General features: G+C 72.1%; 43 protein-coding genes and 1 pseudogene. 6 read left to right on the top strand and 38 right to left on the bottom strand.

The window, feature by feature from the left end; all coding sequences use genetic code 11:
* Positions 1 to 130 precede the first annotated feature (130 nt).
* The 5 genes and pseudogenes from ACL02T_RS33180 to ACL02T_RS33200 form a co-directional block, all read right to left on the bottom strand.
* Complete coding sequence (locus ACL02T_RS33180; protein WP_412834780.1) at positions 131 to 568, bottom strand: nuclear transport factor 2 family protein; 438 nt, start codon at positions 566 to 568, stop codon at positions 131 to 133.
* A 29-nt stretch (positions 569 to 597) separates the two neighbouring features.
* Positions 598 to 816 (bottom strand): hypothetical protein, encoded by a 219-nt coding sequence (locus ACL02T_RS33185; RefSeq protein WP_412834781.1) that lies wholly within the window; start codon positions 814 to 816, stop codon positions 598 to 600.
* Positions 817 to 972: 156 nt separating this feature from the next.
* Positions 973 to 1083, bottom strand: a pseudogene (locus ACL02T_RS33190) (EthD domain-containing protein); the annotation flags it as partial.
* Between the two features lie 18 nt (positions 1084 to 1101).
* Entirely contained in the window at positions 1102 to 1302 is a 201-nt protein-coding gene (locus tag ACL02T_RS33195) for a ferredoxin (RefSeq protein WP_412834782.1), read from the bottom strand.
* A gap of 25 nt (positions 1303 to 1327) precedes the next feature.
* Positions 1328 to 2530, bottom strand: coding sequence for a cytochrome P450 (locus ACL02T_RS33200; protein WP_412834783.1), 1203 nt, complete (start codon positions 2528 to 2530; stop codon positions 1328 to 1330).
* Between the two features lie 198 nt (positions 2531 to 2728).
* Between ACL02T_RS33200 and ACL02T_RS33205 the strand changes: the two genes are divergently transcribed.
* Both ACL02T_RS33205 and ACL02T_RS33210 read left to right on the top strand, forming a co-directional pair.
* Positions 2729 to 3832, top strand: coding sequence for an acyl-CoA dehydrogenase family protein (locus ACL02T_RS33205; RefSeq protein WP_412834784.1), 1104 nt, complete (start codon positions 2729 to 2731; stop codon positions 3830 to 3832).
* Positions 3829 to 4767, top strand: coding sequence for an acyl-CoA dehydrogenase family protein (locus ACL02T_RS33210; protein WP_412834785.1), 939 nt, complete (start codon positions 3829 to 3831; stop codon positions 4765 to 4767). Before ACL02T_RS33205 ends, ACL02T_RS33210 begins: the two co-directional genes overlap by 4 nt.
* A 41-nt stretch (positions 4768 to 4808) precedes the next feature.
* On the opposite strand, the gene ACL02T_RS33215 is transcribed toward ACL02T_RS33210, so the two are convergent.
* The 5 genes from ACL02T_RS33215 to ACL02T_RS33235 are packed head-to-tail and all read right to left on the bottom strand — an operon-like array spanning position 4809 to position 9022.
* Positions 4809 to 5171, bottom strand: a complete 363-nt coding sequence (locus ACL02T_RS33215) for a RidA family protein (protein ID WP_412834786.1) — start codon at positions 5169 to 5171, stop codon at positions 4809 to 4811.
* The gene (locus ACL02T_RS33220) at positions 5168 to 6283 is read right to left on the bottom strand and encodes an alpha-hydroxy acid oxidase (protein WP_412834787.1); all 1116 of its coding nucleotides are present in this window, start codon (positions 6281 to 6283) and stop codon (positions 5168 to 5170) included. The genes ACL02T_RS33215 and ACL02T_RS33220 overlap by 4 nt, the downstream gene beginning before the upstream one ends.
* 32 nt (positions 6284 to 6315) lie before the next feature.
* Positions 6316 to 7113 (bottom strand): ABC transporter ATP-binding protein, encoded by a 798-nt coding sequence (locus tag ACL02T_RS33225; RefSeq protein WP_412834788.1) that lies wholly within the window; start codon positions 7111 to 7113, stop codon positions 6316 to 6318.
* Complete coding sequence (locus ACL02T_RS33230) at positions 7113 to 8015, bottom strand: ABC transporter permease (protein WP_412834789.1); 903 nt, start codon at positions 8013 to 8015, stop codon at positions 7113 to 7115. The genes ACL02T_RS33225 and ACL02T_RS33230 overlap by 1 nt, the downstream gene beginning before the upstream one ends.
* Positions 8015 to 9022 (bottom strand): ABC transporter substrate-binding protein, encoded by a 1008-nt coding sequence (locus ACL02T_RS33235; protein ID WP_412834790.1) that lies wholly within the window; start codon positions 9020 to 9022, stop codon positions 8015 to 8017. Before ACL02T_RS33235 ends, ACL02T_RS33230 begins: the two co-directional genes overlap by 1 nt.
* A gap of 154 nt (positions 9023 to 9176) precedes the next feature.
* On the opposite strand from ACL02T_RS33235, the gene ACL02T_RS33240 reads away from it, so the two are divergent.
* Positions 9177 to 9827, top strand: a complete 651-nt coding sequence (locus ACL02T_RS33240; protein ID WP_412834791.1) for a TetR/AcrR family transcriptional regulator — start codon at positions 9177 to 9179, stop codon at positions 9825 to 9827.
* Here the strand turns inward: ACL02T_RS33240 and ACL02T_RS33245 are convergent.
* The 11 genes from ACL02T_RS33245 to ACL02T_RS33295 all read right to left on the bottom strand — a co-directional run bounded on the left by ACL02T_RS33245 (position 9781) and on the right by ACL02T_RS33295 (position 19489).
* Complete coding sequence (locus ACL02T_RS33245; protein ID WP_412834792.1) at positions 9781 to 10554, bottom strand: SDR family NAD(P)-dependent oxidoreductase; 774 nt, start codon at positions 10552 to 10554, stop codon at positions 9781 to 9783. The two genes, ACL02T_RS33240 and ACL02T_RS33245, sit on opposite strands and share 47 nt — an antisense overlap.
* Entirely contained in the window at positions 10551 to 11333 is a 783-nt protein-coding gene (locus ACL02T_RS33250; RefSeq protein ID WP_412834793.1) for an amidohydrolase family protein, read from the bottom strand. The genes ACL02T_RS33245 and ACL02T_RS33250 overlap by 4 nt, the downstream gene beginning before the upstream one ends.
* Entirely contained in the window at positions 11330 to 12079 is a 750-nt protein-coding gene (locus tag ACL02T_RS33255; RefSeq protein ID WP_412834794.1) for an SDR family NAD(P)-dependent oxidoreductase, read from the bottom strand. The genes ACL02T_RS33250 and ACL02T_RS33255 overlap by 4 nt, the downstream gene beginning before the upstream one ends.
* 9 nt (positions 12080 to 12088) lie before the next feature.
* Entirely contained in the window at positions 12089 to 13072 is a 984-nt protein-coding gene (locus tag ACL02T_RS33260; protein WP_412834795.1) for a PDR/VanB family oxidoreductase, read from the bottom strand.
* The gene (locus tag ACL02T_RS33265) at positions 13069 to 14601 is read right to left on the bottom strand and encodes a class I adenylate-forming enzyme family protein (RefSeq protein WP_412834796.1); all 1533 of its coding nucleotides are present in this window, start codon (positions 14599 to 14601) and stop codon (positions 13069 to 13071) included. Before ACL02T_RS33265 ends, ACL02T_RS33260 begins: the two co-directional genes overlap by 4 nt.
* 34 nt (positions 14602 to 14635) lie before the next feature.
* Positions 14636 to 15031 (bottom strand): Rieske (2Fe-2S) protein, encoded by a 396-nt coding sequence (locus ACL02T_RS33270; RefSeq protein WP_412834797.1) that lies wholly within the window; start codon positions 15029 to 15031, stop codon positions 14636 to 14638.
* Between the two features lie 4 nt (positions 15032 to 15035).
* Positions 15036 to 16181, bottom strand: a complete 1146-nt coding sequence (locus tag ACL02T_RS33275; RefSeq protein ID WP_412834798.1) for an amidohydrolase family protein — start codon at positions 16179 to 16181, stop codon at positions 15036 to 15038.
* An 18-nt stretch (positions 16182 to 16199) separates the two neighbouring features.
* Positions 16200 to 17357 (bottom strand): thiolase family protein, encoded by a 1158-nt coding sequence (locus ACL02T_RS33280; RefSeq protein ID WP_412834799.1) that lies wholly within the window; start codon positions 17355 to 17357, stop codon positions 16200 to 16202.
* A complete protein-coding gene (locus ACL02T_RS33285) occupies positions 17354 to 17737 on the bottom strand; it encodes a Zn-ribbon domain-containing OB-fold protein (RefSeq protein ID WP_412834800.1) in 384 nt (127 codons plus the stop codon). The genes ACL02T_RS33280 and ACL02T_RS33285 overlap by 4 nt, the downstream gene beginning before the upstream one ends.
* On the bottom strand, positions 17734 to 18600 hold the full coding sequence (locus tag ACL02T_RS33290) for a hypothetical protein (RefSeq protein WP_412834801.1): 867 nt from the start codon (positions 18598 to 18600) through the stop codon (positions 17734 to 17736). The genes ACL02T_RS33285 and ACL02T_RS33290 overlap by 4 nt, the downstream gene beginning before the upstream one ends.
* 115 nt (positions 18601 to 18715) lie before the next feature.
* The gene (locus ACL02T_RS33295) at positions 18716 to 19489 is read right to left on the bottom strand and encodes a FadR/GntR family transcriptional regulator (protein WP_412834802.1); all 774 of its coding nucleotides are present in this window, start codon (positions 19487 to 19489) and stop codon (positions 18716 to 18718) included.
* 115 nt (positions 19490 to 19604) lie between these two features.
* On the opposite strand from ACL02T_RS33295, the gene ACL02T_RS33300 reads away from it, so the two are divergent.
* Together ACL02T_RS33300 and ACL02T_RS33305 are read left to right on the top strand one after the other, a co-directional pair.
* Entirely contained in the window at positions 19605 to 20762 is a 1158-nt protein-coding gene (locus ACL02T_RS33300) for an acyl-CoA dehydrogenase family protein (protein ID WP_412834803.1), read from the top strand.
* Between the two features lie 9 nt (positions 20763 to 20771).
* Positions 20772 to 22406, top strand: coding sequence for an FAD-dependent oxidoreductase (locus ACL02T_RS33305; RefSeq protein WP_412834804.1), 1635 nt, complete (start codon positions 20772 to 20774; stop codon positions 22404 to 22406).
* A 66-nt stretch (positions 22407 to 22472) separates the two neighbouring features.
* On the opposite strand, the gene ACL02T_RS33310 is transcribed toward ACL02T_RS33305, so the two are convergent.
* From ACL02T_RS33310 to ACL02T_RS33370, 13 genes are all read right to left on the bottom strand, one after another.
* Positions 22473 to 23273 (bottom strand): crotonase/enoyl-CoA hydratase family protein, encoded by an 801-nt coding sequence (locus ACL02T_RS33310; protein WP_412834805.1) that lies wholly within the window; start codon positions 23271 to 23273, stop codon positions 22473 to 22475.
* Entirely contained in the window at positions 23270 to 24034 is a 765-nt protein-coding gene (locus tag ACL02T_RS33315) for an SDR family NAD(P)-dependent oxidoreductase (protein WP_412834806.1), read from the bottom strand. Before ACL02T_RS33315 ends, ACL02T_RS33310 begins: the two co-directional genes overlap by 4 nt.
* A gap of 66 nt (positions 24035 to 24100) precedes the next feature.
* Positions 24101 to 24844, bottom strand: a complete 744-nt coding sequence (locus tag ACL02T_RS33320; RefSeq protein WP_412834807.1) for a carboxymuconolactone decarboxylase family protein — start codon at positions 24842 to 24844, stop codon at positions 24101 to 24103.
* A complete protein-coding gene (locus tag ACL02T_RS33325; RefSeq protein ID WP_412834808.1) occupies positions 24841 to 26217 on the bottom strand; it encodes an MFS transporter in 1377 nt (458 codons plus the stop codon). Before ACL02T_RS33325 ends, ACL02T_RS33320 begins: the two co-directional genes overlap by 4 nt.
* Positions 26218 to 26295: 78 nt before the next feature.
* Positions 26296 to 27459, bottom strand: a complete 1164-nt coding sequence (locus ACL02T_RS33330) for a thiolase family protein (RefSeq protein WP_412834821.1) — start codon at positions 27457 to 27459, stop codon at positions 26296 to 26298.
* Positions 27341 to 28114, bottom strand: a complete 774-nt coding sequence (locus ACL02T_RS33335) for an SDR family NAD(P)-dependent oxidoreductase (protein WP_412834822.1) — start codon at positions 28112 to 28114, stop codon at positions 27341 to 27343. Before ACL02T_RS33335 ends, ACL02T_RS33330 begins: the two co-directional genes overlap by 119 nt.
* 115 nt (positions 28115 to 28229) lie before the next feature.
* On the bottom strand, positions 28230 to 28871 hold the full coding sequence (locus tag ACL02T_RS33340) for a TetR/AcrR family transcriptional regulator (RefSeq protein ID WP_412834809.1): 642 nt from the start codon (positions 28869 to 28871) through the stop codon (positions 28230 to 28232).
* Positions 28868 to 29755, bottom strand: coding sequence for a MaoC/PaaZ C-terminal domain-containing protein (locus ACL02T_RS33345; protein ID WP_412834810.1), 888 nt, complete (start codon positions 29753 to 29755; stop codon positions 28868 to 28870). The genes ACL02T_RS33340 and ACL02T_RS33345 overlap by 4 nt, the downstream gene beginning before the upstream one ends.
* On the bottom strand, positions 29752 to 30921 hold the full coding sequence (locus ACL02T_RS33350; protein ID WP_412834811.1) for a CaiB/BaiF CoA transferase family protein: 1170 nt from the start codon (positions 30919 to 30921) through the stop codon (positions 29752 to 29754). Before ACL02T_RS33350 ends, ACL02T_RS33345 begins: the two co-directional genes overlap by 4 nt.
* Positions 30903 to 32018, bottom strand: coding sequence for an Rv3169 family protein (locus tag ACL02T_RS33355; RefSeq protein ID WP_412834812.1), 1116 nt, complete (start codon positions 32016 to 32018; stop codon positions 30903 to 30905). The genes ACL02T_RS33350 and ACL02T_RS33355 overlap by 19 nt, the downstream gene beginning before the upstream one ends.
* Position 32019: 1 nt before the next feature.
* On the bottom strand, positions 32020 to 32463 hold the full coding sequence (locus tag ACL02T_RS33360) for a hypothetical protein (protein ID WP_412834813.1): 444 nt from the start codon (positions 32461 to 32463) through the stop codon (positions 32020 to 32022).
* On the bottom strand, positions 32460 to 33488 hold the full coding sequence (locus ACL02T_RS33365; protein WP_412834814.1) for a phosphotransferase family protein: 1029 nt from the start codon (positions 33486 to 33488) through the stop codon (positions 32460 to 32462). The genes ACL02T_RS33360 and ACL02T_RS33365 overlap by 4 nt, the downstream gene beginning before the upstream one ends.
* Positions 33489 to 33550: 62 nt before the next feature.
* Positions 33551 to 34078 carry a hypothetical protein gene (locus tag ACL02T_RS33370; protein WP_412834815.1) on the bottom strand — a complete coding sequence of 176 codons (528 nt, stop codon included), beginning with the start codon at positions 34076 to 34078 and terminating at the stop codon, positions 33551 to 33553.
* A gap of 219 nt (positions 34079 to 34297) precedes the next feature.
* On the opposite strand from ACL02T_RS33370, the gene ACL02T_RS33375 reads away from it, so the two are divergent.
* The gene (locus ACL02T_RS33375) at positions 34298 to 35116 is read left to right on the top strand and encodes an SDR family NAD(P)-dependent oxidoreductase (protein ID WP_412834816.1); all 819 of its coding nucleotides are present in this window, start codon (positions 34298 to 34300) and stop codon (positions 35114 to 35116) included.
* A gap of 274 nt (positions 35117 to 35390) precedes the next feature.
* On the opposite strand, the gene ACL02T_RS33380 is transcribed toward ACL02T_RS33375, so the two are convergent.
* The 4 genes from ACL02T_RS33380 to ACL02T_RS33395 all read right to left on the bottom strand — a co-directional run bounded on the left by ACL02T_RS33380 (position 35391) and on the right by ACL02T_RS33395 (position 40727).
* Complete coding sequence (locus ACL02T_RS33380; protein ID WP_412834817.1) at positions 35391 to 37742, bottom strand: xanthine dehydrogenase family protein molybdopterin-binding subunit; 2352 nt, start codon at positions 37740 to 37742, stop codon at positions 35391 to 35393.
* The gene (locus tag ACL02T_RS33385; RefSeq protein WP_412834818.1) at positions 37739 to 38227 is read right to left on the bottom strand and encodes a (2Fe-2S)-binding protein; all 489 of its coding nucleotides are present in this window, start codon (positions 38225 to 38227) and stop codon (positions 37739 to 37741) included. The genes ACL02T_RS33380 and ACL02T_RS33385 overlap by 4 nt, the downstream gene beginning before the upstream one ends.
* On the bottom strand, positions 38224 to 39114 hold the full coding sequence (locus ACL02T_RS33390; protein WP_412834819.1) for an FAD binding domain-containing protein: 891 nt from the start codon (positions 39112 to 39114) through the stop codon (positions 38224 to 38226). The genes ACL02T_RS33385 and ACL02T_RS33390 overlap by 4 nt, the downstream gene beginning before the upstream one ends.
* 830 nt (positions 39115 to 39944) lie before the next feature.
* Positions 39945 to 40727, bottom strand: coding sequence for an enoyl-CoA hydratase/isomerase family protein (locus ACL02T_RS33395; protein WP_412834820.1), 783 nt, complete (start codon positions 40725 to 40727; stop codon positions 39945 to 39947).
* Between the last annotated feature and the right edge of the window lie 183 nt (positions 40728 to 40910).

Below are 40910 nucleotides of genomic sequence, written 5' to 3' on the forward strand. Positions count from 1 at the left end.
CACCACCCGGTCCCTCCGGATCGGGGTCACGGTGGAGGTCATGCTCTCAGGTCTCCTCGCTCGAGAGGAATCGGACATGGAACGGGGCGGGTGGGCGCCAGACGCCCACCCGCCCCGGGTCGTTGACCGGTCAGGCCCCGGAGGGGGGCGTGACGGTCCAGCCGAGCCCCTTGACCAGGGCGACCGCATCGAAGTACTCGGTCGTGCTGATCAGGAGCCCGTCCCTGACAGTGAACAGAGCCACGTAGCTCGTGCTGTAGGGGTTCCCCGTCGGCAGGACGGTGGTCGAGCCGGAGTAGCGGGCCACGTACTCACCCTCACGCTCGAGCGCGACGATGTCGTGGTCCTTGTAGTTCAGTGGCGCCATCAGATTCGGTACGGCGCTGAACCACTCCGTGACGGCAGCCTTGCCCTCGACGACTGTCGGGATGCCCTCCGGCGCGAACGGGATGTGCATGACGACGTCGGGGTGCAGCGTCGCGACGATGCGGTCGACGTCCAGGGCAGACACGGCGTCGATGTACCGACGGACCAGGGCGGTACCCGTCTCCGTAGCGCTTGCGGTCATTCGATCTTCTCCTTGATGTTCGTGGCGCCTCAGACCTTCGGCCAGATGACCCGGTACTCCTCGGCGACATCGGCGGTGACGACCAACCGCGCCCGGGCCGCGGAGTCCCGAGCCCGCCGGAGGTCCTCGAGGGTCGGCCAGCTCAGCTCCCGGACCGCGTCGAAGAGCGGGTCCGGGCCCTCGGTCCCGTAGCTCTCCGGGACGCAGAAGGCGATCACGTGCCGTTCCGCGTGCAGGCTGCTGCCCACGGAGGCATGGTCGGCGGCGAGCAGCTCCTCCCGCCACGATTCACGGTCGATTCCCGCGGGCCGCCGCACGAGCTGGAGCAGCTTGACGCCGTTAGCCTCCGACCCCCGTGGCGGGCCCTCCTCGATCACCTCAGACCCGTGTGGACCGGGGAGGCGGTGACTCTGGACGTAACGGCGCAGGCTGCTGATCCGGCGGGCGAGATCAGCGTGGGTGGTACGCCAGTGCTGATGGAACGCCTCGTCGGAGAGGTCCGGCCTGCGTGGGATGAGCGTAGAGCTTGGCGGTCACGACTCCGCCATCGAGATGGCTCCCTCGGGGCAGGCGTGGGCTGCGAGCCGGGAATTCTCCTCGTGCTCGGCCGGCACGTCGATGGGCACGTCGCGCTCCAGGTTGTACCCCTCGTCGTCGGGTTCGAAGACGCCGGGCGCCAGCGAGTAGCAGCGACCGTGACCGGTGCAGAGCGCACCGTTGACAGTGACCTTCACGTTGTCCTCCTGGTCGGCTCCGGCCTCAGGCAGAAGTGGGCCAGACGAGGTGCAAATTCTTCATCGTCCGCAGCTGCGCGCTCTCGTAGCTGGGCTTGGTGCCCGGCTTGAGCTCGAAGTCCGGAATGCGGGCGAGGAACTCCTCGATGGTCACACGCAACTCCAAGCGGGCCAGGTGGGCGCCGAGGCAGCGGTGCACGCCCACGCCGAACGCGGCCTGCACGATGTCGGCGCGACGGATGTCGAACTCGGTCGGGTTCGCGCAGGCCTCCGGGTCCCGGGAGGCAGCGGCGTAGTTCAGGGCGATTCGGTCACCCGCCTTGAGCTGGACCCCGCCGATCTCGACGTCCTTGCGGACCGTACGCGCCGGCGCGACGACCGGCGGGTAGAGCCGCACCGTCTCCTCCACCGCGTTCGGGATCAGCTCGGGGTGGGCGATCAGGTCCTTCCGGATCTCCGGGTGCGTGGCGAAGTGGTAGACCGCGCCGGACATCGCGTGGGTCGTGGTCGCCAGACCGCCGAAGATGACGTCCAGCAGGATGTGGACCTTGTCCTCCCACGGGCAGGGCTGCCCGTCCCGGTCCACGCCGGCATTGATGACGTCGATGACGTCGCCCTTCGCGGGCTGCTCGGCGCGCGACTTCAGGTAGGTGTTCAGGTACTCGTAGACCCGCGCAAACGCCGGGATCCGGTCCTCGAGCGGGCCGAACGAGTAGGTGTCGATGTCCTGGAACAGCTGCGGCAGGTCCTCCACCGGCACCGGCACGATGGAGTTGAAGAGGATCAATCCGGGCAGCTGGGCGGCGAAGTCCGCGACGAACTCGCACTCCCCCTTCTCCGCGAACCCGTCGAGCAGTTGACGGGCGTACTTGCGCGCGAGGTCCTCGATGCCCTCCACGCTCTTCGGGGCGAAGAAGGGGTTGAGGACGCGACGCCAAGTGTCGTGGTAGGGCGGGTCGAGGTCCTCGGGAAGGATCGGGATCGACTCGTCCGGCGGGTTGAGCAGCCAACCGTCGGCGCTGGAGAACGTCCGCCAGTCCTGCCCGGCGCGCCGCACGTCGGCGTGCCGGTTGATCACGTGGTACCCCTTGCCGACCGTGCTGTGGGCCACGGGACAGCGGGCGACCAGGTCGTCGAGCACCTCCTCGAAGTTCTCGGCGAGGCTGACGTCCTCGATGTCGAAGTCGTTGTGCATGTCGCGTCGCGTGGTGTGCGCGGTCTCGGTCACCTCGTCGTGCCCTTCTACGTCTTCGGAGGCGTCCTCAGCAGGTTCGCCGGGGACGAACAACTGATAACGATGACCCTAGACTGGCTGGGCTGAAGCCCGCTGTCAAGTCGCCCGTCACCGCCGGTCCCCATTCGGGCCGCCCACCAACAATCCGGGTTACTGTATTCATAGATTCGACCCTGAGAAGAGGTGGTTGGCATGGTGGAGAACCCGTCCGAGCAGGCACTCCGCGAGGAGGTACGCGAGCTCTGTGCCGACTGGCGGACCGCCGGTCGCTACGTCCCGCGGGCCGACTCGTGGCTGCGCAGTCCCGATCTCGCGTTCAGCAAGGAGATGGCGGCGCGCGGCCTGATCGGGATGACGTGGCCGGCGCCCTACGGGCGCGGCCTCGGTAACGTGCACCGATTGGCCGTGACCGAGGAGCTGCTGCGCGCCGGGGCACCCGTGGCCCTGCACTGGATCGCGGACCGCCAGATCGGACCCGCGATCCTGCGGCACGGGAACGAGCAGTTGCAGGAGGAGATCCTGCCCGGGATCGCGGGGGCGGACGTCGTGTTCTGTCTCGGCCTCAGCGAGCCGGGGGCGGGGTCGGACCTCGCCTCGGTGCGGACTCGGGCGGTGCCCGACGGCGACGGTTTCCGGATCACCGGACGCAAGATCTGGACGAGCGGGGCGCACGAGGCCACGCACGCCTACGTGCTCGCCCGCACCACCCCGCGGGCCGAGGGTGTCCGTCCGCACGCCGGGCTGTCCGAGTTCGTGGTCGACATGAGCGCACCCGGAGTTGAGGTCTCCCCCATCGTCGACATGACCGGCGAGCACCACTTCAACGAGGTCGCGTTCGACGACGTCCCGGTCGCGGGGCACCGCCTCATCGGCACGCGGGACGACGGCTGGCGGCAGGTCACCGAGCAGCTCGCCTTCGAACGCGGTGGGCCGGAGCGGGTGCTCACCACCTATCCTCTGCTGGTCCAGGTCCTCGCCGAGGCCGAGGTCGCGGACCCGGCGGAGTTGGGCGGCTTCGTCGCCCGGCTGGCCGTCCTGCGGCGGCTGTGCCGTCACATCGCCGAGCTGCTGGACTCGGGCGGCGCGCCCGTCCAGGAGGCGGCCACGTGCAAGCTGCTCGGGAACGCCTTCGAGCGCGACGTCCTGGAGCTGGCCCGCCGGGTCACCCCGACGGGGCCGCCCGCGCTGCGAGCTGCACTCACCCAGTCCCTGTTGGCATCGCCCGGGTTCTCGCTGCGCGGCGGGGCGTCGGAGGTTCTGCTGTCGATGATCACGAAGGCCGAGGTGGCGGCATGAGCGAACTGCGCGAGCTGGTCCGCAACGTCGTCGGTGGCGGCGGAGAGATATGGAAGACCCTCACCGAGCTGGGCCTGACGACGATCGGGGTCGCCGAGTCCGCGGGCGGGTCCGGCGGGACCCTGCGCGAGCTCGCGGAGGTGGCCCAGGCCCTCGGTGAGCACGGTGCGGCCGTTCCCCTCGCCGAGCACGCCACCGCCTGTTGGGCGCTGGCGGGACACCACGAGCCGACGCTGGGCACGGTGCACACTGCGGGCACGGTGGTTCGCGGCGGGCGGGGTCCGCTCTCCGTGCCGTGGGCGTCGCGGGCCTCGCACCTGCTACTCCTGGCGCACGACGGGTCGGCGACGGTGGCCGCGCCGGTGGGTCGCATCGTCGCCCGGGGGACGGACGCGGCGGGGCAGCCGCTCGACGAGGTCGAGCCCGGGCCCGCGGACCCGCTGGCGGGCGTCGACGGGGGCGCGGTGCTCGCGCGGCTCGCCGCGGTGCGCTCCGCCACGCTCGTGGGGGCGCTGCGCGGCGCCTATCGGCTCACCCGCGAGCACGTGCGCACCCGCGAGCAGTTCGGTCGCCCGCTCGTCACGCTCCCCGCGGTCGCCACCGCGCTGGCCCGGCTGCGGGTCGAGCTGCTCCAGGCGGAGACCGCCCTCGGGACGGCGCTCGACGCGGCCGACACCCCCCGCGCGGCGGACGCGGCCGCGAACGCCCGGGTGGTCTGCGGGTCGGCGGCGACCGAGGGGGCCCGGATCGCCCACCAGCTGCACGGGGCGCTGGGCATCACCACCGAGTACCCGCTGCACCCGCTGACCCGGCTGCTCTGGGCGACCCGGGACGCCGACCTCCCCGAGCAGGAGTGGGCGCAGATGCTCGGCCGGCGCGTCCTCGCGGGTGGCGAGCAGGCCCTGTGGGACGAGCTGACGGCGACGACCCCGTGAGCGACGCCGGCGGCCGGGTTCGGTGTGCCCGCCGTAGGCGGTCATGCCGGGAGTGCCGCCACCGCCTGGATCTCGATCCGCGCGCCCGGTGCGGCCAGGGTGAGGCAGACCGTGGTGCGCGAGGGCGGGTCCGTGGGCCAGACCGCGGCGAACCCCGCGTCCCACACCGGCAGGTCGGCCGGGTCGGTGAGATAGGCCTCGACGCGCAGCACCCGCGCCGCCTCCGTGCCCGACTCGGCGAGCACGGACCGCAGGAGGTCCAGCACCTCGGCGACCTGCGCCTCCATCGGGCCGGGAGAGCCGGTCAGCACGGACGGCGCGACCAGCCCGGCGGTGTACACCAGCCCGCCGTGCGCCACGGCCCCGGAGATCGTGGGGGCCTGCCCCGGCTGTCGCCGGATCATTGCGCCCGCCGCTGGACGAGATCCGGTCCGAGATCGGCGACGCCGCCGACGCCGAGCAGGGTCAGCACGGTGAGCATCTCCGCCCGGAGCAGGTCGTGCATCCGCCGCACCGCCGCCTCCCCGCCCGCGGCCAGCGCCGTGGCGGCGAGCCTGCCGAGGACCACGACGTCCGCGCCGAGGGCGAGTGCGGTGACCACGTCGGCGCCCGTGCGCACCCCGCTGTCCAGCGCGACCTGGGCTCGGTCCCCCACCGCCGCCGCGACCTCGGGGAGCTGATCGAGCGCCGCGGGCGCGCCGTCGAGCTGCCTGCCCCCGTGGTTGGACACCAGCACCGCGGCCGCCCCCGCCTCGACGGCGGCCTCCGCGTCGGCGGCGGTCAGGATCCCCTTGGCCATCCACGGCAGCGGGCACCCGGCCATCCGCTCGGCGAGCTCCGCCCAGGTCCAGACGGCCTCGGTGCGGGTGAACAGCTGCCCGAACACCTCCTCCGGGCGGACGGCGCCGCCCACCGGGTAGTTCCCGGTGATCACCGTGATGTCCGGGTCGAAGCGGTTGCGCAGGTTGCGTTCCCGCCAGCCCGCCGTCGGGCAGTCGACGGTGACGCACACGGCGGAGTAGCCGGCCGCGGCGATCCGACGCAGCATCGCCGCGTAGGTCTGCGGGGTGCCCATCGGGTGCAGCTGCGCGATCCGGGCCGCGGCGGGCGCGGCCGCCGCGACCGCCTCGATCGGGTGAGTGCCCGCCTCGGGGACGATGCTGGCCGCGCCCGCCGCCGCGTTCGCCCGGGCGACGGCGCACTGCCCGTCGGGATGGAAGAGGCCGTCCGCGCCGAACGGCGAGGTGAGCACCGGGACACCGAGCGCCACGCCGAGGAAGCGGGTCGACAGGTCCGGCACCCCGTGCCCGCTCATCACCCGCGGCCGGTACTCCCACCGGCCGAACGCCTCCCGGTTGCGGCGCAGGGTCCGCTCCTCGCCCGACCCGCCGTCGAGGAAGTCGACGACGTCGGGCGGGAGCGCGGCGCGTGCCGCCTCGGCGATCTCGGACAGCGTCGCGAACTCGACGTCGCCGGTGTGGAAGCGGATCTCGGTCGTCTCGGTCTCTGCGGTCATCGGGTCCTCCCGGTCCACTCTCGACGGGGTGCTCACGCACGCTCCGCGAGCAGCAGCCGGTCGCTGACGGCGTCCTGGGACGCGGTGAGCATGTCGACGAGCCCGCCTACCGTCGTGTCGCGCTTCGTCGCCGCGTCGAGGTCGCCGATCACCCGGCCGCGGCTGAGCACGAGCAGCCGGTCGCCCAGGGACAGCGCGTGCTCCATGTTGTGGGTGATCATCAGCGTGGTCGCCCCCATCTCCTCGACGAGCTCGCGCGTCAGGTCCAGCACCCGTCCGGCGGTCCCGGGGTCGAGCGCGGCGAGGTGCTCGTCGAGCAGCAGCACCGAGGGACGGGACAGCCCGGCCATCACCATCGTCAGGCTCTGTCGCTGGCCCGCGGACAGCAGCCCGACACGGTCACCGAGCCGGTCCTCCAGGCCGAGGCCGAGCCGGGCGAGGTGTTCGCGCATCACGATGCGGCGCTTCGCCCCCACCGCGAACCGCAGGGTGCGCCTGCGACCGCGGGCCATCGCCAGGGCCAGGTTGTCCTCGATGCTCAGCTCGGGCGCCGAGCCGGCGCGCGGGTCGTCGAACACCCGGGCGACCCGTCCCGCCCGGCGGTGGTCGCCGTGGCGGGTGACGTCCTCGTCGTCGAGCCGGACCCGTCCCCGGGTCGGCCGCGCCGCGCCGCTGACGATCTGCACGAGGCTGCTCTTGCCCGCGCCGTTGCTGCCGATCACGGTCGTGAACTGACCCGCGGGCAGGGTCAGCGACAGCCCGTCCAGGGCCACGACCTCGTCGGTGCGGCCCGCGTTGTGCACGAGGGTGACGTCGTCGATCTCGAGCATCAGGACACCTCCGCCACGGGTCGCTCGCGTCGAGCGCGGGAGAGCCGCCGGACGCCGCCGCCGAGGTAGCGGTGCGCCGCCACGGCGATGATCAGGGTCAGGGCCGTGACGCCCTTGAGGTCCGCGGCGGGTAGCCCGATCCGCAGGGCGCCGGTCAGGACGAGCCGGTAGAGCAGGGTGCCCGCCAGGACGCAGCCGACGATCCGCAGCACGGCGGACCCGCTGGGGCGCAGGAGGAGCTCGCCGAGCAGGATCGCCCCGACGCCGCCGACGAACGTCCCGATGCCCATGTTCACGTCCGCGTAGCCCTGGGTCTGCACGACCAGCGCCGCCCCGAGCCCGGCCAGCCCGTTGGCCAGCACCAGCGCGAGCACCGTCATCGCCCGGTCGTCGACACCCTGGCTGCGGGCCATCCGCGCGTTGACCCCGCTCGCCCGCAGCGCGAGCCCGATCTCGGTACGCAGGAACAGCAGGTAGGTCAGCAGCACGGCGAGGACCACGCCGGCGAGGAGGACGACGGTCCGGATGTCGCCACCACCGTCGAAGACGGTCGAGGCCGCGAGCAACCCCACCGTCGGGGCGCCGAGCACGTGCAGGGTGACGCTGAACAGCCCGATGCTCATCACCAGGCCGGCCAGCAGCACCGGCACCCCGAGCGTGAGGTGCACCAGCGCGGTGGCCAGCCCCGCGAGCGCCCCGGCGGCCGCGCCCACGAGCAGGGCGAGGGCGGGGTCGACGCCCGCGAGCAGGGCCACCGCGGTCGCCGCGCCGCCGAGGGCGAAGCTGCCCTCCACGGTGAGGTCGAAGTCCGCCCGCAGCCGGAAGACGGTGTGGATGCCGAGGAACACGATCACCAGCGGCAGCCCGGTCACCAGGGTGTCGAGGACGAGTCTGCCGAGCATCACTGCACCGTCGCCGTGGCGAGGATGGACGGCGGGATGGTCACCCCGAGCGACTCCATGGTGGTGCGGTTGATGCCGAACTCGACGCCCGCGGGCCTGCCGAACGGGACCTGCGCGGCGGGCGTGCCCTTGAGCACCTGGGCGGCGGCGTCGGCGGCCAACGCGCCGACCGCCGGATAGTCCGGCCCGATCGTGGCCAGCACCCCGTCGACGGACGCGTCGCCCCCGGACACGTAGACCGGGACCCGCGCGCCGCCGAGCGCCGCCCCGACCGCGGGCAGCCCGGCGAAGACCGTCGCGTCGGGACCCACGAGCACCGCGTCCGCCCGGCCCACCAGCCCGCGGGCCGCCGTCGCGACGTCGGCCGACCCGGAGATCGTCGACTCGACCAGCTCGAGGTTCGGGTGCGCGGCGACCGCCTTCTTGAGCGCCTCCGTCCAGACGACCATGTTCTGGTTGGCGGGGTCGTACACGGTGCCGAGCCGCGTCGGGGTGGGCTGCACGGTCATGATCTGGTCGAGCAGCAGCGCCGGGTCGACGTAGTCGACGCTCCCGGTGACGTTCCGCCCGGGAGCCTCCAGGCTGGCCGCCAGGCCCGCCCCCACCGGGTCGCCCATCGCGATGGCGATCACCGGCCGGTCCGTCACCTGCTTGGCCAGCGCGATCACCGCCGGGGTGCCGATCACGGCGAACGCGTCGTCGTCCGTGCCGGCGAGATCGCGGGCCGAGCTCGCGATGAGGCTCTGGTCGCCCTGGGCGTTCACCACGTCGACCGTGACCTTCTTGGGCGCCAGCTGCGCGCTCAGCCGGTCCTCGAACGCCTTGACCGTCTGGTCGAGCAACGTCGCGGGCGCGATCTGCAGCAGCCCGACGTGGTAGGTGTCGCGATCCGCGAGCGGGGTGGTGGTGCCGGGCGCCGAGGAGCAGCCGGCGACGAGCGCGCCGAGCAGGACGACGGCCACGGCGGCGAGCGGCGCACGGCGGCCATGCAGGCGGGGCGGATACACGAACGACCTCCCGAAGAGTGGAGTCGAGAAGATATTCTCGACTTGACCCACTCAGGGTCGGATCCCGGGAACGCCCGGTCAACGCCCGAGTCGGGAAGTTCTTCCCGCTTTAACATGAGAAGAAGTTCTCGAAATGTGGCACGATGAGTCGACCATGACGACGCAGGCCGGTGGGCAGACCAGTGGGCAGGCGCGACTGCGCCGCGACACTGCGCGGACGCGCGACCGGCTGGTCGCCGCGGCGGGCGTTCTCCTGGCCGAGCGTGGTCCCACCTTCAGCCTGCCCGAGCTCGCCCGCGCCGCCGGCGTCGCGACGGCGACCGCGTACCGGCACTTCGCCGACGTCCACGAGGCATTCGGGGAGTTCTACCTGCGGCTCGCCGAGGAACTGGCGAGCGAGCTCGCCGCGGTCCCGCCCGAGGTCCGCGGCCTGGACCGCTTCGAGCGGATGGGCTCCCGCTGGGTCGCCCTCGCCGCCGGCTGGGGTCGGGCCGCCACCCAGATGCGCAGCCCCGCGGGGTTCCTGGAGCGGGTCCGCGCCCAGGACCCGGTGACGTCGGCCCTGCACGCGGTGCTCGCCCCGGTGGTGCGCGAGCTGGTCGGGGACGGCGTGTGCCCGGAGCAGGACGTCGACTACGCGGTGCTCGTCTGGGTCACCTTGTTCGACGAGCGGGTGGTCGTGGACCTGCTCGCCCTCGGCTGGTCACCCGGCGAGGTCGCGGCCCACCTGGAGCGGTCGGTGCTCGGCGCGCTGGGCGCTACCAGAGCTCCCGCATCGCGCCCCACGGGCCGCCCTGCGCGCTGATCCCGCCGTCCACCGTCAGCACCTGGCCCGAGATCATCCCGCCCGCGGGCGACACCAGGAACCCGACGACGCCGGCGATGTCCTCCGGAGTGCAGAGCCGACCGGTGGGCGTGTGGTCGACCAGCATTCGCCGGACGTCCTCCTGCCCGCCCAGGTAGGTCTCCAGCGAGTCCGTGAGGACCGGGCCCGGGACCACGGTGTTCGCCGTGACGCCCCGCGGTCCCAGCTCGACGGCCCAGGACCGGGTGAGCGCCTCCAGCGCGGCTTTCGCCCCGCCGAGGAGCCCGTGCCCGGACTGCGCGAACCGGGCGTCGAGCCCGCCGATCGTGAGCAGCCTGCCGCCGTCGCCCATCGAGGGCGCGAGCCGGTGGACGAGCTCGACCAGGCTGTCGATCACGGTCGCGAAGGTCATCCGGCTGTGCCGACCGGTGACGTCGACGAGCGGCTTGAACGCCGTCGACGCGGCGTTGGCCACCAGGGTGTCGACCCGGCCGAACCGCTCCAGGGTGGCGTCCGCCAGCACGGCGACCCGCTCCGGGTCGCCCAGGTCCGCCGTGACGACGAGGGTCTCGGCGCCCTGCTTCTCGAGCAGTGCAGCGACCTCCTTCGCCGCAGCACGATCGCGCCTGCCGTGCACGACGACGTCGTGCTCCGTGGCGAGGCGTTCCGCGACGGCGCGGCCGATGCCGCGGGCGCTCCCGGTGACCAGGGCGACCCGGCGGGTCACGACAGGTCCAGCAGCCGGGCGAGGTTGCCGCCCAGCACGAGGTCGGTGTCCGAGTCCGACAACCCCAGGCCCCGGATGACTTCGATCTCGGCGCCCGGGTCGGCCATCGGCCAGTCCGAGGCGAACACCACCCGCTCCGGCCCGTGCTTCTCGATCACCGCGCGGACCTTCGCCGGCTCCACCGTGCCCAGCGAGGGCGGCCAGGACGTGTCGACGTACACCGGCAGCCCGATGACCGTCTCGATGGCCTCGTCGAGGCGACGGTAACCACCGAAGTGGCAGGCGATGACGTCCAGGCGTGGGAACCGCCGCACGATGTCCGCCAGCATCGCCGGGCTGCACCGCTCGCCCGGGTCCGTCCCTGCCGCGCCCACGTGGATGATCACGGCGAACTCGCCGGACATCGCGTCGAACGTGGCGTGCAGCCGCGGGTCGTCCAGCCGCAGGTCCTGGAACATCGGGTGCACCTTCGCGCCTTTGAGGCGGTGCGCCCGCAGGCTCGCGACGTTCTCCTCCGGGCTCAGCCCCGGGTGCACCGACCCGAACCCGACGAAGCGGGCCGGGTCCAGCGAGCCCGCGAAGCGGTTCGCGTTGTCCACCCGGTCCGGGGTGTTGGCGACGCCGAGGCAAACCGACCGGTCCACCCCTGAGGCGGCCATGACCGCCGTCAAAGAACCCACGGTGCCGTCGCCGAAGCGCTTGAGGTCCGCGGGCGACCCGGCGATGGCCTTCTTCGCCACGCTGTCCGGATAGACGTGCGTGTGTCCGTCGATGATCACAGCTTGTTCACCTCGCCGCCGTCGAAGACGATCACCGAGCCGGTCATGAAGTCCGACAGCGGCGACGCCAGGTAGCAGACCAGGGGCCCGAACTCGTCCCCGCGGCCCATCCGGCCGGCCGGGATCTTGCGCAGCCGCCGGTCCAGCGTCTGCGGGTCGTCGAGCACCGCGGACTGCGCGTCTGTCTCGAACGCACCCGGCGCGATGGCCGTGACCTGCACGCCGAACCGCGCCCACTCCGCCCCGAGCGCCTTCGTGAACTGCAGCACCGCGCCCTTCGAGGCGGAGTACGAGACCAGCACCGGCTTGCCGTTGATGCCGGACGTGCTCGCCACGTTGATCACCTTTCCGGAGCGCTGCTCCAGGAAGTAGCGGCCCGCCGCCCGGGCCAGCACCGCCGGGGCCCGGACGTTGACGGCGAAGACCTCGTCCCACTGCTCCTGCGGCTGGTCCACGAACCGCCCGGCCGGCGCGATGCCGGCGTTGTTCACCACGACGTCCAGCCGCCCGAACCGTGCGACGGCGTGCTCCGCGAGCGCTGCGACCTGCTCCGCGGAGCGCATGTCCACGGTCTCGATCGCGATCCGCTCCGGGTCCGTGGCCTGGAGCTTCTCCAGGTCCGGGGTGGTGCGGGCGACCGCGAGGACGTTCGCGCCCTCCGCTGCCAACGCCTCGGCGGCGGCCCGACCGAGCCCCCGGCTCGCGCCGGTCACGATCGCGACCTTGCCCTCCAGCTCCAGATCCATCGATTCTCCTCAGATGTCGAGCACGAGTTCGTCGTCGAGCGAGCGGGACACGCAGATCAACATCGTGTCGCCCGCCTCCTGCTCGTCCTCGGTCAGCAGCGAGTCGCGGTGGTCGGGTCGGCCCGACACGACCGGCGACTCGCAGGTCCCGCAGGTGCCCTCGCGGCACGACGAGGGCACCGGCGCCCCGGCCTCCTCCAGTGCGTCGAGGATCGACCGGTCGGGGCCCACCTCGACCTCGATGGCCGAGCGCGCACACCGCACTCGGAATGCCGCGGCCCGCTCGGGGGCGCCCACCTCCTTGGGAGCGAAGCGCTCCACGTGCAGGCTGCCCTTCGGCCAGCCCACGCACCGCTCCTCGACCGCACGCAGGAGCGGCTCCGGACCGCAGCAGTAGACCAGCGTGTCCGCGGACGGGGCGTCGAGCAGCTCGGCCAGCGGCAGCAGGCCGTGGCTCTCCTCCGGATGGATGCGCACCCGCTCGCCGCGCTCGGACACGGTGTCGCGGAAGGCCATCGACGCGGCGCGCCTGCCGCCGTAGGCGAGCGTCCACTCCGCGCCCGCGGCCTGCGCCGCGGCGATCATCGGCAGGATCGGGGTGATGCCGATGCCACCCGCCACGAAGAGGTAACGGGGCGAAGGCTCCAGCGCGAAGTTGTTGCGCGGGCCCCGTGCGGTCAGGATGTCCCCCACCGCGACCGCCGTGTGCACGCGTTCCGAGCCCCCGCGGGACTCGGGCTCGCGCAGCACGGCGATCCGCCAGACCTGCCGGTCCGCGGGATCACCGCACAGCGAGTACTGCCGTTCGAGGTCGGTGTCGAGCACCAGGTCGATGTGCGCGCCGGGCTCCCATGCCGGGAGCTCGCCCCCGCCCGCGCGTCGCAGCTCCAGCGCGACGACCCCGTCCGCGACCTCCTCGCGGGCGGTGACCTCGACCTTGAGCTCCTGCTCGGCGGCGGCCCGGGCCGGTGCGCCGGGCGCGGGCCCGGTCACGACCGGCCGGCCTTGGTCACGATCTCGACGACCGAGCGCTTGGCGATCTTGCCGACGGCGTTCTTCGGCAGCGAGTCGAGGGTGAGCACCTGGCCGGGGACCTTGATGCTCGGCAACCCGGCGGCCCGGCAGTGCTCCCGCAGGTCCTCCTCGGTGGCCGCGGTGCCCTCGCGGAGCGCCACCGCGGCCAGCACCGACTCGCCCCACTCCCGGTCCGGGAGGCCCACGACGGCGGCCTCCAGCACGGCGGGGTGCGAGTACAGCACGTTCTCGATCTCCGAAGGCGTGATGTTGTAGCCGCCGCGGATGATCAGGTCCTTCTTGCGGTCGACGATGTAGAGGTAGCCCTCGTCGTCGAAGGTGCCGATGTCGCCGGAGTGCACCCAGCCGTCCACCAGCGTCTCGGCCGTCTTCTCCGGGTTCTTGTGGTACCCGAGCATCGTGTACGGCGTGTGGAACAGGACCTCGCCCCGCTCCCCCGGCCCGCAGTCGGCGCCCTGCTCGTTCACCACGCGGACGTCCGTGAGGAACGACGGCCTGCCCGCCGAGGCGGTCAGCCCCGTCTTCCCGTCGGCGATCCGCCGGTGGTCCGCCTGCCGCAGCATGGTCGCGATCGAGGCGACCTCGGCCATCCCGTAGAGCTGCGAGAACACCGGCCCGAAGCGGTTGACCAGCTCGGTCACCCGCTCCGGGGCGATCGGCGCCGCCCCGTACCCGATCGATGTGAGCGTGGCCAGGTCGGCCCTGCCCAGGTTCGCCTCCAGCACCCGGTAGAGCATCGTCGGCACCAGGTAGGTGTGCGTGACGCCCTGCTTGGTCGCCTCGGCGGCGAACACCGCGGGATCGAACCCCCGGGCGTCGTGGAACCCGACGGCGCCGCCGAGGAAGAACGTCGGGGCCAGCGTGATCTGCACGCTGGAGTTGTGCGGGATGGTGGTCAACCAGCGCGAGCTCGCCGACATCCCGTACTCGAGTCCCGCGACCATCGCGTGGGTCGCGACGGCTCGGCCGTCGAACAGGATGCCCTTGGGTGCCCCGGTGGTGCCGCTGGTGTAGACGATGCAGAACTCGTCCTCGGGCCGACGCGCGTGGACCGTGGACGGCGGCGCCGCGGACGCGTCCACGAGCGACCAGTCCGCCTCGGAGTCAACGTCGAGCACCTTCAGCCCGAACTCCGCCGCCAGGGTCTGGGCGAGCTCCCGGAACGGTCCCTCGGTGAGCAACACCCTGGCGCCGGCGTTGTCGAGGATGGCGCGATACTCGTCCTCGCTCATCCGGAAGTTGAGCCCGCAGTACACCGCGCCGGCCTTCGTGCAGCCGACGATCGCCTCGGCGACCTCGAGCCGGTTGCGCAGCAGCACGGCGACCCGGTCCCCGGGCCGGACGCCGAAGCGGCCCTGCAACGTGTTCGCCAGGCGGTTGGTCCGCTCGTCGAGCTGGGCGTAGGTCAGCGACCGGTCGCCCTCGAAGGCGGCCGTCGCGCCAGGGGTGTTGCGGGCGTGCGCCAGTACGGCGACACCGATGTCCATTGTGCCGTCTCCTCGTGGATGTCGTGCCGGGCCGTCAGGCGTAGAGCACGACGTTCCCGTCCTCGACCCGGACGGGGTAGACGCGAACGCGGCCGCGTTCGTTCTTCACCAGCGCGCGCCCGGTCTCGAGCCGGAACTCGTAGCCGTGCCACGGGCAGGTGATCCACTCGTTGTGCTGCTCGTAGCGGTACTCGTGCACTGCGGTGTCGGCCATGGTGCCCTTCACGACCCCCTCGCACAGCGGGGCCCCGTGGTGCGGGCAGCTGTTGAGCAGGGCGTGGTAACGACCGTCGACGTTGAGCACGCCGACCGACCTGCCGTCGATATCGACGATCTTGCGCTGCCCGACCGGCAGCTCCTCGACGGTGCAGATCACGTGCGGGGTGCCCTTGGGGCGCACGGGCGTCTCCGACTTCACTGTCGAATTCACGGTCTCAGTCAAGGCGGTCTCCGTAGACCTCGCGGGGGGTCTCGACCTGGATCCGGCGGCGCAGCTCGGGACTGATGCCCGCCAGCGCGCGGTCCGGGTTGTCGAAGTCCCAGTGCGGGTAGTCCGAGCTGTACATGAGCACGCGGTCTGCGTGCAGCATGTCCATCAGCGGGGCCAGGTGCCGGGGGTCGTGGGGCTCGATGAAGGGCTGCGTGGTGAACCGAACGTGCTCGAGCAGGTACTCCGACGGCGGGCGGGTCAGCCACGGCACCTCGTTGCGCAGGCCCTTCCAGTCCCGGTCGAGCTTCCACATGACCTCGAGGGCCCAGATGAAGCCGCCCTCGGCGATCACGTGCTTGAGCTTCGGGAACTTCTCGAAGACGCCGTGGCACAGCATGCTCAGCGTGTTCGACTGGTGGATCTGCCCGAGCGCGGTGTGCCACTCCAGGTAGAAGGTCGGGGTGCCCGCCATCTGCGGGGCCTTGGCGAACACGTTCTCCGTGCCCGACGGGTGGGTCACGATCGGGAGCTCGTGCCGGTTGCAGGCCTCGTAGATGGGCCAGTAGTGCTTCTCGCCCATCAAGATCTGGCCGAGTGGCATGAACACCGCCACGACACCATCGCGACCGGCCATCCGGTCGATCTCGGCGACCGCGGCGTCCGGGTCCTGCGGCGCGACGACGAGGGCGCCGCGGAAGCGCTTGTCCTCCTGCAGCCAGCGCTCGCACATCCACTCGTTGTAGGCCGACGCGATGGTCGCGGCGACCATCCCGTCCGGCATCGCGCCGATGCCCAGGCACTGCCCGGACAGCAGCACCGCGCGGTAGACGTTGTGCGGGTCCAGCAGCTGCTTCGCGGTGAAGATCGGGTCCGTGGCCGGCGGGACACCCGGCTGAGCCGCGTCCTCCCGGTACGCGCCCGCCGGGTTGATGTAGAGGTAGTCGAGCGGCAGGGTGAACTGGGCCGCGGCCATGCCTTTCGCCCAGTCGTCCCCGCTGATGCCCAGACGGGTCCGCCAAGTCTCGGTCATGTACGGCATCAGGTCACGGATGCCGTTGACGAAGTTCGGGTGGACGTCGGAGTCGATCACCCCGTTCTTCTTCAGGTCGGTCTCGTCACGGGCGCCCCGTGGCGCCTCGATCGTCGTCACTGTCGATCTCCTCTCCGGTCAGCGTGCGCGTCCGAGAAGCGCGAGGTTGTAGTACTGGGCACCGGAACCGGCGCCGGCCGCCACGGCGATCTCGGCGTTCGGGATCTGTCGGTCGCCCGCGGTGCCGCGGACCTGATGGACGGCCTCCGCCAGCTTGAGGGTGGGGGCGCCCCAGCCGATGTGGCTGAAGCTCAGCAGGCCGCCGTCCGTGCAGGTGGGGAGCTTCCCGTCCGGTCCGATGCCGGTGGCGAGCGCGAAGTCCGTGCCCTCGCCCTCGGCGCAGAAGCCGAGGGCCTCGAACTGCCGCGCGACCTCCAGCGAGTTCACGTCGTAGAGCTGGGCGACGTCGATGTCCTGTGGCCCGACGCCCGCCTGCCCGAAGGCCGTCCGCGCCGCCGCCGCGCCGATCGACCAGGCCTGCTCGTAGCGGGCCGGGTCGACATACTGCTGGCGCAGCCACTCCATGCCCGCTCCCAGCAGCACGACCGGCGGGTGCGGCAGGTCGCGCGCCCGCTCGAGCGTGGTCACGACGACCGCGGCCCCGCCCTCGGAGGCCAGGCACAGGTCCAGCAGTGTGAAGGGGTCGACGACCGGCGGCGCGGCCAGCACGTCGTCGGCGGTGTAGGGGCCGCGGCCCGCCATCACCGCCTCGGGGTTCGCCGATCCGGTGGTACGGATCGTGGCCGCGATCTCCGCCGCACCGCGCCGAGCGTGCGGGAAGCGGGCCAGATGGCGCTGGGCCACCAGGGCGAAGTGCGCGGCGGTGAACGCGCCGAACGGGGCCACGAACTCGTTGCCGGGCTGGGTGTAGGAGGCGACCCGGCCGCCTCCCAGCACCCCGGCCTGTCCCCCGGTGATCAGGATCGTGCTCGCCTGCCCGGTGAGCAGCGCACCCGCCGCGTCCACCAGCGCGGGGACGCCCTGCGGGTACGAGTCGCCGATCCAGCGCAGCGGCACCCCCAGCAGCGTCGACCAGTCCGCCGACCCGGGCGCGAGGTCCGTGCCGCCGGGACCCGGCCAGCGCGCGGCGATGCCGTCGACGGCCGTGTGCGGGAGCCCCGCATCAGCCAGGGCGAGCTTCGCCGCGTCCAGGGCGACCTGCAGCGAGTTGCGGTCCGAACGCTTCCGCTGCGGGGTCACGCCGACCCCGACGATCGCCACGTCCGAGAGGTTCACGACGTCACCTCCCGAAAGGCCGGGACGAGCCGACCGCCCTGCACGACCCAGGTGACCTCGACGGCCGCGCCGATCGCGGGGAGTGGGTACCCCACCAGGCCGGCCAGCATGCTCCACCCCTCGTCGAGGTCCACGATTCCGAGCCCGAAGGGCGCGGTGAACTCCGGGCTCGGCGCCCTGTGCACCGTCGTGGCGCTGTAGACCCGTCCCCGCCCCGAGCTGCGCTCGTACGACCAGTCCTCGGACAGGCACGCCGGGCAGGCGACCTGAGGGGTGAAGAAGTTGTGCCCGCACGCCCGGCACACCGGCCGGACGAGCTCGCGCCGGGTGGCCGCGGACCAGAACCCCGCGGTCAGCCCCTTGGCATCGAGGACGGTCACGCGCCACCCACCAGGAGCCGGTGCGCCGCCTCCTTCACCGTCATCCCGACCTCGACCCCGCGCTTCGCGGCGGCCTCGTTGTGCGCGCTGATCAGGCCGTACTCGTAGCCCGCGAAGGCGTTCCCGATGGGGGCGGTGGTGCCGTCGATGCAGGCACCGGCCAATCCGGCCTCGTCCGCGGTCGCCAGTCCGGCGATGCCGGAGCGGTTCTTGCTCATTCCGCCGTCGTGGCAGATGAACCCCCACGGCTTGGCCTCGAGCAGGAACTTCGCGCCGCTGCGGCCGGTGTGTCCCGCCGTGACCAGCACGGACGTGTTCTCGTCCTCCGGGTAGGCCCAGACGATCGAGTCGGTGACGACGACGCGGCGACCGCTCTCGTGCGTCTCCATCACCTCGCGGCGGATCTTGTTGCCCACCTCGGTGTCCGTGGGGTCGGTGTCCAGCAGCAGGTCCGCAGCCTCGGCCACGCTCATGCCCGGCTTGACCCCGCACGTCTCGGCCACGTAGTTGACGTGCTTGACCACGCCCGAGCGGTAGAGGTCCTCGCCGTTGCCCATGTCCGCGGTCATGCCGTCCGCGCACGCCGCCGCGATGCCCAGGGCCTCGAGATACCACAGACCGGCGATCCCGGCGCCGTCCTTGCCGACGCACGCGTCGTGCCCGATCACCGCGCGTGGGCGGTGGACGGCCACCATCCGCGCGGGGAGCACCCCGATGTACGACGCCGGCACGACCACGTCCCGCCCGGTGTTGCGCTCGTCGACGTACCGCGCCGAGTCCATCGTGACGATCCGTCGACCGTCGCGCTCGGCCACGATCTCCTGCGGGTGGTCCTGCTCCCGCTCCAGCAATGTCTTGCCCATACCCGGTTCCTGACTCCGTCGTCCGGCCAGCTGCCTTAATCTAGGGATATCATTAACAGCAGCACCGATGCTAGACGGTCGTCGCACGGTTGGCCAGGCCGGAGCACGGGACGCGTCAGGTGCCGTACATCTCCCAGCTCAGCACCTCGTCCATCTGGCGCTGATAGTGGCGCTCGAAGTAGTTCAGGGTGTCGTCCATGTGCTTGCGCATCGCCGCCTCGGCCTTCTCGCCCTCCCCGGACTCGATGCCGATGCAGACCTCGTCGTGGGCCTGCCAGACGAGCTTGCGGAACCGGCGCGGGTAGTCCACGCCCAGCACGGTCCCGTCCGTGATCCAGTGCAGCGAGTTGATGCAGTAGCCGAACAGCGGGTTCTCCGAGCCCCAGGCCACGAGGTCGTGGAAACGCCGGTTCTCGTCGAGGAAGGCCTCCCGGTCGTCCAGGTCGGAGCCCATGCGATCCACCGAGGCCCGCAGGTCCGCGAGCAGGCCCTGGTCCCCGCGCTCCGCGCACAGCCGGGCGGTGATCGGCTCGAGCAGCTGCCGGGTCTCGATCACGGCCCGGAAGGGCGTGTCGGCGAACTGCATGAGCAACGCCAGCGTGCTGGCGAGGTGCCGTGAGTCCGGAGAGGTGATCACCGGGCCGCCGCCCGGGCCGGGCCGGATGGTGAGGACACCTTGCAGCTCCAGCACCCGCAACGCCTCACGCAGAGTGTTGCGCCCGACGTTGTAGGTCTCGAGCATGTCCCGCTCGGGCGGCAGGTGACTACCGGGCGGGAGGTTGCGCTCCTTGATCTCGCGAACGATCCGTTGGGCGATCACCGTCGCCCGCTTCGGCGGCATTCCGACCGGTCCCGAGCGCGGCGCGACGTCCCTACGAGCGGCGGTCATGATCCCCCCTTGCAGCTCCGACTATTTCCTGGACATCGTACTCAGGGTTGACACCCGGGTTCCGGACCTCGCGGCCCATCGACGTGGGGTCGAGTAGATGATAGACATAGTATTCATGGACTCCACGGAGATGTGGTTCGGTGTGGGACCCGCCGAGCGTGCCCTGCAGGACGAGGCCCGGGCACTGGCCGCCACGGTCGTCCCCCTGGCCGCCGAGGCCGACGCGATGAGCGAGGTCCACCCGGGCGTGCGGGAGGCGCTGCGGGCCAGCGGACTCGCCGGGCTCATGGTCCCCGCGGTGTACGGCGGGCGGTCCGAGTCGGTGGACCCGCTGGCCGTGTGCCTGGTGCGGGAGATCTTCATGAAGGCCTCGTCGCACCTCGACTCGCTGTTCGCCCTGCAGGGCATCGGCAGCTACGCGATCACCCGCGGGGGAACCGAGGAACAGCGCAGGCAGTGGCTGCCCCGGGTCGCCTCGCTCGAGACCCTCGCCGGCCTGGCGCTGACCGAGGAGAACGCCGGATCGGACCTGAAGAACGTGTCCACGACGGTCACGGACAAGGACGGCACGCTCGTCGTCCGCGGCGAGAAGACCTTCATCTCCAACGCCGGCGCCGCCGACTTCTACGTCACCCTGGTCAGGGAGGACCTGCCCGAGGGACCGGGCCTGTCGCTGGTGCTGGTCCCGGCCGACGCACCCGGGGTCACCACCCGGCCCAGCCCCGAGCTGATCGCCCCGCACGTGCTCGGCGACCTGACGTTCGACGACGTCGTGGTGCCCGCGGAGGCCCGCCTCGGTGCCCCGGGCAAGGCGATGTCGCTCGTCCTGTCCACGCTCGCGGTGTTCCGGGTCTCCGTCGCGGGGGCCGCGGTCGGGCTGGCCACCGGCGCACTCGAGGAGGCCGCCCGGCACGCCCGCACCCGCGAGCAGTTCGGCCGCCCGCTGCTCAAGCACGGCCCGGTCGCCCAGCTGCTCGCCGACTCCTGGAACGACGTCGAGATGGCCCGCCTGCTGACCTACCAGGCCGCCGCGAGCGCGCGGGAGGACCCGCGGGCCGCCCTCAACCGCTCCTCGATGGCCAAGGTGGCCGCGACCGAGGCCGCCACCCGGGTCGTGGACCGCTGCGTGCAGGTGATGGGCCGGTGGGGCCTGATCGCGAACACGCCCATCGAGCGCTACTACCGGCAGGCGCGACCGATGCGGGTCTACGAGGGCGCGTCCGAGGTGCTCAAGCTCGGCATCGCGACCACGCTCTGCGCCGAGATCGACTGAGGGGACAGCATGCGGGTGTGGTGCGGGATCCCGGACGGCCCGGACTTCGACGTCGTGGTCGTGGGCTCGGGCGCGATCGGGCTGACGGCGGCGATCACCGCCGCGGACGCCGGCGCCCGCGTCGCCGTGCTCGAGAAGGCGGACTACCTGGGCGGGACGTCGGCGGTGTCCGGCGGCATGTTCTGGGTGCCGATGAACTCCCGGATGGCCGAGCTCGGTGTCACCGACGACCGGGACGACGCGTTGCGGTACCTGCGGGCGGTCACCGCGGGCCGCACGGCGGACGACGTGCTGCTGGCGTTGATCGACCGGGGTCCGGAGATGGTGGACTTCCTGGAGCGCCGGGCGGGTCTGCGGATGGCCGCGATGGACAACTTCCCCGACTACCACCCGGAGTGGGACGGGGCGCACACCGGCGGCCGTTCACTGGACCCGGAGCCGTACGACATCACGCAGCTCGGCGGCCTGGCCGAGAGCCTTCGCCCCGACCTGCGACCCCCGTTCACCATGCGGGAGTACGAGGAGTGGCGGATCTTCACCCGCTTCCCGACCGACGAGCTCCGCCGTCGGGCGGATGCGGGCCTGGTCGCCCGCGGCCGGGCGCTGGTCGCGCCGTTGATCAAAGCGTGCGCGGACCTCGGCGTCACCCTGGCCACCGGGTGCGGTGTCGAGCGGCTCCGCACCTCGGACGGCGCGGTCACCGGGGTGGAGGGCGCGTACCTCGACGTCCGTGCCCGGGTCGTCGTCCTCGCGTGCGGCGGGTTCGAGTGGTCGCCGGAAATGGTCGACAACTACCTCTCGGGTCCTGTGCACGGCAGCTGCAGCCCCCCGCACAACACCGGCGACGGCATCCGCATGGCCGCCAAGCTGGGTGCGGGCCTCGGGTCGATGCGCGAGGCCTGGTGGGGGCCGATGGTCCTGGTCCCGGGAGACGAGACGGACGGGGCACAGACCGCGACCCTGCTCCGCTTCGAGCGGACCGGGCCGCACAGCGTGATCGTCAACCGCAACGGGCGACGGTTCGTCAACGAGGCCCACAACTACAACGACATGACCAAGGCCTTCCACCTGTTCGACCCGGGCGCCTACGACTACACCAACCTCCCGGCCTACCTGATCTTCGACGAGCGCCACCTCCGCGAATACGGGTTCCTGGCCCACCGCGCCGGACGGCCGACCCCGCCGTGGATTCACAGCGCACCGTCGCTGGCCGACCTCGCCGAGGCGCTGGAGGTCGATACGGCGGGCCTGACGGCCACGGTGGAGCGGTTCAACGACGGCGCCCGCGCCGGCGTGGACCCGGACTTCCACCGCGGAGAGAGCGCCTACGACCGCTACTGGGGCGACCAGCACGCGCCGCACCCGGCCCTCGGTCCGGTGGAGACCCCGCCCTTCTACGCCGTCGAGGTCGTGTCCGGGGTGATCGGCACGAAGGGCGGTGTCCTCACCGACAGGGACGGGCAGGTGCTGGACGCCTTCGGCGAGCCCATCCCCGGGCTCTACGCGGCAGGCAACACCAGTGCCCACCCGATGGGCCCCGGGTACCCGGGCGCGGGCGCGACGCTCGGCCCCGGCGCGACCATGGCCTATGCGGCGGGGCTCGCCGCCGTCCGCCACCTCGGTCTCACCACGACCCGCGGCTGACCCCGGAGCCCCCGGAACGAGAGGGGCCGGCGCCCACGGCGCCGGCCCCCTTCCCATCCCGGGACGTCAGCGACCCTGCCAGCGCGGAGGACGCTTCTCCGCGAACGCCCGCGCGCCCTCACGGGCGTCCTGTGAGGAGCGGACGGGCTCGATGAGGAGTTCCTGCCGGGCGAACTGCTCGTCCTCGGGCCACAGCGCGGACTCGGCCATGACCACCTTGGACGCCTGCACCGCCAGCGGCGCGTTCAGCGCGATCTCGGCGGCCAGCGCCTGCGCGGCCGCGCGCGCACCGCCGTCGGGGACGACGCGGTTGACCAGCCCCAGCTCCGCGCACCGCGTCGCGGTGAGCGGGCGACCGGTGAGCACAGCCTCCGTGGCCAGGTTGCGCGGGATCCGTCGGGGCAGCCGCAGCATTCCGCCGCCGGATGCGACGAGCCCCCGCTTCACCTCCGGCAGGCCGAAGGTCGCCCCCTCCCCCGCGACGATGAGGTCGCAGGCCAGCGCGATCTCGAAGCCGCCGCCGAGGGCCGGACCCTCGACCGCGGCGATGATCGGCTTCCGGGGCGGGCGCCCGACGATCCCGAAGCCCCCGCGGTGTTCGTCGACCGGCCGCTGTCCGGTCGCCGCGAAGGCCTTGAGGTCCATGCCGGCGGAGAACAGCGTCGGCGAGCCGGTGAGCACGGCGGCCCGCAGGTCGTCGGACTCGTCGAGCTCGTCGAGGGCCGTGCTGAGCAGGCAGGCCGTCTCCAGGTCGATGGCGTTCCGCCGCTCGGGCCGGTGCAGGGTGAACACCGCTACGCCGTCGACACGCTCGACGAGCAGCGGCAGGGTGCCCGCGTACGCCGACCGGGTCAGCTGCTCGGTCATCGCGGCGCCATCCGGATGCCGCCGTCGAGCCGGATCGTCTCACCGTTGATCATCGGGTTCTCGAGGATGTGCAGCGCGAGCGCACCGTACTCGTCCGGGGTACCCAGCCGGCTCGGGTGGGGCACCATCTTGCCCAGGGAGTCCCGCACCTCCTGCGGCAGCCTGCCCAGCAGCGGGGTGTCGAAGATACCCGGGGCGATCGTCGCCACCCGGATCTGCTTGGTCGCCAGGTCCCGCGCGGCGACCAGCGTCATCCCGACGACACCTGCCTTGGACGAGGCGTACGGGATCTGCCCGATCTGGCCCTCCCACGCGGCCACCGACGCGGTCAGCACGATCGCGCCGCGCTCACCGTCGCCCGGCTCGGTGGATGCCATCCGGGCCGCCGCGAGCCGCAGGACGTTGAACGACCCGATCAGGTTGAGGTCGATGATCGACGCGTAGTCCTGCAGCGAACCGGGTGTGCCGTCCTTCTGCAGGATGCGCATCGCGTGCCCGCGGCCCGCGCAGTGCACGACGGCGCGCAGCGGCCCGAGCTCCTCGGCCACGTCGAGCGCGGGCGCCACGCCCTCCTCGGTGCGCACGTCACCGGGCACGAAGCGGGCGTCGCCGCCCAGCTCGGCGGCCGCCTCGGCGCCGCGTGACGACTCCAGGTCGAGCAGTACGACCTTGGCCCCCGCCTTGACGAGCCGGTGCGCGGTAGCGAGCCCCAGCCCGGACGCTCCACCCGTCACCAGGGCCGATATCCCTGCGATGTCCACGCTTGTCCTCTCGTGGCACGTCCGTGCGGGCGCGCCTGTCGTTGCGGATCTGCTCGGGACGGCCGGTCAGGGACCGACCACGTCCCTCGAGTCGATGACTCCCTGGGCGGCGGGCAGCCACGACGCGACCCCGGCGAACGGCATCGCCGTCAGGGTCGCCTCGACGAGCTGCTCCTCGGTGGCACCCGCCCGGCGGGCGCCGCGGGCGTGGATCGCGACGAACCGGGCCTGGTACTCGGCGGCGTTCACCGCACAGAGCAGCAGCTCCATGTCCCGTGGGGGCAGCGGCGTCTCACCGAGGGCCGCCTCGCGCATCAGGAAGTAGCCCTCCAACGCCCGGCCCGCCCGCTCGCCCAGCAGCTCCACGTAGTCCGGGACGGCGCCGAAGTAGCTCTGGAAGTAGGCGTAGGCCCCCGCCACCTCTGCCTCGGCCGTGCCGGGCGCGGCGTCGATGCCGACCGGGCCACCGTAGGCGCGCTCGGCGGCCGTGACGAACAGCTCGTGGGGCCGCACACCACGCGAGATCAGCAGCCCGACGGCGGCGCCCGCCACCCGGTCGGCTCCGACATCCTCCTTGTGAGCCGTGGTGAGGAAGTGCTCCAAGAGCCCTTCGTCCCGCTTGACCGCGCAGATCGCGGCTGCGAACAGGGCTTTCAGCCCGGCGGGCAGGGCGCCGTCGGTGACGATGACGTCGGCCACCCGCGCGAGGCCTTCGGTGAACTTCGGGGCGTTGTCCCCGAGCGCCGTCAGCCACGGGGCTTCGGGCAGCAGCTGCCCGGCCCGGTCGACGGCGGTGTCGCTTGAATTCATCGGCCCGTCCTCTCGGTCGTCGGCGGGGTGGCCTCCGCGAAGGAGTCCGCCGCGCCGCGGAATTTCGGCAAGCGCATGGTCCACAACGACCCCGCGATGGTGAGCACGCCGCCCAGCAGGAAGATCAGGGCCAGCGGCAACGTCGAGCCGCCGAGGTCCTCGGCCCACGCCAGCGCCGGGATCGGCAACAGCGCGCCGCCGATCACGCTAGCGATCGCGAAGGCGAACGAGAGCCCGAAGTACCGCAGTCGGACGGGGAAGTGCTCGCTCATCGTCGCGCCGATGACGCCGTTGGTGAGTCCGTAGTTGACCAACCCGACCGTCATGCCGATCCAGAGCAGTGCCGGCGACCCCGCCGACACGAGCGCATAGCCGGGGAAGGCCCAGACGACGGTGACGATGCCGCAGATCAGCAGCACCCGCTCCTTGCCGATGCGGGCGCCGAGCCGGGCCGAGGCGATCGTCACGGGCGCGACCACCACCGTGGCGATGAGCATGCCGATCTCGACGTCGGAGGCCGTGAGCCCCTGCACGTGGCGGGGTACGAAGGCCAGCAGGCCGGTCGCGAAGGTCAGCACCGCGATCGCGGCGGCCTGCCAGTTGAGAATCATGGCGATGATGGCCTTGCTGCCCTCGCGCAACGTCACCCCGACGCTCGCGCGGGGCACCGCAGTGCTCTCCGAGCGCGTCATGGCCTCGACGAACTCGGGAGTCTCCTCGATGCGCGTGCGGATCACGATGCCGATCGCGATCAGCACCGCGCCGACGAGGAACGGGATCCGCCAGCCCCAGGCCTGGAAGGTCTCGGGCGCCACGACGGTACCGACCAACAGCAGTGAGCCGGCCGCCAGTCCCACGCCGAGGGTGGCGCCCACCTGGGGGATCGCGCCGAAGAGGGTCTTGCGCCGCTCCGGCGCGTGCTCCACCGCGATGAGGATCGCCCCGCCCCACTCGCCGCCGTAGGCAAGTCCCTGGAGGACACGGAGGGTGACCAGTAGGACCGGCGCCGCCGCACCGATCGTGGCGTAGGTCGGCAGCAGTCCGAGCAGGACGGTGGTCAGACCCATCAGGCCCAGCGTCAGGATCAGCCCGCGTCGGCGGCCGAGCTTGTCACCGATCCGGCCGAACAGGATCGCCCCGAGCGGGCGGACGACGAAGGCGACGGCCTGGCTGGAGATCGCGAACAGGGTTCCCGCCCACGGCGCCGCATGGGGGAAGAACAGCGGTCCGAACACCAGGGCCGCGACGAACGAGTACAGGATGAAGTCGTAGATCTCGATCAGGTTCCCGATGGCCGACGCCGCTGCGATCTTGCGCAGCGACAGCCCGGTCCGGGTCGCGCCGTCGGCGACCGTGCGGTCGCCTCGGTCCATCACCACAATCCCCGCCTCCTCGAAGGGGTGTCGGCCTGACTCGCGTCCCGTCGACGCGAGGACGCCCGTGCCCGAGCGTCAGAGCCGCTCGAGGATCATCGCGTTGGCCATTCCGCCCGCTTCACACATCGTCTGCAGCCCGTACCGTCCGCCGCTCGATTCGAGGGCGCCGAGCATCGTGGTGGCCAGGCGAGCCCCGGACGCCCCCAACGGGTGCCCGAGGGCGATCGCACCCCCTCGCGGGTTGAGCTTGTCCGGATCCGCGTCGAACTCGGACTGCCACGCCAGGGGCACGGACGCGAACGCCTCGTTGACCTCGTAGTGGTCGAGGTCACCGATCGACAGGCCGCTCCGGTCGAGGACGCGGTGCGTGGCCGGGACGGGAGCGGTGAGCATCGTCAGCGGATCGTCCCCGCACACCGCGAAACCGGCGAACCGTGCGCGAGGGGCGAGGTCGAGCTCGGCCGCTGCGCGTTCGGAGACCAGCAGGATCGCCGAGGCGCCATCCGTGATCTGCGATGAGTTGCCCGCCGTGACCGACCAGGAGATCTCCGGGAACCGCTCGGCGACCCGCGGGTCCGCGAACGCCGCCTTCAGGCCGGCGAGCTTCTCGACAGTGGTTCCCCGTCGGATGGACTCGTCCCGGTCGACGACGGTGCCGTCCGGCAGCGTGATCGGGACGATCTCGCGATCGAACGCACCCGAGTCCGCCGCCGCGCCGGCCAGCCGGTGCGACCGGGCCGAGTAGTCGTCGAGCTGTTCACGTGACAGCTTCCACCGGGCGGCAACCAGCTCCGCGGCGACGCCCTGCGACACCAGGCCCGGGGCGTACCGCGCGGTGACCGAGGGTCCGTGGATGTCCGCCTCCAGTCTGTTGCAGCCCATCGGGACCCTGCTCATCGACTCCACGCCGGCCACGACCACCACGTCGTACTCCCCCGTGGCGATGCCCGCCGCCCCGAAGTGGATCGCCTGCTGGCTCGACCCGCACTTGCGCTCGACGGTGACGGCCGGGACGTGCTCCGGGAACCCGGCCGCCAGCCAGGCCATCCGTCCGACGTTGCCGGACTGCTCGCCGGCCTGACTGACACATCCCGTGACCACGTCGTCCACACGTCCGGGATCAATCCCGGTACGGCGGATCAGACCGGCGATCGTCTGTGCCAGTAGGTCCACCGCGTGCAACCCCGAGAGTGCCCCTCCTGGCTTGCCCTTCCCCATCGGGGACCGGACCGCATCCACCACATAAGCCTGCTGCATCACACCTCCTACTGAGGATTACTATATACATGGATTCGGTGAACGGAAGCCCTCGCCGCACCGCGGCGGCTCCGGGCCGAGGCCGCCTGCCGGTGCACGGGCGGTCGGGGTGGGACTCCTCGCCCTTGTCATCGGAGCGGGCGACCACAGCTCGGTACGACGGCTGTGCGCCGACCCTTCGCTGGTCCGCGGTCCGAGGGGGGCAGCCGGATCCGGACGTTCGGCGGGACTCGGACCGGCTCGTCGTCGTCGACCAGGAGGCGTTACCGGACAAGGGAGTCGACGGGCTCACCCGCACGATGCGGACGACGACCAAGGCCAGGGCCGGCGGTTTCGGCGCCTCGACCGCCGTGAGGATCGCCGCGCCCGCCCGGTCGGGGTCACCGGGCTGGGGGCCGTCGGACCGGTCGTTCTCCCTGCGCCGCAGACCCGCGGTCTGCGCGTGGTCCGGGATGGGCGCGGCCGACTGGGTGGGCGAGCGGTCGGCGAGGTCAGTGCGGAACGCGCCCGGCTCGACAACCATCGCGGCGATGCCGAGGGGTTCGAGCTCGAGGCGCAGCGAGCTCGCCACCGCCTCGAGGGCCGCTTTGCTGGCCGCGTAGTTGGCCGCGCCGGCCGGAGCCGACCGCCGGGCGATCGAGGCGGACGCGAGGGAACGGCCGAGCCCGGTCGGAGCAGCCGGTGATCAACCATGTCGCCATGCCGCGATCCTCTCGGCCCTCCGGGCGCGCCGCAACGGGCCGACGCGGCGTCTACCGCTCGACAGCGGAACGGTGGTCGCCCACGATCGCGAGCGCGAAGCCGACGTACTGTGCCGCGATCTCCGCGGGTCGCTGAGGGCCGCCCACGGTGTACCAGTCGGCCACCCCCTGGCAGAGCACCAGGACGGCCCGGGTCGCCCCGTGCGCGTCCGGGGTCGAGAAGCGGCCACAGGCCCTGGCGGCCTCCACCTCACGGAGCACCATGCGCTCCAGCTCGTCCCGCAGCGCGACGTGCTGGCTACGGTAAGGCTCGTCGAGGACGTGGATCTCCCTGGCCGCACGGGCAAGTCGTCGCCGGTGGGTCATGTAGAGGACGATGTTCTCGACGAGCGCGGTGAACCGGTCCCGCGGATCGTCCCCGGCATCCGCGAGCGCCGCCCGGCTGCGCGCCATGACATCCTCATTGGACATCCGCAGCAGCGTCGCGAGGATCTCCTGCTTGCTCGGGTAATGGTGGTAGAGCCCCGGGACCGACAACCCCGCCTTGGCCGCGATCGCCCGCACCGTCGTCCCGTGGTAGCCGAAGCGGACGAACACGTCGAGCGCGGCGTCGAGCACGTCGGGCAGCGTGCGGTCGTGGGTGTAGGTGCGCCAGTCGGACGTTGCGACGGTGCGCGCCTCCGTCTCGGTCATGGCGTCCCCTCTGGTCCCGGACCGCGATCGTAGGCGACCTCGGCGGAGACGTGGCGGCCGCGGGCGTGATCACCGGTCACCGTCACCGCACAGCTGCCGCCCACGGGCTTGGTTCGTCCGCGCAGGACGAGCTCGTCGCCCGGGAAGCACGGGAGCGCGAGCCGCAACCGCAGCGCGGTGCACCGCCCCTTCGGCACCAGTGCGCCGGCGTAGCGCTGGACCAGGCCGGCCGTGGTGACGATAGAGGCGATGATGTCGGTCAGCCCCTGGGCGTGGGCGACCTCATGGTCGTGGTGCACCGGCTCGTGGTCGTTCGAGGCGAGCGAGGCCGAGACGATGAGCGTGCGGCTCATGGGCACGACCAGCGGTTCGTGGGCGCCGGGTGCCGGCTCGGGCCGTCCCGCGGGCGCGCGGCGCGCGGGGGCGGGGTCGAAGTAGAGGGTGCGGGCGCGCATCCGGCCGACCGGGCCGTCGTCGTCCCCCACCTCGAAGCCGATCGTGACGAACCGGCCGCGGCCCAGGGCGGTGTCCTTCGGCGGCGACACGGCCTCGATCCAGGACCGTTCCCGCAGCAGCATCCCCGGCCGGACGGGCCGCAGGTACTCCTGGTCGTAGTTCGTCGCGACGACGGCGCCGAGCCCGGCCTCACGGGCGGCGGTCCGCACGCGGGCGTGCAGGGTCGGGCGGTTCTCGCGCCCGCTGATCGGCATGGTCCAGGTCTGCAGCATCGCCGGTGGCGCGACGGCGTCCGGGCCGAAGCAGCGCGGGTCCGTCTCGCCGATCGCCGCGCACCACGTGCGGATCGCATGCTCGCTGACCGGCACCTCGGCGACGCGCTCGCCACCGGTCATCCCGTCGAGCAGCACGTCCAGATCGCCGCTCACGAGCCGAACCGGACGTCGTCGGCCTGCAGCTCGCGGCGTGGCCGCAGCTCCCGTTCCCGCGTGTGCTCCAACCGGACCGGGCTCGCGACGCCGTGGTCGGGACCGACCCGTCGCAGCAACCCGCTCTCGGCGGCCAGCGGGTCCGCGACCACCCCGGCGTAGTCCTTCACCTCGGCGACCAGCACGCCCACCGCGCTCAGCCGGGCGACCCACTCCGCCACGGTCCCCGCCGCGAGCCGCTTCTCCAGGAGCTCCACGAGCTCGGCGCGGTGCCGGGCCCGGAGCACGCCGTCGGCGAAGCGCGGATCGTCGACCAGCTCGGGGGCGCCGAGGGTCCGGGTGAACGCGCGCCAGTGCGGGTCCAGGTAGGCGCTGACGATGATCTCCCCGTCCGCGCAGCGGAGCAGGTCCGCGGGGGCGGTGAGGGGGGCGCTGTTGCCCGCGCGCGGGGTCTGGACGCCGGTCATCAGGTACTCGGTGAGCGGACCGGTCTGCAGGTGCAGGCCCACGTCGTAGAGGCTGACCCGCACCACGTCCCCGCGGCCGCTGCGCTCGCGGCGGAACAGCGCCGCCAGGATGCCGTGGCACAGCGTGTGCCCGCAGGCGGCGTCCACCGCGGTGAATCCGATCTTGGTTCCGGGCCGGTCCGGGTAGCCGGTGGTCGAGATGATGCCGCTCTCGGCCTGTACGACGATGTCGACGCCGCCCCGCGTGCGGCCGACCGGCCCGCGCCCGAAGCCCGAGACCGACGCGTACACGAGCCGCGGATTGCGGGCGAGCAGCTCGTCCGCGCCGAGACCCAGCCGCTCCATCGCACCGGGGCGGGCGGCCTCGATCACCACGTCCGCCTGATCCACCAGGTCGAGGACCTTCGCCCGACCCTCGGCGCTGCGCAGGTCCAGCCGGATCAGCCGCTTGTCGCGGTTGTAGCCGACGAAGACCGGCGAGTCCGGCAACCCGGCGGCGGCGAGCGAGCGGAGCTGCCGCCCGCCGTCGCCCTGCGGGGGCTCGACCTTGATCACGTCGGCGCCGTAGTCCGCGAGCAGCAGGCCCGCCGACGGCCCGGCGACCATCTGGGCGAGCTCCAGCACGCGGATCCCGGCGAGCGGGAGCTCCTCGCCGGTCACGTCAGCCGTCGCGTCGGCGCTCACGTCAGGCCCAGCCACGGCAGCCTCCCGCTCAGGATCAACGTCATGCTCCCCTGCCCGCGGCTCACCGCGCCGGCACGCTCGAGCTCCACGGCGACCGGCTGGATCCGGTGCCAGTGCTCGTTCGTGCGGCCGTCCGGGTACTCGATCACCGAGGGGTGCGAGACGTCCCAGACGTCGTGCTCGAGGACCTCCTCGCCGCGCCAGACGCCGAGCCCGCCACGGTCGGCGTAGCCGCCCGAGTAGCCGAGGCCCTGCATCGCGATCGCCGGCCCGAGGGCCGTGCAGCGGAAGGTGACCGCGCCGCCGTCGTCGAGCGTCGCGCCCAGCGTGCAGTCGCGGAAGCGCCGGGTGCCCTCGTGCAGGGCCACCTCCAGCTCGGTACCCGAGACGGACTGCACCGCCGACGCCCCGTCGCGCGGCGCGAGGTCCCCGGTCAGGTAGCCCGGATCCTCCCCGCGGCGCTCGAACAGCACATGCCCGGCCACGGCGTCGGTGGCGAAGAAGAGGAAGGCCATGGCGAAGCCCCGCTGCCCCAGGTCCTCCTTCGGCCCGGTGACCGGCTCCCTGATCCCCATCCGTGGGCGCACACCCCAGGAGTGGTCCCGGCAGGACCACCAGTCCGCGACGTCGATCCACTCGCCACCCACGGTCAGGCCCCCTCGGAGGGTGCCGATCTGGTCGAAACGCCGGTAGTCCTCGGTGACGCGGCCCCGGCGGCGTGCGAAGTGCGGGCGCTCCTCGGCGGCCGGCAGCACCCCGCTCCACGTCAGCTCGCCGGAGATGCCGTGCTCCCCCGGCTCGATCGTGATCCGGAACTCCTGCAGGGGCACGGTCGGCCGCACCCGCAGCGGTCCGCAGACGGTGTCGACCTCGTGTCCCAGGGAGCGCGACACGCGGACGTTGTACTGCCGACCCCGGTGCACGACGACCGCGCCGCCGTCGAGGACGTTCATGTTGCGGTAGGCGCCCATGGTCACCTGCACCGCCGCGGAGCCGTCCGGGGCGTAGCCGGCGAACCAGTAGCGGTCGAAGAAGCGGGGGTCGCTGGTCCCGACGTGGTCGAAGGTGGTCGGGAGCTGGTGCCAGAGGGTGTCGTCGAGGCTGGTCAGCACGTCAGCCCGCCGACCTCGGGGTGTCCGGCACCATGCGCAGCGGGTAGCGGCGGGTCCGCTCCGTCAGGTGGGCGACGACGGCGCCGTGCTCCGGGGTGTCGGTGTCGACCACCCGCACGGCCTCGGCAAGGAGCCCGCGCAGCTCGACGGCCCGCGCGTCCACCGCGACGGCGTCGATCGGGTCCGGGTCGGGGCCCACGGCCGCGATCCGCTGTGCCAGCGGGCCGGGCACGATCGCGCTCAGCCGCTCGAGCAGCGCCGCGGTCTCCCGGATGTCCCAGTGCTGGAACGGCAGGTCGGCGGTCCAGCTCTCGCCCAACGTGCGCAGGTTGCGGACCAGATCCCGCAGGACCTCGGCCGCCGGGGTTCCGGCGACCTCGGGGGCCACCACCCGTTCCAGGACCGCGCAGGTCCCCTGCAGCTGTTCGGTGATCGTCGGCCTCACCGTGCGCCCTCCTCGATCATCCGCAGCATCGCCCGCACCAGCCACGTCGGGCTGTGGTGCACGCGGTCGAACCGGCCGGCGACGAACTCGTGCATCCCGGTCAGCACGATCACGGCCAGCTTCCAGCAGGAGAAGACGTTCCACCAGGTCAACTCGTCGGGGTCCACGGCGTGACCGGTCAGCTCCGTGTAGACCTCGACGATCCGCTCGCGCTCCCACAGCCTGCTGATCTGGTGCTCCCGGGCCCGCACGGGATTGGTGATCCACCCGAGGTCCTCGAGCGGATCACCCAGGTGGGCGGTCTCCCAGTCCAACATCGCCGAGATCCGGTCGTCGAGCAGCAGCGCGTTGCCCGGCTTGAAGTCCCCGTGCACGAGCACGGTCCGGGTGCAGGGCCGGGCGCGCTCGCGCAGCCAGCGCAGCACGACCTCCAGCTCCGGGACCGGCTCCAACGCGACCCGGCGCAGCTCGCCCTCCCAGCGGTCGAGCTCGGCCGCCGCGGCATGGCAACCGGGGTCCTTCAGCACGGCGTCGAGTCCGAGGCCCCGCCAGTCGACCTGCTGGATCCGCACGAGCATCTCGAGGAATCCGCGTGCAAACCCCAGCCGTACCGGTTCCGGGCGGTCGGAGTTGAGCACGAACCAGTCGCACTCCCCCGCGACCCGCTCCATCACCAGCGACGGGCTGCCCAGTACCGAGCCGTCCTCGTCCAGCCAGAACGCGCGCGGGGCGGCCACGTCGGTGGCCTCCAGCGCCCGCAGGACCGCGAACTCCTCGCGGCGGTCGGTGTCGAGCAGGCTGCCCGCCGGGTCCCGCCGCATGATCAGCGGCTGGTCGTGCGTTCCGTCCGCGTCCGTCCAGGCGGCACGGAACACCCAGTTCTCCCGGGACAGCCCGCCAAACGTCCGGGTCAGGCCGGTGATCCTGACGTCCCCGGCTCCCGCGACCCGGTCGCGGACGAACCGCTCGAGCCGGGCGCCGACGTTCTCGGCGTCCTCCTGCTGATCGGCGACGGACCTCGCCACGCCCACACCTCTCCTCGCGGCCGCACCCGGCCGCAGTTCGGACCCGCGCAACCCGCGGGAGCTCAGTCCCGCAGGAACGACCGCGCCACTGCGTGCAGGTCGGCGACCTCGAACATCTCGCCCTCGGCGATCTCCTCGTAGGTGGGATCGGTGAGCATGAAGACGTCCTCGCCGACGAGCTTCGCGTTCTCGTCGTACTTCCAGAACATCGCCATCGGCAGCAGCTGCGCGTAGGTACGATCGTCCGCGGGCAGGTCTGCGCCCTCGCCGGCGAGCACCCTTCCGGTCGTGAACCTGACGAACTTCGAGTACGAGGCGATGCCCCAGTCGTTCACCCAGCAGGTGTGGTCCTGGAAGGTCGAGACGACCTCGTTCACCGCGTTGTAGTAGCCCTGCACCGCGTCCATGCCCTCGTACGTGGCAAGGTCCGGCCCCCACTTCACGTGGTAGACGGGCTGCTCGACGGTCATCGCCGGGGTCAGGATCTTCTCATCCTGCCCAGAGAACTCCAGGCCCGCGTGCCGCAGGAAATTGTCGAGAATCGCCCGGCGGTGCGGATCCTTCTCCGCCTCACCCGCATCGGCGATCACTTGCAGACAATCCCGAAACGCCTCGAGATAACGGTTCACGGCGTCGTGCTCCTTTACGTCCGATCGGAAAGTCGCTGGCAGCCAGCCGTCCATCGGTGATCGAGGCGAGGCTCGGTGGCTCCGTCACAGCCGGCGGAGGACAACTTGACACACCTCGCAAGGAATTGCAACAGTCCACCCGAGCGATCGCTCGGTCGGCCCATGAAGGAGTGGATCCGAATGACTGTTCCCCCTGTTCACCCCACCGCGATGCGGTTCACCGGGAAGGTCGTGGTGGTCACCGGGGCGGGCGCCGGGATCGGCTGGGAGACGGCCCGCCGGTTCGCCGCCGAGGGCGCCAAGGTGGCCGTCTTCGAGCTCGACGCCGACGCGGCCAGGGGCATCGCGACGGTCATCGAGGCGGACGGCGGCGAGGCGCTGCCGCTGACCGTCGACGTCACCGACGAGGACGCCGTGGGGACGGCGGTAAGCCAAGTGATGTCGACCTGGGGCCGCCTCGACGTGCTGGTCAACAACGCCGGCCACGGGGACCCGATGTTCGTGTCGGAAATGACGGTGCCGCAGTGGGACCGGATGCTCACGTTGAACCTTCGCTCGGTGTTCGTGACCTCGCGGGCGGTCTGGCCGGTGTTCACCGAGTCGGGCGGCGGGGTCATCCTCAACGCCTCGTCCATCACCGGGCGGATGGCGATGTACGGACTCGCCGGGTACGGCGCCTCCAAGGCGGGCATCGCGACCGCCACACGGGTCATGGCCATCGAGGGCGGCCGGTTCGGCATCCGGGTCAACTGCGTGTCGCCCGGCTACATCCTCACCCCTGGGTTCCAGGAGTTCATCGACCTGCAGGAGGACCCGAAGGCCTTCCACGACTCGATGGCGAACCAGTCGGCGCTACGCCGCTTCGGCTCCCCCGGCGACGTCGCCGAGGCCTACCTGTACCTTGCCTCCGACGCCGCGGGCTGGGTCACCGGCACCGACCTCGTCGTCGACGGCGGGATCACCGCCGGCCAACTGCCCGACCAAGACCCTCGCGGCTGACCGGGGGATCCTCCGCCCATCGTTCGCCAGGCGCACCTCAGGCCCCGGAGGCCGGGCGGCCGGTCAGGGTCGCGGCGACGCACAGCTTGTCCGCGGTGTTGCGCGCGCCTCGCCCCGGACGAGGGCGACGGAAAGCCCGAGGTGGTCCACGACCGTCCGGAGGTACAGCTCGGCCGCGGCCGGGCGCAGGTGGCGCACGGTCACCGTGGCGAGCGCCGGGTCCGAGTGCTGCCAGGCCAGCGTGAGGCCGCGCCGGCGCGGGAGTCCGCGACGGTCAGCCGTCGATCACGCCCAAGGCCTCCAGCACCCGCGTGGGGGTGAGCGGCGTCGCGGTGATCCGTTTGCCGCCGACCTGGGCGAAGGCGTCGTCGACGGCGTTGAGCAGGGCGGCCGGGGCGAGCACGGTGCCGCCCTCGCCGACCCCGCGCGAGCCCACCATCGTGGGCGTCTCGAACTCCATGTGGACGATCTCGATCTCCGGCACCTCGGGGGCGCTCGGCATGAGGTAGTCCATGAACGTGCCGGCGAGGTACTGGCCGTCCTCGCCGTAGGCGGAGTGCTCCAGCAACATCCCACCGAGGCCCATTGCCACCCCGCCGATCACCTGACCGTCGACGACCGACGGATTGATGATCTTTCCGCAGTCCTCCACGACCAGGTAGCGCGGGATGGTGATCTTGCCGGTCTCCTGGTCGATCTCCACCCAGCAAGCGTGGCTGCCCTGGCCCCAGCCACCGTTCTCGCCGTCGTAGACCGCGGTGGCCTCGAGATTCAGATCGACGCCCGGCGGCATCATGCCGGGGGCCATGTAGCAGCCCATCGCGAGCTCGGCGAGCGGTACCTTCGAGCCCGGCGCCCCCTTCACCGAGATCACGGAGTCCTGGATCTGCAGGTCGTCCGGGTTCGCCTCCAGCATCGCCGCGGCTATCTGCAGCACCCGCGCCTTCACCTCGCGGGCGGCGACCATGGCGCCACCCGTGGCCATCATCCCGGCCTTGGAGCCGCCGGTGCCGATCATGGTGAAGACGGTGGCGTCGGTGTCCCCGAAGACGATCCGGACGTCCTCGTACGCCACGCCCATCTCCTCGGCCACGACCTGCGCGAGGGTGGTCTCGTGCCCCTGGCCGTGCGGGATCTGTGTGGTGAAGGCGGTGACGTGCCCGTCCGGCTCGATCCGCAGCCGCACCGGCTCCGCGCCGAACGGGAAGCCGATCTTGCCCCAGAACTCGGGCGTCCCCGGGGCGGGCTCGTAGAAGGTGGCGACGCCGAGCCCGAGCAGCCTGCCCTCGGCGAGCGCCGCCTTCTGCTCGGCGCGGAAGGCGTCGAAGTCGATCATCGAGACGAGCTTCTCGAAGGTCTCGGTGGCAGTGACGCCCTCCATCGTGAAGCCGCCACCGGCGGTCACGGGCTGTTCGGCCAGTGGAACCAGGTTGCGCTGCCGCACCTCGACCGGCGACATCCCCACCTTCGCGGCGATCAGGTCCATCATCCGCTCGCGGATCAGTGTCTCCACCGCCCACGGCCCGCGCAACGAGATGTAGGACGCCTTGTTGGTCGCCACCGCCGTGGCGTGGAACCGGTAGGCGGGGACCCGGTAGGGCCCGGGCAGCATGTACCCGGCGATGTTCGTGACGACCGGAGCCGGCGGCATGATCGGGTAGGCGCCGGAGTTCATCACCATGTCGGCCTTGAGCCCGAGCAGCGTGCCGTCCGCCTTCACCGCGGCCTCGATCGTGACCGTCTCGTCCCGGGCCGCCCCACCCGCTGTCAGGTTCTCGTTGCGGTCCTCGACCCACTTCAGCGAGGCGCCGAGGTGCTTGGCGGCCGCGCAGAGCGCCACGTCCTCCCGGTAGATCGAGAACTTGAGGCCGAAGCTGCCGCCGATGTCGCTGGTCACGACCCGCATGAGGTGGATCGGCTGGTTGATGAAGCCGGACACGAGCAGCCGCAGCAGGTGCGACGTCTGGGTGGAGGCCTCGTACGTCAGCTGCCCGGTCGAGCGGTCGAAGGTGGCCACGCCGCCGCGGCCCTCCATCGGCGCGCAGCCCCAGCGGTGCTGGTCGATGCGGTCGGTGAGGACGTGGTCGGCCTCCGCGAACGCCTTGTCGACGTCCCCCTCCTCGAACCCGCCGGAGTACACGACGTTGCCGGGGACCTCCTCGAACAGCTGCGGCGCTCCTTGGGTAAGCGCGTCCGTGCTGCTCACGACAGGGTCCAGCAGGTCGTAGTCGATCTCGATCAGGCCGGCAGCGTCCTCGGCGACGTACCGGTCCGCAGCGACGACGAGCGCGAGCGGCTCGCCCACGTACCGCACGGTGTCCACGGCCAGCGCCGGGTAGGGCGCGCTGTTGAGTCCGGGGATCGGCGCGCCGAGGGCGAGCGGGTTGGTGAACGCGGCCATGTCGGCCCCGGTGATGACGGCGACGACGCCGTCCAGCTCGCGAGCGGCGTCGACGTTCAACTCCCTGATCCGGCCGTGCGGGACGGTGCTGCGGACGAAGTGGGCCGTCAAGGTGGAGCGGTCGCCGGCGTCGTCGATGTAGCGGCCGGTCCCGGTGAGGATGCGGACGTCCTCGCGGCGCTTGACCGCCGCGCCGACGATGCCGCCGACCACGCTCGAACTCATCGGTCCTCCCCCGCGAGGACGGCCTCGGCGCCGTCGATGATCTTCTGGTAGCCGGAGCAGCGGCAGATGTTGCCGGACAGCTCCTCGCGGATCTCGGCGCGCGACCGCGGGCACGGGAGACCGGCGCGCTGCTCCTGCTCCATCCCGTAGATCGCCATGACGAATCCGGGCGTGCAGAAGCCGCACTGGAAGGCGCCGCTCTCCCACAACGCGGCCTGCACGGGATGCATCTCGCCGGGCGGCGCGACGCCCTCCACGGTGGTGACCTCGTGACCATCGGCGTGAACGGCCAGGGCGAGGCAGGAGCGGACGGTCTCGCCGTCGAGCAGGACCGTGCACGCCCCGCAGACCCCGTGCTCGCACCCCAGGTGGGTGGCGGTGAGGCCGAGGTCGTGGCGCAGGAAGTCCGCGAGCGTGCGGCGGGGCTCGACGGTCGCCTTCCGGACCGCCCCGTTGACGGTCACCGTGATCTCCCGCTCGCTCACCGGTTCTCCCCTCTGGTCTGGACAGCGCGGTCGGTGGCCGTGGCCAGGGCGCGCCGGACGAGGACGCCGGCCACGTGCTTGCGGTAGGCACCGGACGCGTGGAGGTCCGAGGCGGGGTTCAGGGCCGCCGAGGTGGCGGCGGCCGCGGCGGCGAAGGCCTCCTCCCCGGGGGCGGCACCCTGCAGCGTGGCTTCGGCGTCCGTCGCGCGGACCGGGGTGAGCCCGACCCCGGACACGGCGATCCGAGCCTGCGCGATCGTGTCGCCGGACAGCCGGACGTGGACGGCCACGCCGGCCATCGCGAAATCTCCGTGCCGGCGCGCGACCTCCACGAATGCTGATCCGCTGCCGGGAGGGTCCACGGGGAACCGCACGGCGGTAAGGATCTCCTCCTCGGTCAGCGCCGTGGAGAGGAAGCCCTCGAAGAAGTTCGCGGCGGCGATCGTGCGCTCCCCCGCGAGTCCCTGCGCGACCAGCTCGGCGTCGAGGCAGAGGGCGACCGTGGGGAGCTCGGCGGCGGGGTCGGCGTGGGCGATGCTGCCGCCGACGGTGCCGCGGTTGCGGATCGCGGGGTGTCCGACGTTGCCGAGTGCCTCGACGAGCAGCGAGACAGCTGTCGCGACCTCGTCGGAGCGTTCGGCCGCACGCTGCCGGCACATCGCCCCGACCGTGAGGACCTCACCGTCGCGCCGGATCTCGGAGAGGCCCGTGACCGCGTTCAGGTCGACCACGTGCTGCGGCTGGCTCAGCCGCAGGTTCAGCAGCGGCATCAGGCTCTGGCCACCCGCCATGACCTTCGCCTCACCCGGGTCGTCCAACCCGGAGAGAATCTTCACCGCCTCGTCGACCGAGGTCGGGGCCCAGTGCTCGAACGGTGCCGGCTTCATCCCCTCACCCCCTTCCGCCCTTTTGCCCACCACGACGTTCACTGATAACGATGACCCCAGACTGGCGTGACGCTGGCAACACTGTCAAGCCGCGCTCGCCGGATCGGAACGCGAGCGCGCCCCAAGGCGCTCGGTGAGCTCCGTCGACACGCTCGCTCGACACCAGAGGGCGCCGCCTCGTACCGGACGACTGGGTTCGACGGGTCGCCTCGGTTCTGATCTTGACGAGCTGTCCCGCTTCGCCGCCGCCTGCGGGCTCGGCGGCGCCCACTCGGTTCCACGATGCGACGCCCATCAGCAGGTCGGACGGGAAGAACGGGGTTCGCCACCCGAGCTCCTGCGGACGACGAACGAACCCACCGGTCATGGTGTCGAGGGCGGCGAGGAACTCCAGACGGGTCGACGTCCGGAGAAGATGCTTCGCGAAGACCGGCTCGTTGCGCTGCCGCGGATGGAGAAGTCGAACCACTCGGCCGTCGACCACAAAAACGACGACCACGCGACCCGCCTGCGGGGTCGTGCGGGGGCCGGGCCCGAAGACGACGCCGCGGTCGAGGGTGTCGTCGGTGGGGCTCGCCGTCGAACCCTGCCTCCCCGGACCTACGGGCCCATCTCCTTCGCGATGATGGGCTGGATCTCCGAGGTGCCGCTGCCGACCATGGCGGGCTTGGCCTCACGGAGGCTGAGCCGCTCCCCTTCGAGATGCTGCCCCACAGAGGACAAGCCCTGCCCTGCCCCGCCCCGCCCCGTTCCGAGTGACCGGCCGCGGCCGGGATCACCGGCCTCCGAGTCGCTGCGGCCGGGGCGCCCTCGATCGGGAAGGAGCCTCGCTAACGCATCCGCCAGACCGGGTCGCGCTTCTCGCGGAAGGCGGCCACACCCTCCCGGATGTCCTCGGTGGTGAACGCCAGCGCGAGCCGGGACCGGAGAGCGTCGAGGGCCTCGGGCAGAGCCATGTCCCGGGTCGCCGCGATCGCGTCCTTGCCCAGACGCATCAGCAGCGGCGATTTGGCGGCAACCCTCCGCGCCCAGTCCCGCACCGTCGCCTCGAACTCCTCGGCCTCGACGACGACGTTGACGAACCCGAGCCGGGCCGCCTCGTCCGCGTCGATCGGGTCGCCGAGCATCATGAGCTCGTTCGCCTTCATCCGGTCGATCGAGCGGTAGATCAGGGCCGAGATCATGAACGGGAACACTCCGACGTTGATCTCGGGACAGCCGAACCGCACCCCTCGGCGTGCGATGACCAGGTCGCAGGCCAGGGCCAGGCCGAACGCGCCCGCGAGCACGTCTCCGCCGGCGGCGCAGATCACCGGCTTGCCCAGCTCGCCGAGGGCGGTGTACAGGCGCGGGAAGCGGTCGAGACCCGCGTACTTCTCCACGGTCGGCGCGTCCGAGGCGAAGGCCTTGAGGTCGCCGCCGGCCGAGAAGACCCGCTCGTGCGCGGAGGCGAGGACCACGACGCGGACGGTGTCGTCGGCGCGGGCTCGGTCCAGGGCCGCGAGCAGCGCGTCGAGCAGCTCGTCGGTCAGTGCGTTGCGGCTCTCGGGCCGGTCGAGAACCAGCGTCAGGACGCCGTGGTCGTCCGCCTCGTACCGCACGGGCGCGCTCATCGAGTCGGCCTCTGTCGCAGTCCGGCGACCTGCGGAGCATCATCCGAGGGTCTCGTGTCCGTCATCGCGCCTCATCACCCGTCGTGTGATCCGGTTCCCGGCTTCCGCCGTTTCCGTTGGTTCGGGCCGATGATATAAAGGTCAGGCCAAAACTCAACCGCCCGGCACGCCCGGAGCCGGTCG

Origin of the sequence: Pseudonocardia oceanicola (assembly GCF_047200735.1) — a bacterium.
GTDB lineage: Bacteria > Actinomycetota > Actinomycetes > Mycobacteriales > Pseudonocardiaceae > Pseudonocardia.

What these genes read in the sequence shown, in the direction of transcription:
- ACL02T_RS33180 (WP_412834780.1), bottom strand. Translation starts at nt 568, where the DNA reads ATGACCGCAAGCGCTACGGAGACGGGTACCGCCCTGGTCCGTCGGTAC.
- ACL02T_RS33205 (WP_412834784.1), top strand. Translation starts at nt 2,729, where the DNA reads ATGGTGGAGAACCCGTCCGAGCAGGCACTCCGCGAGGAGGTACGCGAG.
- ACL02T_RS33210 (WP_412834785.1), top strand. Translation starts at nt 3,829, where the DNA reads ATGAGCGAACTGCGCGAGCTGGTCCGCAACGTCGTCGGTGGCGGCGGA.
- ACL02T_RS33215 (WP_412834786.1), bottom strand. Translation starts at nt 5,171, where the DNA reads ATGATCCGGCGACAGCCGGGGCAGGCCCCCACGATCTCCGGGGCCGTG.
- ACL02T_RS33220 (WP_412834787.1), bottom strand. Translation starts at nt 6,283, where the DNA reads ATGACCGCAGAGACCGAGACGACCGAGATCCGCTTCCACACCGGCGAC.
- ACL02T_RS33225 (WP_412834788.1), bottom strand. Translation starts at nt 7,113, where the DNA reads ATGCTCGAGATCGACGACGTCACCCTCGTGCACAACGCGGGCCGCACC.
- ACL02T_RS33230 (WP_412834789.1), bottom strand. Translation starts at nt 8,015, where the DNA reads ATGCTCGGCAGACTCGTCCTCGACACCCTGGTGACCGGGCTGCCGCTG.
- ACL02T_RS33240 (WP_412834791.1), top strand. Translation starts at nt 9,177, where the DNA reads ATGACGACGCAGGCCGGTGGGCAGACCAGTGGGCAGGCGCGACTGCGC.
- ACL02T_RS33255 (WP_412834794.1), bottom strand. Translation starts at nt 12,079, where the DNA reads ATGGATCTGGAGCTGGAGGGCAAGGTCGCGATCGTGACCGGCGCGAGC.
- ACL02T_RS33265 (WP_412834796.1), bottom strand. Translation starts at nt 14,601, where the DNA reads ATGGACATCGGTGTCGCCGTACTGGCGCACGCCCGCAACACCCCTGGC.
- ACL02T_RS33290 (WP_412834801.1), bottom strand. Translation starts at nt 18,600, where the DNA reads ATGGGCAAGACATTGCTGGAGCGGGAGCAGGACCACCCGCAGGAGATC.
- ACL02T_RS33295 (WP_412834802.1), bottom strand. Translation starts at nt 19,489, where the DNA reads ATGACCGCCGCTCGTAGGGACGTCGCGCCGCGCTCGGGACCGGTCGGA.
- ACL02T_RS33300 (WP_412834803.1), top strand. Translation starts at nt 19,605, where the DNA reads ATGGACTCCACGGAGATGTGGTTCGGTGTGGGACCCGCCGAGCGTGCC.
- ACL02T_RS33305 (WP_412834804.1), top strand. Translation starts at nt 20,772, where the DNA reads ATGCGGGTGTGGTGCGGGATCCCGGACGGCCCGGACTTCGACGTCGTG.
- ACL02T_RS33310 (WP_412834805.1), bottom strand. Translation starts at nt 23,273, where the DNA reads ATGACCGAGCAGCTGACCCGGTCGGCGTACGCGGGCACCCTGCCGCTG.
- ACL02T_RS33320 (WP_412834807.1), bottom strand. Translation starts at nt 24,844, where the DNA reads ATGAATTCAAGCGACACCGCCGTCGACCGGGCCGGGCAGCTGCTGCCC.
- ACL02T_RS33325 (WP_412834808.1), bottom strand. Translation starts at nt 26,217, where the DNA reads ATGGACCGAGGCGACCGCACGGTCGCCGACGGCGCGACCCGGACCGGG.
- ACL02T_RS33340 (WP_412834809.1), bottom strand. Translation starts at nt 28,871, where the DNA reads ATGACCGAGACGGAGGCGCGCACCGTCGCAACGTCCGACTGGCGCACC.
- ACL02T_RS33375 (WP_412834816.1), top strand. Translation starts at nt 34,298, where the DNA reads ATGACTGTTCCCCCTGTTCACCCCACCGCGATGCGGTTCACCGGGAAG.
- ACL02T_RS33380 (WP_412834817.1), bottom strand. Translation starts at nt 37,742, where the DNA reads ATGAGTTCGAGCGTGGTCGGCGGCATCGTCGGCGCGGCGGTCAAGCGC.
- ACL02T_RS33390 (WP_412834819.1), bottom strand. Translation starts at nt 39,114, where the DNA reads ATGAAGCCGGCACCGTTCGAGCACTGGGCCCCGACCTCGGTCGACGAG.
- ACL02T_RS33395 (WP_412834820.1), bottom strand. Translation starts at nt 40,727, where the DNA reads ATGAGCGCGCCCGTGCGGTACGAGGCGGACGACCACGGCGTCCTGACG.